The organism is [Muricauda] lutisoli (nom. illeg.) (assembly GCF_017313105.1).
Classification (GTDB): domain Bacteria; phylum Bacteroidota; class Bacteroidia; order Flavobacteriales; family Flavobacteriaceae; genus Flagellimonas; species Flagellimonas lutisoli.
Map to the genome: position 1 here is coordinate 749,278 of NZ_JAFLND010000002.1, position 46,642 is coordinate 795,919.

Below are 46,642 nucleotides of genomic sequence, written 5' to 3' on the forward strand. Positions count from 1 at the left end.
AGAGTAGGTCTTTTCTTTTTTCAACAATTGGGGCATAGGCATCCAAGAAACTATTCCCCACCTCGGTCACAAAATTGTACCAATCCTCCATACTGGTTTCTTCTGTTGCCTTGCAATAATCGAAGAACAGTCCACCTACGCCACGAGCTTCATTTCGGTGTGCATTCCAAAAATATTCGTCACATTTCTTTTTATAAGCAGTATAAAATGCCGGGTTGTGAGCATCACAGGCTTTTTTGCAAACAGCGTGAAAATGGATGGCATCTTCCTCGAATAAATAATAGGGGGTAAGGTCTTGTCCGCCACCAAACCATTGATCTACAATATTGCCATCCTTGTCGTACATTTCAAAATAGCGCCAATTGGCATGAACGGTTGGAACCATTGGACTTTTTGGATGAATGACCAAGCTTAGGCCACAGGCAAAGAAGTCGACATCTTCCACACCAAAATAGTTCTGCATACTTTTCGGCAATGGCCCATGCACTTTGGAAATGTTGACTCCACCTTTTTCAAACACGGAACCATTTTCAATGACCCTGGTCCTGCCTCCCCCGCCTTCTTCGCGTTCCCAAAAATCTTGTTGGAACTTGGCAGTCCCATCCAATTCTTCCAATTTGGAGGTAATGGTGTCCTGTAGTTGTTGAATGTATTGGTAGAATTTATCTTTCATAATCTAATTCATAAATTTCCATGTCCAGAGAATCTTCATTTGGAGGTTGATATGCTTTCGATACTGTTTGTGCCCAATGAAAACCGGTTTTTTCGGCAACTTTGATACTGGCTATATTACTTTTATGGGCAAAAATTTTTAACTTTTTAAGCTTTAGTTTTTCAAAGGCCAGTTCGGAAATATTTTTCACACTTTGAGAAACAATTCCCTTTCCTTGATGATGTTTGTCCAAACAATAGGCCAACTCTCCTGCTCCAGTGTCCCAGTGAATATCTTTGAGAATAACAAGCCCAATAACTCTATTGTCTTTATGCCTTATGGCATAGGTAAACTCTAACCTTCGTTCTATTTCCTTAGCTTTTTTGGCAATATATAAGCGAGAGCTTTCAACTGATTTATTCTGAGATAGGGTTTTCGTAAAAAAACGATTAAAAATGTCAGCGTTGGAAGTCATCATGCAGCAGAGATCTTCTGCGTCGGTTTCTTTAAGATAATTTATTTTGACTAATTCTGACATTTTCCGTTTAATTCAGAGAATATGTATCATTCGGTTTTTATATTCAGAAAGTCTTGTATTCTCATCAATTTTGATGGACTCCGAGGCCATTTCCTTTAATAAGACTATAATTTCTTGTTCTGATTTATCAGGATGCTTTTCAAAAATAAAACGACCAACCTCATTGTTGTGCAAATCCATGGCCTTTGGTAATTGTTTGTTTGGAAAAGAATCCTCGTGCCAATCGGTCACTTTTTTTGCCCAGACCAAAACAGCTTGCTCATTTCTCTGCCAATTAAAACATCGTTTTGCAATCAAATAATTCCAAAAAGCATGTCTAAAAGCATTTGCCGGACCATTTTTATGATGCAACCTGCCATAGTTTTTGGTCGAAACGGCTATGCAATCCTTGGTTGCCTTTATGGTGGGCAGTATAAAGTGTGGACAGCTCAAGCCAATAAATACACCTTTCAGTATATTTTTAAAATCGACCCGCTTTACTACCGCAAAAACGTTCACTCCTTGTATTCTTTTACCGCATCTATAAATGCTTTGGCATTTTCCACAGGAATATTGGGCAAAATTCCATGGCCCAGGTTCACGATATATTTGTCCTTGCCAAAATCACGAATCATTTGTGTGACCATTTCCTTGATTTTCTCTGGAGGAGAAAGCAAGCGAGCTGGATCAAAATTACCTTGAAGGGTAATATTGCCTCCCGTTAAATATCGTGCATTTTGAGCAGAACAGGTCCAATCCACACCTACGGCGGAAGCACCTGAATTGGCCATCTCTTTTAACGCGAACCAACACCCCTTTCCAAATACGATAACAGGTGCTTCGTCCTTTAAGGCATCCACGATCTGTTGTATGTATTTCCATGAAAACTCTTGGTAATCTTGTGGGGACAACATGCCTCCCCAAGAATCAAATACTTGGACGGCATTTACACCTGCCTTTACCTTAGCTTTAAGATACGCAATAGTGGTATCCGTTATCTTTTGAAGCAGTTCATGTGCCGCTTTGGGTTGGGTAAAACAGAAACCACGCGCTTTGTCGAAACTTTTACTTCCCTGCCCTTCCACACAATAACAAAGAAGTGTCCAAGGAGAGCCTGCAAACCCGATCAAGGGAACTTCGTCGTTCAATTTTTCCTTGGTCATGGTAATGGCATCCATCACATAACCCAAAGTTTCCTGAATATCCGGTACAATTACCTTGTCCAAATCGGCTTGTGACCGGATAGGGTTCGGCAAATAAGGCCCAAAATTGGGTTTCATTTGCACCTCAATATCCATGGCCTGTGGAATCACCAAAATATCGCTGAACAAAATAGCGGCATCCATTCCATAACGGCGGATGGGCTGAACGGTAATTTCCGATGCCAGTTCGGGTGTTTGGCAACGGGTGAAGAAATCGTATTTTTTACGGAGTTCCATAAACTCGGGCAAATAGCGCCCAGCCTGTCGCATCATCCATACAGGTGGACGTTCGACGGTTTCACCTTTTAATGCTTTTAGGAACAAGTCGTTTTTTATCATAAGTGTTTAAAATGATTTATTGCCTGAACCAACACATTTTCTACGGTTGGTTTGTTGGCTCGAATAATGTTTTTTGAATGTTTTTGAGCTTCGGATGCTGTTGTGTCCCCAATACAAAACAACGTGCTGTTCCCTAGGGTGTTTTTCAAAAGATAGCTTCGAATGCCACTAGGGCTAAAGAACATAATACCGTCAAAATCCTTTTGAAAAGCCTTTGCGCTTAAATGGGTTCGATAGACCTCCAATTCGTTATACCGAACGTTATATTTTTTCAAAGATGCTGGGAGTTCATCCCTTCTTTTGTTACCGCAAAGGAATAAAAAAGACTCTTTTCGATGCTTTTTTATCAGAATTTCTGCCAATTCTGATGCATTTTCGGCCATTTCAATAACTTTTACACCCTTTTCTTCCAAAAGGGATTTTGTCTTTTCTCCAACACAAAAAGCATTGTATTTGGACAAATCCAAAGCTTTTGCCTGATTTAAAAATGCTTTTACGGCATTTTTGCTGGTGAAAATATAGTTGTTGTAATCCAATGGGATTTCCACGTCCGAGAAATCAATTTTCAGGGCATCGTACTCCACCAATCCCAATCCAGAATTTAGAAAAAGCTCCTTTTGCGATAAACTCAACATTTTAGTGGACAGTACTGTTTTCATTTCTGATTTCTTGCATCAATTTGTCACCGCCTTTTTGCAACACTTCTTCCGCGCTGATTTTGCCAAGCCTTTGCACATTTGAGAGCTTTACTTCTTTCTTAATGCCGATTTTCTGCTTTCCATCCAGGGAGAAAACAACTCCTTCAAAATAAACGGTTTCATCTTTTATCTGAGCCAATGCCCCTATCGGCGCAGTACAACCACCCTCTAAGGTGCGTAAAAATTCACGTTCAATGGTTGTGGACATTTCGGTTTCGGGATGGTTCAGTTTGCCCAAAGCTTCTTTGGTAAAATCGTCCTCTTCTTTGGCAACAACCAACATAGCACCTTGAGCTGGAGCTGGTACCATCCAGTCCAATTGAATGGCATCCTTGGGCAACAGCTTGATGCGTTCCAATCCTGCTTGTGCGAAAATGGCACCTTGCCAATCATTTTCAATGAGTTTAAGGAGTCTGGTATTTACATTACCCCGAAGGTCGACCACTTTGTGATCGGGGTATTTGTTCAACCATTGGGCCTTTCGTCGCAGACTTCCTGTGGCAATAGTGGCAGGTCCGTCGTTTTCCAAAAACCCGGAACCTTTGTGCACTAAAATATCGTTGGTTATGGCTCGTTCCAAAACGGCTACTTGTACAATGCCCTTGGGGAGCTGCGTGGGCACATCTTTCATGGAATGTACTGCAATATCAATATCTCCTTTGAGCAGCGCAATGTCCAAGGTCTTGGTAAATATTCCTGTTACACCGAGTTCATAAAGTGGCTTGTCCAGCACTTGGTCCCCCATGGATTTTGTAGGCACTAAAATGGTGTCGTAACCGAGTGCTTCCAACTTTTGTTGCACGGTAGTTGCTTGCCACAGCGCCAATTCGCTGTCGCGGGTTCCAATGCGGATTATTTTGCTCATTTGGAGTGTAGTTCTAGCTGAAATACTTTCTGGATCAGTTCCAGACTATCATCGGTGTCGACCTCGTTGCTCTTAAGGTGATTGGCAAACTGTTTGGTGATTTTTTGAATGATCCTGTCGGAAATGATTTCGGCCTGGATTTGGTCGAAACCTTCGATTTTTTTGGTCTGAAAATCGATTTCCTCGGCCTTCATCGTGTTTAATTTGTCCTTAAGTGCATTGATTACTGGGGCAAATTTTCGGGTTTCCAACCATTTTAGGAAATCCTTTTTCACCTTTTCTATGATAACTTCCGCTTTGGGAACGTATTCTTTTCGTTTGGCCAAGGTTTCATCTGTAATTTGGGAAAGTTCATCCAAATGCACCAAGGTTACGTTGTCAAGCTCCTTTACATCGTCAGATACGTTTTTGGGAACGGACAAATCCAACACCAACAATGGTTTTTTGGGATATATCAATGCTTTGGAAACGGTTGGCAACTGTGCTCCGGTAGCTACTACAAGTATGTCGGTCTTTCGGATTTCTGTTTGTAGATCGCCATAGTCCTTTACGGTCAACTGAAACTTGCCAGCAATGTCCTCTGCCTTTTCCCGGGTTCTATTGATCAACGTAATGTGGGAGTTGTTTGAGTGCTTTACCAAGTTTTCACAGGTATTTCTTCCAATTTTACCCGTTCCGAACAATAAAATATTCTTGTTGGAAATATCGTCAACATTGTCCAGAATATATTTTACCGAAGCAAATGCTACCGATGTCGCACCCGATGACAGTTCCGTTTCGTTTTTGATGCGCTTGCTGGCCTGAATCACGGAATTGCACAAACGCTCCAAGAACGGATTGGCCATTTCTTGTTTTTTAGATCGGTAAAATCCTTGCTTTATTTGACTTATGATTTCAAAATCACCTAAAATCTGACTGTCAAGCCCTGTTCCTACTTTGAACATATGCGAAATGGCATCATGGTTTTTGTAAACGTAGGCCACCTCCTGGAACTCCTCAACGGTTCCATTGGTCTCGTCGCAAAGCAGTTTGATAAGCTGGTAGGGGTGTTGTGCAAAACCATAAAGCTCGGTCCTGTTACAAGTGGAAATGGCCAATAGACCATCAATTCCGATTTCCTTGGCCTTGCCCAAAATATGGTCAATGGCAGGAACATCCAAACTGAACTTTCCTCTAACCTCAGCATCCGCCTTCTTGTAACTCAACCCAACGGCATAGAAGGAATTATGTTTTGAAATATGGTAGTCCCTCATAAAGGATATTAATCGCAGCACAAAAATAACAGGGTTATAGGTCAAAAAATAACGCTAGCGGTACTATAAATGACCACGGATGTTATTTTATGGTTTATTTTTGATAAAAATGACCTAAGGCATTGTTATTATTGATAAATTTAGTGTTACAAAACTTAATTTAGAGCGATTCTAAATTAACCAAAAAGCAAATTTAGATTGAAAACCAACATGAAAAATATCGCTAGAGGTTCTTATGACGAAATTTTGGTGGAGGACGGGATTTACATCTTAAAAATTCAAAATGACACCCAAGAACCTAAACTCATAGAGCGGGATATTGACAGTTCCTACATTCAATTTCACTTTTGTTTGAAGGGCAAGTCAAAGTTCAATTTTAATGAGGGGAACTACTATTTGGAGGTAAACGAAGAGAACTCCCTGTTACTTTACAATACCCAGAAGGATTTACCGCTCGATCTAGTGGTTTCACCGGGGTCTTGGTTGCTTTCGGTGGTAATGACCATCAGAAAATTCCACTCTTTGTTTTCCGACGAAGCGGATTACATTCCGTTCTTGAGTGAAGGAAATAAGGAGAAGAAATACTACTCTCAAGAAATGGTATCGCCTGCCACGGCCGTTGTGCTGAGCCAGTTGATGAACTACAACTTGCATCCGTCCATCAAAAAACTGTATTTAAAAGGAAAGGTCTACGAACTGATTTCCCTCTATTTCAATAAAACCGAAGATGCCGATTTGGAGCAGTGCCCCTATTTAGCGGATGAGGATAATGTACGTCGAATCCGAATGGCAAAAGAGATCATGATTTCCCGCATGGCAGAGCCACCAACATTAGCGGAGTTATCCCAAGAAGTTGGGCTGAGCCTTAAAAAATTGAAGGAGGGCTTTAAACAAATCTACGGGGACTCCGTGTTCGGGTTCTTGTTCGATTATAAAATGGAATACGCCCGAAAAATGCTGGAAACGGGCAAGCACAATGTCAATGAAGTTGGGTTGAAAGTAGGCTACAGTACCGCGAGTCATTTTATAGCCTCATTTAAAAAGAAATTCGGCACCACACCTAAAAAATATTTAACTTCAAATGTCTAAACAAACATCTATGAAATCCTTAACACTTTCGTTGCTTGCTTTTTGTTTTATGTTTCAAATAGCGGCACAAGATGAACCTACAACAGAGGCCGAATCAAAAAAAATGCCCGAATTGGTAATGGTATTTACCAAAACAGAGGGTTGGAGGCACAAATCCATTGAAAAGGGAGTTCAGACCTTAAGGGAACTTGGAAGAAAAAATGGATTTATCCCACTACAAACAGAATCCGGAGAAGATTTTACCCCACAAAATTTAAATAATTACAAACTCGTTGTTTTTTTGAATACAACCTTGGATGTGCTGAACAATGCCCAGCAGAAAGCCTTTGAAGGCTATATACAGGGTGGCGGTAGCTTTCTTGGGATCCATTCTGCATGCGACACAGAATATGATTGGCCTTGGTACGGAAAATTGGTAGGCGGTTATTTTGATTCCCACCCCAGCGACCCTAACGTCCGAAAGGCCACAATCGATGTGGTAAGCAAAGCGCACCCGGCTACCGAACATCTGCAGGATTCGTGGATAAGAACCGATGAGTGGTACAACTATAAAAGCCTAAGTTCCGATACCACGGTTTTGCTCAAATTGGATGAAAACAGCTATGAAGGCGGTACAAACGGCTCCAACCACCCGATAGCTTGGTATCACGAATTTGATGGGGGAAGGGCCTTTTATACCGGGGGAGGCCATACAGAGGATTCCTATGATGAACCCATGTTTCGCCAACACCTTTTAGGTGCCATTGAATGGTGTTTAAAGCGAAAGTAAGGTCGGTCTAGCTACAATAATTCCAATATTGCTTTTGATGTTTTTGAGGTAATCTGCCAAAGGCAATTCAGAAATTTCCACTTCACCGTTTTTACTGGAAGCATGTAATAAATGCAATCTTCCATCCGGTTGGTGGATGGCAATTCCTGTATGTGTAACGTCCAATCCCTTTATAGAGGTGGCCAGGGCGATGATATCCCCTGACTTGATGAGCTGTTCTTTGCTTTCGATTTGTTCCTGTGGTAAATAGTGTAGCTTTTCCTTGGCAAGTTCTTTTTCCACGGCCAACATCGCTTCAAAGTTTTCATCGCTGGCCAAAAAAGGATATAGGTTACGGTGCGTGCCCATAAAATCAATGGATTTTTCTAGCTCCACTCCCCCCAGTTCGGCAGTAATGTCCTTTAACAATCCTTTTTTCTCGTTGTTGCGTATCCATTCGGTAAAGTAGTGCAAGCGGGAGGGATACCCGTTTAAATTGCCATTTCTATATCTAACGGTCTTCAGGTTGTTCGTAAAATTTTCAAAATCTTTTTGTTGTTTTTCCAGCATCAGGCTGAAAGCCATCACATTTTCAACAAAGGTGGTACAATCCAACCCGCTAAAGTTCACTACCAAGGTTTCTTTGTCCCCGACCTCGAGCGTTTTTTCCACGTATGGTGTTCCCAAAAAGGATTGACCTACCAAGGCTATGGTGTCGCCCAGACTAGGGGCTTTTATTTTCTCCAGACCCGAGATCTTAACCTCAAAAAGTGATTTGTCTTCGGGAGAACATGTAATCTGTTGGGCATTGGCATAAATGGCCAAAATCAAAAAAAGCACAAAAAATCTATTTCTCATCATGATTGTCTTTACGTTCAACCGTCAATCTCGTGGTTCTTGCAATACTTTCAGGATAGTTTTCCTGAAGATATACAATCAGTTTTTCGCGGACGTGTACCCTTAAATCCCAAGCAGTGGGGGAATCCTTTGCACTCACAAGCGTTCTTATCTCTACATAATTGGGCTTGGTATCCGTAACCTGTACCACATTTACCTTACCATCCCAGAGATCGGTATTTTTTAATATTCGTGTTTGTTCTTCCCGTATTTTATCAAAAGGAACATTATAATCCACGTATAAAAATACGGTTCCCATAAGTTCCGAGGAGGTTTTGGTCCAGTTTTGGAAAGGTTGGTTAATAAAATAGGGGGTCGGGACGATCAAGCGTCTTTTATCCCAAATGCTCACCACCACATAGGTTAGTGTAATTTCCTCAATTCGGCCCCATTCACCTTCAACGATCACCACATCATCCAGTTTTATGGGCTGAGCGATCGCTATTTGGATTCCCGCTAAAATGGTGCCGATAAATTGCTGGGCAGAAAACCCAATGATTATTCCCGCCACACCTGCAGAGGCAAAAATACTGATGCCCACTTCGCGGATTTCCTCAAAACTCATCAATGTAAACGCTATACCAAGTAGCACGATTATGAAAATAAAAATACGTTCCAGAATGGTAAACTGAGTATATACTTTTCGTGCCTTTAAATTGTCGATTTCTCCAATATCGTAATTGCTGACCACAACTTTTTTAATGATTTTGATCAAAGCGATCATTACCCAGGCCATGGCAAAAATAAAAAGGATCGTACTCGCTTTTCTGAACCAGAAACCTGCATCCTCAAGACTCAAAATTTCCCTTAGGGCCTTTAATCGGAGCAATACGGAGACAAAAATCAAAATCAAGGGAAATGCCAAGCGTTTAAAAGCACTTTTGGGCAAGAGGTATTTTGGATTTTTGCCCAAACGCTTTAATACTACCGAGGTACTCCAATAGAGAATAATGAGCACTAGCAGAGAAACACCCAAGTAGATGAGAGATTCTTTGGAAACAATGTTATAGAAGGACTCCATATTCCAAAAATAAGACAGAAATACCCAAGGAAGGAATATTGGTTAAACAAAATCGAGAAACATTATTTCATCATAAGAAAGTATTTTGATGAGGAAAAGGTGAAGTCCCCTTCGTGTTGTATTTTAGCGGCCTAAACTAAAAGCCGTGAAAAAAGGAGTTTTATTGGTCAATTTGGGTTCACCGGATAGCCCTACCGCAAAAGACGTAAAACCATATTTGGATGAATTTTTGATGGACGAACGCGTTATTGATGTGAATCCCATTTTGAGGAACATTATCGTTCGCGGAATCATTTTGAACACCCGTCCAAAAAAATCGGCCGAGGCCTATTCCAAAATTTGGTGGGAGGAAGGCTCGCCGTTGATTATCCTTTCCGAAAGATTTACGGAAAAAGTGCAAAAGCAAACGGACCTTCCCGTGGCTCTTGGGATGCGTTACGGTTCCATGTCCATTAAAGAAGGATTGCAAGAGTTAAAGGATAAAGGTGTTGATGAGGTCTTCTTGGTGCCCTTGTATCCACATTATGCCATGTCTTCTTATGAAACCGTTGTTGTGAAAGCATTGGAGGTACAACAACAGGATTTTCCGGAAATGCAGGTGACCACATTGCCCGCCTTTTACAGTAACCCGGATTACATCAAAGTGTTATCAAAAAGTATTTCCGAAGGGCTTAAGGGTTTTGATTACGACCATATCCTTTTCTCTTATCACGGCATTCCCGAAAGGCATATCAGAAAATCGGACCCGACCAAGTTCCATTGCCAGTTGAACGGGCAGTGCTGCAAGACCAATTCCGTGGCGCACCATACTTGTTACAGGCACCAATGCTACGATACCACCGAATTGGTAAAAAAAGAACTTGGATTGCCCGAGGATAAAGTGAGCACCTCTTTCCAATCCAGATTGGGTAGTGATCCATGGTTGCAACCTTTTACGGATAAAGAATTTGAACGATTGGGAAAAGAAGGTGTCAAAAAGTTGGCCGTGATCACCCCGGCATTTGTTAGCGATTGTTTGGAGACCTTGGAGGAAATTGCCATGGAAGGCAAGGAACAGTTTGAAGAAGCAGGAGGCGGCGATTACATCCACATTCCATGTTTGAACGATCGTGACGACTGGGCGGAACTTATGGCCAAATGGATCAAGGAATGGGAAGAAAAAGACACTTTGCCCGAAACCAACATCAGATAGATTGCAAAAAAAAAGAGAACAAAAATTTCCTATGAAAACTGAAAACTTGCAGCAGGAACTTGGATCCTTGCGTGAACAACTCAAGAACCATCCACTATATGCCCAATTGGAGTCGGTTAGTGATATTAAAACCTTTATGGAGAGCCATGTCTATGCCGTTTGGGATTTCATGTCGCTTCTAAAAGCCTTGCAGCAGCATCTTACATGCGTGGGCTTGCCATGGCATCCGGAAAAGGACACCTCGGTGGCACGTTTCATCAATGAGATCGTGTTGGAAGAAGAGAGCGATTTCAACGAGAAAGGAGAAGCAAAAAGCCATTTCGAAATGTACTTGGACGCGATGCAAGAGGTACATGCCGATACGGAAAAGGTTCGAGCGATCATTTCTTCTTTTACTGATTTGGAAACTGTTTCAACAAAAATTGAAGCGGCCGAACTCAATCAGGCCGAAAAGAATTTTCTGCAGTTCACCTTCGAGGTCATAAACAGTCAACAACCACACCTTATTGCAGCTGCTTTCACCTTTGGTCGCGAAGACTTGATCCCTGATATGTTCTTGGGCATTATCGAACAATCCGGGGAACATGGTGCTGGCAAATACAAAAAATTGGAATACTACCTCAAAAGACATATCGAATTGGATGGTGATGAACATGGGCCTTTGGCCTTGCGTATGATCAAGGCACTCTGTGGTTCCGATGACCAAAAATGGAACGATGTACTGGAATACAGCAAGCAGGCGCTGCACTATCGAATTGAACTTTGGGACAGTATCGCCGAAAAACTAAAAGAGAACAAGGGTAATTTGGTGAATGCGTTGTAGCTTTGGGTCAGATTTGCCGTTCACTCTAATATAAAACACAACGAATACCCGCTGGCATGGCCAAAATCACCTCTGATGAACTTGGGCAAGAACCCATTGGAAAAATACTGATCAAACAGGCCGTACCCGCTTCTATCGGTATTTTGGTAATGTCTCTGAACGTTCTGGTGGACTCAATTTTTGTGGGAAACTGGATAGGTTCCATTGCTATTGCCGCTATTAACGTGGTATTGCCCGTATCCTTTTTTATTGCAGCCTTGGGAATGGCCATTGGTATTGGTGGGTCCAGCATTATTTCACGTGCACTGGGTGCCAATAATCGGGAAAAGGCCCTCAAAACCTTTGGGAACCAGATTACATTGACCTTGTTGGTTACCGTTACCATGGTGGCCCTTGGGCTTTACTACGTGGATAACCTCATTCCGGCCTTTGGAGGCAAAGGTTCCATTTTTGAACCTGCAAAGATTTATTATACCATCATTTTGTACGGGGTTCCTTTCTTGGCACTTTGTATGATGGGCAATTCCGTGATACGTGCCGAAGGCAAACCACGATTTGCCATGATCGCGATGATCATTCCGTCCGTAGGTAACCTGCTTATGGACTATATTTTCATTTATGTGTTCGATTGGGGCATGCACGGAGCAGCATGGGCAACGACTGTTGGCTATTTGCTTTGCTTCTTTTATGTCTTTTATTTTTTCTTATCGGACAACTCCGAATTAAAGATCGATGTTTCCCACTTTGGATTGGATCGCCCCATTCTTCGAGAAATCGGTTCGTTGGGATTTGTGACCTTGGCCCGCCAAGCGGTGACCAGCATCACGTATTTATTGATGAACAATATATTGTTCAATTTGGGCGGAGAGGCCATGGTAGCAGTGTATGCCATTATCGGCAGAATGTTGATGTTCGCCCTGTTTCCGGTTTTTGGGGTCACACAAGGGTTTTTGCCCATTGCTGGGTACAATTATGGAGCGGTAAAGTACGATCGCGTAAAGGAATCCATTTATACGGCAATTAAATATGCGGCATTGGTCGCCACGGCGGTTTTTGTTTTGCTCATGGTATTTCCTGGGGAAATAGCCTCCTTGTTTTTGAGTGACCGACCTGGATTATCGCCTGAAGAAATGGAAGCAAATGCCTTTGTTCTGGAGCATATACCTTTAGCCATGCGCTTGGTGTTTGCCGCTACCCCAATCATTGCCATACAGTTGATAGGAGCAGCTTATTTCCAGGCCATTGGCAAAGCCATTCCTGCCTTATTGTTGACCTTAACACGTCAAGGTTTCTTTTTTATCCCGTTAATATTATTGCTTCCCAATTTTATGGGTGAAATTGGGGTATGGGTTTCATTTTGCATAGCCGATGTGCTTTCGACCATTGTAACGGGAATTTTTCTTCAAAAAGAAATCAAGACCGAACTATCCTAAATGCTTCCATTTTGATTTAGAATGTTTAATTTGGATGACCTAACTAAACAGCCATGAAAAAAATTGTCCTTGTGGGCTTAATTGCAGTTTTAGCATTGGCCTGCACCGAAAAACCTGAAGAAAAACCCATGTACACCCTGTTTGTTGGAACGTATACCGATGGCGATAGCGAGGGTATCTACACCTATACTTTCGATGCGAATACAGGTGAGCTTTCCAACCAAAAGCTGGCAGCAAAGCTGACCAACCCATCCTATTTGGCCATTTCGAAGGATAAAAGGAATTTATATGCCGTTCAGGAAACAGCTGATTTTGATAGTTTGGGTGGAGGAATTACTGCCTTTAGTTTGAACAAGGGGATTTTGGGGCTACAAAACAGTATGGGAACGCAAGGGGCCCATCCATGCCATGTTTCACTTTCTGGGGATGGTCAATTGGCCGTTGCCAACTATACAGGGGGGAATGTTTCCATATTTTCTTTAAATGATGACGGTTCACTTGCCGAAAACCCACAAATAATCGATCATAAACCACTGGATTCCGTAAAAACCTCACATGCGCACATGGCCCAGTTCAATGCCGATGGCCTCATGGTAACGGATTTGGGACTGGATGCTATTAAAAGATATAAGAAAAAAGAGGGAAAGTTTTCCCCAGCAGAGCAATATTCCTTACCGTTTGAAGATGGAGCGGGTCCACGACATTTCACCTTTGGTAAAAATGGTCGGCTGTTATATGTTATCAACGAGCTGAACAGTACCATTTCGGTTTTTGAAAAAGGGACCAATGGTAATTATGAAAAAGTTCAGGTGGTGACCACCTTAGCGGACGATTTTGATGGCGAGAGCTTTTGTGCCGACCTTCATTTATCGCCGGATGGCAAATTTTTATATGGTTCCAACCGTGGTGAAAATACCATTGTAATTTTTGCTGTCGATCCTACTTCGGGTCAATTGGAATTGGTGAGCAGGGAATCCGTTCATGGGGATTGGCCCAGAAATTTTTCCATGGATCCTACGGGAGAGTTCTTGTTGGTCGCGAATAAAAAGACAAACAATATTGTGATTTTCAAAAGAGACAAGGAAAATGGAACACTAACTTTTTTGAATGAAATCAATCACCCAAACCCCGTTTGCTTAGTGTTTTTGGACTAGGTTTATTTTTTGGATAGAAAAACAATCACACCTATAACCGCAATTACAGCAAGTACGGTAAAGAATATTTTCCAGAAACTATAGGGGCGTGTGCCCGAAATTCGTCCGTTTTCCCCATTGATGAAAAAGTTATACTCCTTACCATTGTAACGGTAGGCACTCACATAAACGGGCAATAGAATGTGTTTGAACGTTTCCTCGGTCAATTTCATGTCCATAGAAAGTACACGTTGGGTGTCGCCACCAATATCACGTCTGCACCAGGAATCTGCAATCCCCTTGGCTACTTCTTTGGAATGAAGGTGGCCATCTTTTAGGGGAATCGTATATTTTTCCGTAACAAATCCAGAGAGGAACCCACTGTTGAAAGGTTGGAGTTTACTTAAGTCCCAAGAAGCAATTTTGCTGGGAATTCGACCCGTTTTTTGGTGTGAGGCCTTGATCAATGTATCATCCACAAATCCCGAAACCTCTCCCGATGCCGGATACCATCTCGTTTTCCTGACCCTTTGGGTTACCATTTTGCCGTTAGAATTGCGAACCCTTCGCGTCTCGTAATAATATTCGCCCCGCTGGCCTGTGTAGGAAGCGTACAATTGTGCATCAAATGTCCAATAGGGTAAGTACAATCCTTTGGTAAATTGAGGATCAAGAGACGCTTTTTTTAAGTTGTTCGGAGCAAACCATAGTCGCTTTACCCAGTTCTTAAATATGATAAAGGATTGTTTTTTATCTATTTGAAAGGGCAAGACCGCACCTGGCAAAATCCAGTTTTCCTTATAAGCATCTTCGATTACCAAAGGTTGTCCACAATACACACAATGGAGCGATTTATAATTTTCCTCTACATGTTGGTCGGCACCACAATTTTTGCAGTGCAGCATGGAAATTTCCTCACTGTGCTTTTGTGCACCCATTTCGTTCAGGAAAGGGTACAGTTCCAATTCCTCGAAGCCCTTCCCATCCAATGATATGGTTTCTTCGTGGCCACAATACTCACAGCTGATACTAGTGGTACCAGGTTTATATTTAAGCTCCGCTCCACAATTGGCACAGGCTTTTTTGAGTTCGGACTTTTGGATTTTCTGTTCTTCCATATCTTCATTCCCGTAAAGGCGGAAATATTGATGTTTTATTGGATTCCTGTTTTCACAGGAATGACAGGATAAAAAATGATTACTCCGTTGGCAATGGCGGTGGTGTGTTGCCTCCTAAGAAGGACTTTAATTCTTCCACTTCTTTCAATGCTGTCCATGCAGACATCCCCTGTTTCCATACCAAACTGTCACGGTTGATGGTGCGAGAAGCGAACAAGGATTGCATTTGCTCAAAGCTCACCGGACCATGTTGTGTTCCGTTTGTGGCATAGTAATACATCGTTTGTGCAGGCATTGGTGGTGGAACAGTACCTCCAACAGGTTGAGCAACTTGTTGTGGAGCGGTTTGAGCGTTTCCGCCCATCATACCGCCCATTTGTTGGGCCAGGACAAATCCCATTCCCATACCCATTCCGGCGCCGGCAGTGCCGCCTTCGTTCTGGGCAGCCGCTTCAATGGCCTTGGCTGTTTTGAATTTTGTCAATTTGTCCAGGTCAAGCTTATCAATTCTGCTGTACTCGAAGATTTCTTTTTTAAGATCCTCGGGCATGGATACATTTTCGATATAGAATTTTTCCAAGGAAATACCTACACTTTTAAATTCGGGCGACATTACCTCACGGCACGTATCCGAAAGCTCGGTGGTATTGGCCGCATAAAGTTCAATGGGCAAATTGGCTTGCCCAACGGTATTTGTGAATCGGGTGGCAATCAAACTTTTTAAGTGTTCGTTGATCTCAAAATTGGTAAAGTTGCTGTCGGTTCCAACAATGTCTTTGATGAATTTTCCAGCATCGGAAATTTTAAAAGCATATGTTCCAAAGGCTCGTATCTCAACCAAACCAAAACGGTCATCACTTAGGGTAATTGGACTTTTGGTGCCCCATTTCTCGTCGGTAAACAGATGAGTGTTTACAAAGTAAACTTCTGCTTTAAAGGGAGAATTAAACCCATATTTCCAACCCTTTAAGGTAGCCAAAATGGGCAGGTTCTGTGTGGTAAGCTCATAGGTGCCGGGTTCGAACACATCGGCCAATTGACCTTCGTTGATGAAAACAGCGGTCTGTCCTTCGCGAACAATCAGTTTTGCTCCATTCTTTATTTCATTTTGATACCGTTCGAACCGATAGGCAATGGTATCATCTGTGTAGTCGAGCCACTCAACAATGTCAATAAACTCATTGCTGAGTTTTTCCTTTATTTTTCCAAAAATATCCATGGTAGTGTTTTTAGTTTATCCGATGTTTAATTTATAAAAAAAGAAGATTGCTTCACTTAGATTAGTGTAAAATGACAGAGGATTGTTACAGATGTTATATCATCGGTCTATTTTCCCCGCCTCTTTCAACATCTCCAATACTTTTTCCTTTGGAAGAGCTTCAATTTTATGTCCATCACGTCCAACGGTGGTTTCACCCGCAAAAAGTGAGTTCAGAATAGCCTCTTCGGTTGCTTCAATCGTAGCAAGGAACAACGGCGTCATGGCCTCATTGCGTAAGGTTGGTACATTTTGAATTGGGTTGTCCGATTCATAAGGAATTCGACATGCCTCCGCTGTAGAAACAGCAATCACGTAATCACCACTTCCATTGCTGGCAATCCCGCCTGTTCGGGATAGGCCCAACATGGCTCGTTTGGCCATGCGTTCCAAATTTCTGGCATCCAAGGGAGCGTCCGTCAAAACCACCATCATACAGGAACCATCGGGCGAATATGTAAAACTGTTGGAATAGCGCCCTAGTTTTTTACCGACTTCCACACCAGCCACTTGGAGGACCCCGCCAAAATTGGTCTGTACCAAAACACCCACGGTATAACCTCCCGACTTTTTGGGCAATACTCTGGAAGATGTTCCGATACCTCCTTTATAACCAAAGCAAATAGTACCGGTACCAGCGCCAACGTTACCTTCGGCAACAGGTCCTGATGTTGCTTTTTCAATGGCTTCGAGCACATGTTCTTCTGTGATATGTTGGCCTCGGATATCGTTAAGATAGCCATCGTTGGTTTCACCGACCACGGCATTGACCGACCGAACATTATCATTTTCCGGAAGATTGAGTGTGTATCCGATTACGGCATTCACTGCTGTTGGAACGCTCAAGGTATTGGTCAAGATAATAGGAGTTTCCAGATTGCCCAGCTCTTTTACTTGGGTATAACCGGCCAATTTTCCAAATCCATTGCCCACATAGATGGCCGCTGGCACTTTTTCCTGAAAAATGTTTCCGGAATGCGGTAAAATGGAAGTGACCCCCGTTCGTATATTATTTTCTTCATTTAATGTGAAGTGACCAACTTTGACCCCAGGAACATCTGTGATGGCATTGAAAGCCCCAGGGTGCAACACCCCTATCTCAACACCATGATCTCGAAGTCTGTTTTGTGCTAGCATCAATACTGGGAATATGAAAAATAAAAAATAAAAATGTTGCTTTGATCGACCCATGACTTACTTATTGATTTTTCAACACACTGACCGTTACCAATAATTGCCCCACATGCCGTTGGCTATGCTCCGCTGCATGAAACAGTAATCCGATCACTGTCGTGGGCAATTTTTTACGCCCCACAAACCGTTGTTCGGTGAGAATGGTTTCGGGGATGGTCTTAAAATAAGCCAAAGCTTCGCCCACTTTTTGTTCAAAATCTAAAATCAATTGCTGTGAAGAAGGAGCTTTCTCGGCGTTCCCCTCGTTTTTCAAGAACTGGAATTGGGCTTCTGTCAAACTTTCTTCTTTGGCGTAGGTGAGTAAGCGGTCCAAAACACCACTCAAATGCCTTAGATGAAACCCTACCGCAGCCCTGCCAAATGTTTTTTCCCAAAGTTTTTCTTCGGGAAAAACGGAAACATATTCCTTTACCTCCCGAACCGATTGCAACAAAGCATGGGCCGCAGGTTGCAAAAGTGCTGGTATTTCAGGGATGGGCCCGCTCAACCAGTACTCTTCGGGGGGTGACATGGGGTCTTGTTTTTTCATAAATTAAAAATCCCGATAATCCCCGGCCAAATATTTGTTGGCTTTTTCTTCCTTGAACTGAGCGGTTTCTGCATCCCAATGCAAGGTTTCACCAGGGAACCTTCCGGCAATCGTTCCCAACAAAATGGTTTCGGTCAATCTGGCCGCATAATCAAAAGGAGCGGTGGTAGTGTCCTTGCCCAAACAAGCGTCCACAAACTGGTGGTAGTGCTTTGGTCCTTCGGTCGCATAGTTTCGGATGGGTTCTCCCAAATTGTGTTCTTCGGAAACCTTGGCAATTTCTTTGGATATGTCCACATATTTCCCTCTTCGTATCTTCTTCGGTAATTGCATAAAATGGGGTAGGAGCAAACGTCCTTTGGTACCTACGAACATAGCGCCCTGTTCCGGTAATTCGTTTTCTGCGGCTACACCGGCATCCAAGGAAATGCTGTTTTCATCAGTTTTCTTATTTGTGTTTTTGTCCTTTTTCATTTCCATTCCCGGTAACATTAAGTCTTCGTGCATCTCGGGAGCGCCGGGGCCATCGTACCAAATCCATTTAAGTGATTTGTCGGTATATTTTGTTCCGGGGAACTCGTAAGTAACAGTATTCTTTTCGGGGAACCCAAATCCGTTTGTGGGTCGGCACTCCGTCATAATGGTTCTGGGCACATCCAGCTCCAAAGCATTGTAGGGTGTATCAAAAATATGGACTCCCATATCGCCCAAAGTGCCACAGCCGTAATCCATGAGTTTCCTCCAGTTTCCGGGATGGTACATATCTTTTTTATAAGGACGTTTTTTGGAGGTGCCCAGCCAAAGGTTCCAATCCAATTGGTCCGGAACGGAATCCTCACCTTCTGGCAATGGACCATCATACCCCCAGTTTTTGGGAGACCAGGCATGTACCGTGTGCACCTTTCCAATAATCCCGGATTGAATCAAAAGTGTGGCCAATTTGTAATCATAAAATGAGTGAACCTGTATCCCCATTTGAGTGACCAAGCCTTTTTCGGCAGCTATTTTTTTCATCTCCCTGGATTCGGAAACATAGTGGGTCAATGGTTTTTGACAGTACACAGGTTTGTCCATGTTCATTGCCATTAATGAAGCGGGTGCATGTGTATGGTCTGGTGTTGAGACAATTACCGCATCTATTTCATCGCCCATTTCTTCCAACATGGCACGATAATCAAAAAAGATACGTGCGCCTGGGTGCATTTTATGTGCTGCTGATAGATTGATGGCATCAACATCACAGAGTCCCACTACTTCCACTGCCCCGTGTGATGAAACTGCTTTTAAGTCCTCCATTCCCATATTACCGACTCCAATGTGGGCCGTTCTAAGTTTGTCTTTTGGGAATCCTGCCTTTAAAATGGAGGGTGCCAGCATAATGCCGAGCGCACCTACACTACTTTTTTTGATAAATTCTCTTTTGTTCATGGTCTGGAAGGTTATAGTTTTTTAATTTTTATGTTTCTGAACCAAATTGGGCTCGCATGATCTTGCAAGGCAATGTAGCCTGTTTTGTATTTTCCGTAATCGGGGGCATTGTCCCATTTTCCTGAATTTTTTTTGGCTTTCCAATCGTCGGACCATGGCACAAATTCCAATAATTTTTTGCCGTTTAGCCAGTGCTCTACCTTTTCGGGAGTGAACACAATTTTAGAGGAATTCCATTCACCAACGGGATTTAATTGTTTTTGCGAATCGTCCGCAACGTGCATGGCATAATCGGCACCTGTTTTCTGCCAATCTTGAAGCAATTCCGGGTGCTCGGCACCAAACTGTGAATTGTAGCCCACTAAATCGTGGATGTCCGCGTAGTTCTCATCATCGATGATTTGATATTCCGGAGCCACTTCAGGCGGACCGTCATAACCTTCTTTCACATGGTAAAAAATGCCACTATTGGCTCCTTCAGGTATTTTCCATTCCAGATAGAGCTCAAAATTATCGAACTCTTCGGCTCCATAAATAATGTCTTTCCCCCCGGTATAATTCTGTTCCAGTCCTAATTCTGTATCAAAAGTGAGGATACTGTCTTTTATGGTCCATCCAGGAGGGAGCGAATCCATATTGTACCCGCGCCATCCCTCCAAACTGGTTCCATCAAAAAGATAGGTCCATTCAGATGTTTTTTGTTCGGGCGGGGCCGTTGTTGCTTCTGTTTTTTTGTTTGATTGGTCTTTACAAGCGGCAATCATTAAAAGTAAGATTGCAAGCTTAAAAAATTTGAGCATGGTTTAGGTTTTGATTTTTATATGCTGGGTTAAAGTACAAAATATTGGGTAACTTTTTTTGCGCCTTTTTCACTACATTTAAGGCAGACTAACTCAACACTTTTAAAATGAAGACTTGCTTTTTCAAATTTGGTATGCTTTTGCTTACCGCAACCTTATTTATCACCCCAATGCATTCCCAGCGCAGGAACAAAAAACAAAGCGCACCTGAATATCCCGAAGAACTTTACTCGAGCTTGGAATACCGATTGATCGGCCCTTTTCGCGGAGGACGTTCCGGAACGGTTGCCGGAGTTTCTGGAGAACCGAACTTATTTTATTTCGGTGCCACAGGAGGAGGTGTTTGGAGAACTAAGGATGGAGGTCGTTCCTGGGAAAACATTTCGGACGGTTACTTTGGCGGCAGTATTGGTGCCGTTGAGGTAGCGCAAAGCGACCATAATGTGATTTATGTAGGTGGTGGTGAGCAGACCGTTCGTGGAAATGTCTCTTCAGGATATGGAGTTTGGAAGACCGAAGATGCCGGTAAAACCTGGACATCTTTGGGCTTGGATAAAAGCCGTCATATTTCCCGAATGAGAATCCATCCCAAGGACCATAATATAGTCTACGCCGCGGTAATGGGAAACCTGTACAAACCAACCACCGAGAGAGGTGTCTATAAAAGTACAGATGGTGGCAAAACATGGAAAAAAGTACTTTATGCCAACGATATGGCAGGGGCTGTTGATCTTACTTTTGACCCCAACAACCCTAGAATATTATATGCATCAACATGGAGAGTACAACGTACACCTTATAGCTTAAGCAGCGGTGGCGAAGGTTCCGCGCTATGGAAAAGTACCGATAGCGGGGAAACTTGGACGGAAATTTCCAACAACGAAGGTTTTCCGACCGATACAATAGGTATTATAGGTGTGACCGTTTCGCCTCAAAACAGTAATAGAGTTTGGGCGATGGTGGAGAACAAGGACAAAGGTGGTTTGTACCGCTCGGAAGATGCAGGTAAAACGTGGTCTTTGGTTAATAGTGATAGAAGTTTGAGACAACGTGCTTGGTATTACACAAGGGTTTATGCCGATACCAATGATGAAGACATCGTATATGTTTTGAATGTGCGTTACCATAAAAGTACCGATGGGGGAAAAACCTTTGAATCCAACAATGCTCCGCATGGTGATCACCATGACCTTTGGATTGCTCCAGAAGATTCCAACCGTATGATCATGGCCGATGATGGTGGAGCTCAGGTAAGTTACGATGGTGGAGAAACCTGGAGCACCTATCACAATCAGCCCACTGCACAGTTTTACAGGGTGACTACGGACAATGCATTCCCATATCGAATTTATGTGGCACAGCAGGATAACTCAACGGTAAGAATCAACTATAGAAGCGATGACGGTTCCATAGGAGAGGATGATTGGGAATCTACAGCAGGAGGTGAGTCTGCTCATATTGCCGTAGACCCGACCAACGACGATATTGTATATGGTGGTAGCTATGGTGGATTTCTTACTCGTATAAACCATGCTAAAAATACCAGAAGAGCCATAAATGTTTGGCCAGATAACCCTATGGGTTATGGTGCTGAGGGAATGAAGTATCGTTTTCAGTGGAACTACCCTATTATGTTCAGCAAGCACGATCCTAAAAAACTATACACCTTCTCCAACCATGTTCACATGACGACGAATGAAGGTCAAAGTTGGGAATTGTTGAGCGGTGACCTCACTAGGAACGACCCTTCAAAATTGGTATCCAGTGGAGGACCCATTACCCAAGATAATACCAGTGTGGAATATTACTGCACCATTTTTGCAGCCAACGAAAGCCCCTTAAAAGAAGGGTTGCTTTGGGTAGGCAGTGACGACGGACTTATCCACGTGACCAAAGATGGAGGCCAAACTTGGGAAAACGTGACTCCTCCGAACATGCCCGAGTGGAACATGATCAATAGTATTGAGCCCTCTGCTTTTGATGAAGGTACTTGCTACGTTGCCGCTACACGCTATAAACTGGGCGATTTTGCACCATATCTTTACAAAACCACTGATTATGGTAAAACTTGGACCAAAATCACCAACGGAATAGAAGATGAACACTTTACCCGTGTGGTCCGTGAAGACCCAAAAAGAAAAGGCTTATTGTATGCGGGAACCGAGACAGGCATGTACATCTCCTTTAACGATGGTGCCGATTGGGAAAAGTTTCAATTGAACTTGCCCATAGTACCTATTACTGATCTAGCCATTAAAGACGATAACTTAATCGTGGCAACCCAAGGTAGAAGTGTTTGGGTGATTGATGACCTTACCGTTCTACATCAATTGGATGAAGCAAAGAAATCCGCAGATGCCATTTTGTACAAGCCAAGAGATAGCTATAGAACCAAAGGTAGAGCTGCAAGCAGACCATCCAAAACAGAAGGTGAAAACCTGGCCAATGGAGTAATTACCCATTTTTACTTGAAAGATTTCTCCGAAAAAGATAGTGTCGCATTGACCTATACCAAAATGAACGGGGATACCTTGGCTACCTACAGTACTTATGCTGAGGAAAAAGACAAAAAGTTGGATGCAAAAAAAGGAGGCAACACCTATGTTTGGAATACACGAGGTAAAGGAGCTGAATTGTTGAAGGGTATGATTCTTTGGGGGGCCAACTTAAATGGGCCAAAAGCAGTACCGGGAACATACAAAGTTACATTGAACGTAAATGGTGAGACCCAAACGGAAAACTTTACCATTCTTCCCGATCCTAGAGCCGAGGTAACGGTGGCCGATATGCAAAAACAATACGATTTCATCACCGAAGTGAACGAAACCGTGGACAAGGCACATCAATCCATCAAAAAGATTAGAGTCATTAATGGCAAGTTGGATGAATTCATCAAAAAGTATAAAGATGATGAAGCAATAAAAGCTTTGGTGGATAAGGCCAAAAAGATGAAAGAAGAGTTTGGGGCAATCGAAAAGGAACTCTATCAAACCAAGAACAGAAGTCGTCAGGACCCATTGAACTTCCCCATCAAGTTGACCAATAAATTAGCGCATTTGAACAGTTTGGTCTCTTTTGATGATTTTCCTCCAACAGAGCAGGATATCGCTGTTAAAAATGAGATGTCAGGAAAAATAAACGCGCAATTGAATGCTTTTGATACCTTGGTCGATAAGGAGATTTCGGCTTTCAACGAAGAATTCAATCAGCTTAAACTGGATTATTTGAGTATTGAAGAATAGATAAAAAGGCCCTTATGTTTTTCATAGGGGCTTTTATTTTCAGATGATATGACTTCTTAAAAAACCAACCAAAACCATGAAAAAAGGACTTCTTTTTTTGGTAAGTGCAATTTTTGGAACACTCACTTTTGCACAGACCGCCAACGATTATTTTGAACCGATGAAATTTAGGAACATTGGCCCTTTTAGGGGTGGGCGTTCCGTAACCGCAAGTGGCGTAGTGGGGGACCCCTTGACCTATTATATGGGCACAACGGGAGGTGGTCTTTGGAAAACGACCAATGCTGGAGGCCTTTGGGAAAATATCTCTGATCGATTTTTTGAAATGGGTTCCGTGGGAGCGGTTGCCGTATCGCGATCCAATTCAAATATTGTGTATTGTGGAATGGGGGAACATGCACCAAGAGGTGTAATGACTTCCTATGGTGACGGTATGTACAAATCCAACGATGCAGGGAAGACATGGATCAAGTTGGGCCTAGAAAAAACGCAGCATATTTCGCGGATCATTGTCCACCCGACCGATCCAGATATTGTTTACGTGGCAGCTCAAGGAGCATTGTACGCTCCAAATAAGGAAAGAGGGGTTTACCGTACCATGGATGGAGGAAAAACATGGGAGAAGATTCTTTATGTGGACGAAGGCACTGGTGCAGCGGAGCTTTCCATGGATGCCAACAACCCTTTGGTATTGTATGCGGCCATGTGGGAGCATCAGCGTAAACCCAATAAAGTGATCAGCGGGGGACCTGGAAGCGGTTTGTACAAAAGTACCGACGGCGGGAACACCTGGAAAGAGATGACCGAAGGTCTTCCAACAGAAAAAGGGAAAATGGCCATATCTGTGAGCCCTGCCAATTCGGATAAGGTGTATGCTTTGATCGAAAGTGACTCCAACCAAGATAAAGGAGGTCTGTTCGTCTCGAACAATGCCGGGGAAAGCTGGCAGATGGTAAGTGGAGATAACCGGTTGGTACAACGCGCTTGGTACTATATCGAGGTTTTTACGGATCCAAACAACGAAAACACGGTGTATGTGTTGAGTGCACCCATGCTGCGTTCGGAAGATGGAGGCAAAACCTGGGAAACCATTTCCGTGCCCCATGGAGACACCCATGATCTTTGGTTTAATCCGGAGGATTCAAAAAACATGGTCATGGCCAATGATGGTGGAGCTACAATCACTTTTGATTACGGGAAAACCTGGACACCATTGGACAATATGCCTACGGCACAATTTTACCGTATTAATACGGACAACCTTTTTCCCTACAATATTTATGGAGGTCAGCAGGACAATACTTCGGTCAAAATCGCAAGTCTATCTGTGGGCCGATGGAGTATCGGAAGAGAAGACTGGCACTATTCCGCTGGGGGTGAAAGTGCCTTTTTGGGCTTTGACCCGGACAATCCCCGCTATGTAATGGGCGGAAGTTATTTGGGAACCATTGAACTATTGGACATGGAGTCTAAAATGTCCAGCAATGTGATGGCGGCACCTATCCAATATCTAGGACGTGATGCCCGTGATATGAAATACCTATACAACTGGAATGCACCCATAATTTGGTCCAAGCACGAGCCCGGAACTTTTTATCATGGAGCACAGTTGGTCCTCCGAACCAGGGATAACGGTGTAACTTGGGAAGAAATATCCGCAGACCTTACCCGAGACCAAGACGAATTACAAGGGAAAGGCGGCGGACCATACACCAACGAGGCAGTAGGAGCGGAGAACTATGGAACTTTGGCCTACATTATAGAATCACCACATGAAGCAGGTGTTTTGATCACAGGCAGTGATGACGGGTTGGTGCACATTACCAAAAACGGTGGTGAATCTTGGGAAGATATTACTCCAAAGGGGTTAAAGGAATGTTTGGTGAACGCCATTGAGGTATCCCCCCATGATCCAGGAACCATATACATTGCCACCACTCGATATAAGTTCAACGATTATACCCCCGCATTATATAAGAGTACGGACTATGGAAAAAGTTGGACAAACATTAGCGAAGGAATCCCTTATGGGGCCTTTACCCGTGTAGTCCGTGAAGATCAGGAACAAAAAGGCTTGTTGTACGCGGGCACCGAGAAAGGACTTTATGTGTCGTGGAACGAGGGTAAAAACTGGGAGCCGTTGCAATTGAATTTGCCCAAAACACCGATTACCGATTTAAAAGTGCACAAAGGAGACCTAATTGTGGCGACATCAGGAAGGAGTTTTTGGATCCTGGATAACATTACAACGCTGTCCCAGTACAAAGGGTCTGCAAATGAGCTAAAACTATATCAACCTGAAGATGCCATTCACGCCAATTGGGGTAGCCCAATGAGCCGTAATTCCAAAGATCTGGATGGCACTAATCCTTATGAGGGAGTGAATCCTGCCAACGGCATGGTAATCTATTATGATCTTCCAGAAAAAATGGATTCCAGTGAAGTGACCATGGAGATTTTGGACGGACAGGGCAAAGTAGTTCGCAGCTTTACTTCCAAAAAAGATGAAAGTTATATTCCGCACAATGGGGGAGGGGCGCCACCAAAACCTGTTTTGGGAACAGATAAAGGACTGAACCGTTTTGTTTGGGATTTAAAGACTCCGATTGTTCCAGGTGTACCGGGAGTCTATATCGAGGCCAATTTTACAGGACATAAAGTGCCACCAGGGAATTACACCATCAATTTGAAAGCCGGAGATAAAACAGTCTCAACCCAAGGAACTATTGTACCAGCACCAAACACCGATATTTCCCAAAAAAGGTTTGAAGACTACCACGCCATTATGACGGATTTCGAGACCAAGTTGACGGACATGCACAACAAAGTGAACAAATTGAAAAAAGTGCAAGACCAGTTGGAGCAGCTTTTGAAGGATCTGGACCAGGAGCAACTTAAAAAAGAAGGCCAGGCATTGCTCGATAAATTAAAGGATTGGGACGGAGAAATGGTTCAACGCAAATCACAAGCGTATGACGATGTGGAGAACTTCCCCAACAAGTTTACCGCAGAATATCTGTTTGTAATGAACCATAGCGACAGTGCATTGCCACAAATCAACCAACCATCAAAAGACAGAAAAGCGGAACTGGAAGCACAATGGGTCGGATTAAAGCAACGTGCGGAGATCTTAATGAATACAGAAATCCCTAATTTTAACACCAAACTTTGGGAGAATGGCATTGGTGCCATTCGTATGTAATATTTAAAAGCTGGACAATTGCTATATCCCTATATAAAATCGCTGCATCTCATATTTGTGGTAACCTGGTTTGCGGGTTTGTTCTACATCCCCAGACTCTTTATCTACCACATTGAAGCTTCGCAAAAACCATCGCCCGATAAGGAAATACTATCCGATCAACTAAAGTTGATGACCAAACGATTATGGTATATCATCACTTGGCCGTCGGCAGTTTTGTGCACGCTTACGGCGATTTGGTTGTTGATCTTAATGCCAGCATGGTTGCAACAACCTTGGATGCACGTAAAACTGGCTTTTGTGCTTTTACTTTTTGTGTACCATTTTAAATGCCATCAAATATTTAAGCAGTTACAGCGCGATGAGGTCAAATACACTTCAAAATTTATGCGGATGTGGAACGAGGTGGCCACTATTATCCTTTTTGCGGTCGTTTTTTTGGTGGTTCTAAAAAGTGCCTTCAATTGGATCTATGGCATAGTGGGCATGATTGTGCTTATGGTGCTACTGATGCTCGGCATTCGATGGTATAAAAAAGTACGGGACAGGAACCCCAATGCGTAGCAAGTCCGAATTACGGCCCAAGTTCAATAATCGGGAAAATGGTCGCATTTTTTTGGGTTTGAAGTCGACTCCTGTACGTGTACTTTATTTGGCTCGATAATTGCTAAATTTAACATTAAATCAAACGATCTTGCTAAGAAAACTCTCCTTACGGTCGCGCATATTCATTGCCATGATTACCTTGGTAGTGTTGGCTTCCGTATTGATTGCAGGGGTCACTGTTTATCAATATAAGGAGCAGGGGAACGATTATCACAAAGAAAGGTTGGAGCGAAAGGAGGAACAGTTGATGAAGAGCATTAATTACACGCTCAAAGAGACTACCTACCCAATTACGACCGAAAACCTCCATCTGATCTTCAGCGAAGAGATCTATGAGATAGCCAATATCCAGAATGTTAATTTCAATATTTACGACCTCGAGGGCAATTTGATCAAAAGTTCAAGGCCTACCTTTGAATCCAATACCATAGCGACTTGTCTTGATGCCGAAGTGCTGAATTTTCTAAGAGAAAGTGGCGAAACCAGGTTTATTGAGGAAAAAAGGGCGGCAGGAGACAACTATCAGGCTACCTATAGGTACATCTACGACCTCAAGTTTAAGCCCATCGGCATTATGAACCTTCCTTATTTTGAAGATAACACGTTCAACAATATGGAGTTGAAGGAGTTTCTTTTCAGATTGGGGATGGTGTACCTTTTAATGCTTATAGTTGCCATTATCTTAGCTTATTTCATTTCAAAATACATTACAAGATCGCTTCAGACCATATCCGACAAGATCAACCGGACCAACTTGACCCATCAAAATGAAAAAATATACCTGGAAAGTCCAGGTGAGGAAATTGCCAAATTGGTGGACTCTTACAACCGGATGATCGATGAATTGGAAGAAAGCGCTGTAAAACTGGCGCGAAGCGAACGGGAACAGGCATGGCGCGAAATGGCAAAACAGGTTGCCCACGAAATCAAAAACCCATTGACCCCATTGCGCCTTTCCGTACAAAGTTTTGAGCGCAAGTTCGACCCGAACGACCCCGACATACAGAAAAAGGTGAAAGAGTTCTCCAAAACCTTGATTCAGCAAATTGATACCATGAGCAACATTGCCACCGCCTTCTCCAGTTTTGCAGATATGCCAGCGCAACAGAACGAGACCTTGAACGTGGTAAAAGTGGTAAAGCTGGCACTGGAAATTTTTAATGAGGATTACATTCATTTTATAGCCGACGAGGAAGAAATCATAGCCAAACTAGATCGCACACAATTGATCCGCGTTATCACCAACTTGGTTAAGAACGCCATTCAGGCCGTTCCAGATGTGGAATCGCCCAGGATTCTGGTAACGGTTGCCACGGTGGGCGAGCATGTAAAAATCTCCATAGCGGATAACGGTCTTGGTATTGCCGATGAATATAAGCATCGTATTTTTGAGCCCAAGTTCACCACTAAATCCAGCGGAACGGGATTGGGCTTGGGCATGGTAAAGAACATTGTGGAAAACTATGGGGGAACCATTAACTTTACCTCAAAAGTGGGCAAGGGAACCGTGTTTACCATAGAGTTTCCCAAGGAACATAAATAATAATGGCGGACATGTTATAGACCGTCTCAAACATCAGTATATATGGATTTTGAAAACATTTACATTGAGGAAGAGAACAATTTGGCCACCATAACCATAAACAGACCCAAAAAGCTCAATGCCCTTAACAAAAGAACCATTGAAGAGCTCCATGTAGCTTTCAAGGAATTGGATGAGGACAATGAAACAAAAGTTATTATTATAACCGGAAGCGGTGAAAAGGCTTTTGTGGCAGGTGCTGATATTTCTGAATTTTCCGATTATTCCGTTAAAGAGGGGCGTCAATTGGCCGCTGCAGGGCAACGGAAACTTTTCGATTTTGTTGAAAACCTTTCCACACCTGTTATTGCCGCTATTAATGGTTTTGCTCTTGGTGGTGGATTGGAACTGGCCATGGCCAGCCATTTTAGGGTAGCCAGCAGCAATGCAAGAATGGGACTTCCCGAAGTGTCGTTGGGTGTTATCCCAGGTTATGGAGGTACCCAGCGGTTGCCCCAGTTGGTCGGAAAGGGCCGTGCCATGGAAATGATCATGACGGCGGGGATGGTTGATTCCGACAAAGCCTTCGGTTATGGATTGGTGAATCACGTTGTATCCAGTGAAGAATTGTTGCCATTTTGTAGAAAGATCGCAAGCAGGATATCGAATAATTCAGCCGTTGCCATAAAACACGCAATAAAAGCGGTAAATGCTGGTTTTAAGTATGACGCTGATGGCTATTCGGTGGAAATTGATGCTTTTGGCAGTTGTTTTGGTACCGATGATTTTAAGGAAGGTACCACCGCGTTTTTGGAAAAACGTAAAGCCGATTTCCCTGGATCATGACCATTGGCTTAACCAAGCCAGACCATGAAAAAAAACCTATTACTACTTTGCTTTGTACTTGCAGGAATGGCGGTATACGCCCAAAAAATGCCTGTATCCTACGATTTTGGTGAAAAGTATCGCGACAGATATCGCTATTCCAACCTTGTTGCCATAGATGAAGACGATTCGGGCGGATATATTTTAGTTCGTGCTTACTACCAAGGATTGATCCTTAAACCCAAAGGATACCTTATAGAAAAATACAACAGTGATTTGGAACTGGTATCCGAATACAACTATAAGCTAAAGGGACTGGATTTTCTGAACGCCTTTCTCAAAAATGGCCAGTTGAACTTAATGTTCCTCAATTATAATGAGTTAAGTGGACAATACGAATATTGGGTACATACCAGCCCTATTATCGATTTTAATTTTAAGGAGAAGAAGCTGCTTTCCATCGCTTCAGAACAAGTGAACGATCCCGTAGGGAAAAACTACTATAATAGGGACTTTTCGAGAGGATTTACCACCGCCGTTCTTTTTGATGAAGATAAAAGTGGGTTTGTAATCAGTACACATCACAAAAGAGGGAAGAGCAACAAGCATATGATCCATATGTTCGATACGGCACTTAACAAAAAGTTCGAATACGACTTTTCCGATGAGATAGAAGAAAAGAACTATGCCTTCGAAAATGTTGATTTTTCGCCGGACCTTTCAACCGCATATGTTGTCGGTAAGGCGTATTTTAAAAAGCGACGTTTTAGGGTGGATGAGAGAAAGTTTCAGTATGAGCTGATCAAGTTTTCACCATATGGCCACAAAACGCAGTCTTTCGTGGATCCAGGAAAATACCCGGAAGCACTGTATCCTGTTCTCATTCAGGATAAACTGGTGTGCGTGGGCTTTTATGCGGATAGAAAGGATAACCGGTACAACGGCATTGTCTATTTTGATACCAACCCCAACACCTTGGACATAAGGACACAAAAATATAATCCCTTCTCACAGCAGTTCATGGACGATAAATTTGGTCGTGAAGAGGATAAGGACATTAAAAATTTGGTTTTTAAAGGTGTGGAGGTAACCGATGAACAAGAGATTTTATTTAATGCGGAAGAGTATTTTGTAACTACCGGATTGGAAACAACAGGGGCTGGACAACGCGTGAAGATCGAGCGGTATCATTACAACGACATTGTCAGTGTTAAACTAGGCCGAAACGGTACTATGGAATGGGCACGCAACATTAATAAAACAGAGGTTACACAAGGTGATGGAGCCTATGCATCCTATAGTTCTTATTGTAAAGATGGCAGCACTTATTTCTTTATCTGTACTTCTGCGGAAAACCCACAACTCATCAATAAAGAACGTTTGATTTTTAAGCAAGGATTCAGTCGTAACCGAAATGTTTTCATGATTTCTTTGGATGAAAATGGTGTTATGGATTATGAAAAGATCATAGATCAGCAAGAAGCCAGATTACCGTTCATGGTTTCCAAACCACTTAAGGACCAGAGCCAGGATAAAATGCTTTTCTACGCTAAAAGAGGGAGCAGAAAACAATTGGTGAAAGTGGATTTCAAATAAATTGAATAGCCGTAATCAATCATAAAAACAATAAGTAGTCAGGTCGAGCGCAGTCGAGAAATCCCATAAACAAAGTAATTTTTCACCCTTGCTGGCAAAGAGGAGATTCTTCACTTTGTTCAGAATGACACCATCTTCTTTCTTTGTGGACATTTGTGTAATTCGTGTCAACCCTTATTTCTGAAGTGACAGCACACGACGATGGTTTTTAGACCATAAGAAAATAGATTGCCCAAAAGAGAAATTAAGGTCCCGGTTCGGGGCTTTTTTATTTCTCACATGCCAAAAAAAGAACGAAAACCCCCATAATAAAAATCGGTTATCAATTCGAATCCATCATTCATCAAACCAAAACCACCATTGGTTAGTTATGCCCCAAAACCACCTTGCATCTGCAATACTTTTGAAGCCATTAACCCTTTTAATAATTAATAAAAAGTTTATGAAAACATTAAAATTTTTAAGTATGGCCATCATGTGTATGGCAATGGTTTTGGTTTCTTGCACCGGTGATAAGGGAGAGACTGGACCTCAAGGAGAACAGGGAATCGCAGGAGTCGATGGTGCCAATGGTAGTGATGGCGTTGATGGTGCCGATGGTGCGAGCTGCTGGGACCTTAACGGCAATGGTGTAGGAGATGCCGATGAAGACATTAACGACGATGGCAACTTTGATGCATTGGATTGCCAAGGAACCGATGGTGTTGATGGCAATGCAAATGTTCAGATATTTGATATAGATGTTACTGACTCTTCAGGAAGTAGCCTATTATTTAATATACCAATAGATCCTGCTGCCCTACCAAATTATGCCATGCTTTTCTATCTAAAGAATCTGGGAGGTTTAGTTTATTCTGTACCGGGCCCAATGGACGGGAACAATTACTATTCAAGATTATATTATGATGAAAATGACAGCACAGGTACGATTAGGTTCTATAACAATAGTGACGACACAGCCTATAATGTAGCGGCAGGATATTTTACCAATTTAAGGATAATTGCCATAGAAACTACGACTGGTGCTAAAAATGGTCAACAGAGCATTATGGACGAACTTAAAGCTGCTGGAATAGATGCCGACGACTATGATGCTGTAGCTGAATATTTTGGTTTGGATAAATAAGTAAAGGATATTTTTTTGCCCTCTGATCGAGGCAACCTGACCATTAACTAAAAGCTGGGCAAATGCCCGGCTTTTTTATTTGGCAATGTAAGATTCCAAGATCAAAAATTTTTTTTTGAAAATTGGAGTAATTTGTGTCATCCTTTATTTCTGAAGTGTCATTTCGAACGGATTTGAGAAATCTTATAAACAAAGTAATTTTTCACCCTTGCTGCCAAGGTATAGATTCTTCACTTCGTTCAGAAAGACATCATCTTCTGTCTTTGTGGACATTTGTGTAATTCGTGTCAACCTTTACTAGGTTGATCATTTTGGTTGTTTGTTGTCCATTAATCCTTTACCCTTTGCCCTTTACCAAAAACACCGCTCCTCCATGTCCCAAATGCACTCCATAGGACAGAGCCTATAGTTAATCGATAATGATAAACGGAATAAATCCATATATTTGGAATAAATCCATAAAATGTTGTCCAAAGAATTTTTGAAAGGAAGGGGAGCACAAAAGAATACGAGCAACAGGTTTTTAGAACATGTGTTCGAAACACGTGATGACTTTTTGGAATTCTGCAGGCTGGAAGGTGAAGAAGCGGAAAGCAACAAAACCAAATACATTCCCATTTTCCCAAAGACCATTGTTAACAAAGTCGATAGTCCAGATGTTGGAATGATGTATTCCATGAACCCCTACCAAGGTTGTGAACATGGCTGTATTTACTGCTACGCGAGAAATACCCACGAGTATTGGGGCTATAGTGCCGGACTGGATTTTGAACGAAGCATATTGGTCAAGAAATCAGCACCAGAGCTTTTGGAGGCCAAAATCAAGCACAAAAAATGGAAGGCACAGACCATTGTGTTATCAGGGAACACCGATTGTTATCAGCCAGCGGAACAAAAGTTTGGAATTACGCGTAAATGCCTCGAAGTGTTTTTAAAGTACAAACATCCCGTGGGCATCATTACAAAAAATTCCTTGGTATTAAGGGACCTCGATATCTTAAAAGAATTAAATGAACACCAATTGGTGGGTGTGAATGTTTCGGTGACCACATTATCGGAAAAAACAAGAAGGATACTGGAACCAAGAACTGCATCGATAGGTAAGCGTTTACAGACCATAAAAACACTCTCCGAAAACAACATCCCGGTCAACGCCATGTTGGCCCCCATTATTCCAGGAATTAATTCCCACGAACTATTGCCACTGGCCAAAGCTGTCGCCGACGATGGTGCACTATCTTTTGGGCTTACGGTGGTTAGGCTCAACGGGGCCATCGGACAACTGTTTTCAGATTGGATAAAGAAGACCATGCCCGATAGGGCCGAAAAAGTACTCCATCAAATTCAGGATTGCCACGGAGGAACCGTAAATGATAGCCGTTTTGGTACAAGAACAAAAGGAGAAGGGAAAATCGCGGAGCAAATACACGAAATGGCTCAAATAGCCAAAAAACGCTACTTTAAGGGGAAAACCTTTCCACCTTTAAACAGCGAACTCCATGAACAATACAAAGATGGGCAGATGAAATTGTTTTAATACAATGGAGCAATGAGTAATGAGCAATGAAGATATGTCATTTCGAGCGAGTTTGCGACGAGAAATCCCATAAACAAATGAACCCTCACCTTTGATGCCAAGGTGGAGCTTCTTCACTTCGTTCAGAATGACATGACCTTCTGTCTTTGTGGGAATTTGTGTAATTCGTGTCAAGCCAAGCATTATAAAAACAAAAAATGGCCCTGTTTAGGGGCCATTTTCCAATACTGTTATTTATTGATCTATTAATTACAGTTCCCAACCTTCGCGGTAATCTCTGGTTACCCAGTCGTTTGCCTTTTCGTAGTTGGTAATCTTCATATTGTCACCGTCCCAGAACAATTTTCTTCTTCCTGGAAAAGCATAAGGTGCCCAATCACCGACTTTTTTACCTTCTTTCAGTTCTTTGTATTGATAAGCTTTTACGGCTAGGTTACCCATGAGCACGGTCTCTGTCAATCGACCGGCTTTTTCAAAATTGGAAGAGGTCGGTGTACCATTTTGGCAACCATCCACAAAATTGGCAAAGTGACCTCCAATACCTCCGGGAACCCTTGGGTATTTTGGTTCCGGGGCGTTATAGAGACCCATCATTTCTGAAGGCAATAATCTGGCATTTTGAGAATACGTATCACAGACCAAGATTCCTTTGTCTCCATAAATTACGGTGCCACCACCAGTGTCACCAATGGTTTCATCGTCTTTGAGTTCGTCCGGTAGGTTGGGTTTTAATCCCCCATCGTACCAATTCAAGGCAATATCACCGTGTTCTTCATGCTCGAATTTTAAGTGTATTTTGGAAGAAGGTGGACAAGAATGGCTGTAATCTGCCTCCACAAAATCATCTACCCAAACCGTTGTACAACTTGCCTCCGCCTCAGTTGGATATCCAAGATCCAATATACTAAATGGTGTTTCCATAATATGGCATCCCATATCACCTAGAGCTCCGGTACCAAAATCCCAGAATCCTCTCCATTTAAAAGGAAGATAAGCATCGTTATAATCTCTCATTTTTGCTGGGCCTAACCAAAGGTCCCATTCCAATTCTCTTGGAATACGGTCTCTTTTTGTTGGCATGGGCACTCCTTGTGGCCATACAGGACGGTTGGTCCAACAATCTATGGTATGTACGTTTCCAATTATGCCAGACTCTACCCATTCACGAGCTATTCGGCTACCATCGCTGGAGGCTCCCTGGTTCCCCATTTGGGTTACAATGCCATTTTCTTTAGCAGTTTTGGTCATTAACCGTGCCTCATAAATATTATGGGTAAGTGGCTTTTCCACGTAAGCATGTTTTTTTTCGCGCATAAATGGTAAAGCTATGGTAGCATGGGTATGGTCCGGCGTAGCCACGGCTATGGCATCAATGTCGTTCAGGTGTTTGTCAAAAACCTTTCGAAAGTCCTTATATCGTTTTACATCCGGAAACTGTTCGTAGGTTTCTTGGGCACGACGGTCATCCACGTCGCAGAACGATACGAATTTCACTCTTCCGGTGTCGTTCAAGCCATTGATTACATTATTTCCCCTTCCTCCAACACCAAAAGCACCTACATACAAGGTGTCGCTTGGGGGAATATGGGTTTTACCTAAAACATGACTGGGAACAATGGAAAAAGCAGCTGAAGCGGCTGCCGTATTCTTGATGAACTTTCTTCTTTGCATTTTGTTTAGTTTGATTTATGTGAATCCCTAAGATACAAAAAAGAGCAAGAGCACTGTTATGGACTATTCTTTGCCATGCCACTCTTTGTAAAACTGTTCCAGATACTTCAGCATGAACAGGTGCCGTTCCTCGGCCAGTTTTTTTCCTGTTTCGGTGTTCATTTTATCCTTCAGCAACAATAGCTTCTCATAAAAATGGTTGATGGTGGGAGCAGTGGATTTTTTGTACTCCTCTTTGGTCATGTTCGGTTGTGGTGGAACAGCTGGATTGTAGAGTTCCCTGTTTTTAAAACCTCCGTAGTTGAATGCCCTGGCAATCCCAATAGCTCCAATAGCATCCAAACGGTCGGCATCTTGTACTATGTGAAGCTCCTTAGAGCTAAACCTTGTTCCATCCCTTTCCAAACTATTTTTAAAGGACATGTGCTTGATGATGTTGACTACATGTTCGATGGTCTTCTCCGCAACGGATTCGGATTCCAGAAAGTTTCTGGCCATTTTTGGTCCTATATTTTCATCCCCATCATGGAATTTTGGGTCAGCAATATCATGAAGCAGTGCCGCCAGTTGAACAATCAAGGAATCTCCCTTTTCATGTTCCAACAATAATTTGGAGGTGTTATAAACACGTTCAATATGGAACCAATCGTGACCCCCTTCCGCGTTTTTCAGTTCGCCCTTAACAAAATCAATGGTATGGTTTATCAATTGGTCTTCCTTCATAATTCGGCATTGACCCCAGAAACAATCTGTTTTTCAATTCGGGCTATGAGTTCATCGGCGTTCCCGATGTTTTCAATGGGAGGATGTACATTGAAAGTTACATGTGACCCCAGCCCCATCGGAAATTTGCCATAACCGAGCAACTTCCATGAGTTGTTTATGCTTATGGGGACGATCAATGCAGAGGGGGCATTTTTCATCATCACTTTAAGTCCCGTGGTCCTAAAAGGTTTGGGAACTCCGTTTCTGCTGCGTGTGCCTTCAGGAAAAATAACCGCACTCCGGTTGTTCGCCTCAATATATCCTGCCAACTTTTGAAGTTCTGCTATGGATTGCTTCGGGTCTTTTCTGTCGATCAAAGCAGAACCACCATGCCTTAGGTTGTACGATACACTTGGAATTCCCTTTCCCAGTTCAATTTTGCTCACAAATTTGGGATGGTACTTTCGCATATACCAGATAATCGGTGGTATATCGTACATGCTCTGGTGATTGGTGACAATGATGAGCGGCCGATTGGTAGGGATATCTTGTTCGTTTTTAAAACTATATCGGGTTCCGAGCACATTGGTGCACCGCATAATGAACCAATTTAGTATGGAAACACTTTTTTTATGCGCATTGTACCCGTATACGTTAAGGCAAACCCATTGAATGGGATGGAAAATGACCAGGACCAAACCAAACAGCAAAAAGAAAATGATGGTGAGGGGGTACGATAACAGTTTTAGCACGGTTATATGTTTATTGATTGGCGTAAAAATAAAAAAACCACCCTTTAAGGGGTGGCCTTTCCATATCTTATTTACTTGAATTTAGCAAAATTCGTTGTAAGCTTCCATTAGGTTTTCCGCAATAAGTTCTGCAGGTCTTCCTTCAATATGGTGCCTTTCGATCATGTGAACCAATTCTCCGTCTTTGAACAAGGCCATGCTTGGGGAAGAAGGAGGAAATGGGACCATGTGGTTTCTGGCCGTTGTAACAGCTTCCATGTCCACACCGGCAAAAACTGTGACCAGGTTATCTGGTGTTTTACTGTTTTGCAGGCTCAATTTGGCTGCTGGTCTTGCGTTGGCCGCTGCACAACCACAAACCGAATTCACCACCACCAAGGTAGTTCCGTCCTTTTTTAAGGCATTTTCAACAGCTTCGCTTGTATGTAGTTCTTCAAACCCGGCTCCGGCCAAGTCTTCGCGCATAGGTTTTACCAATTCTTCTGGATACATAGACTTCTTTTTGATTTTGTTACAAAGATACAGTATTGTTGGGTTTTTTCATTACCCTTAACATTGCTTAAAGCTTTGTTTACCTATCAAACCCCTATCTTTGCGCTTTAATTTTTGAAGTATGATCAAGTGGATAGCCGCTTTTATCGGTTATTTTTTATTTCGATTTCCCGGTGCGGTTTTAGGATTTATCGTCGGGACTTTTTTGGATAATTTCGGAGGCTCTGGCAAAAAATCGGGATCTGTATTCCAAGATTTTACAAAACAGACTGTTTCTCCGGCAGATTTTGAGTTGAACCTACTCTCGTTATGTTCCGTTATCATAAAGGCAGATGGGCAAGTAAATCAACGAGAGCTCGATTATGTGCGCCAGTATTTTTTGAGTACATACGGAAAAGAAAGGGCAAATGCTATTTTTAGAACGTTCAACGACGTTATAAAAAAGCGGGAGATATCCACACAGCGCATATGCAATTTTATGGTGCAACGTACCAGATATGAGGTGAGGTTGCAAATGCTTCACTTTTTGTTCGGTATAGCACAGTCCGATGGCCAGGTAAGCAAAGCTGAAGTTCAAAAATTAAGGGAGATTGCCGGGTATTTTCGAATAAATCAACACGATTTTGAAAGTATCATGGCCATGTTCATCAAGTCGGTGGACAATTCTTACAAGATTTTGGAAATAGAAAGGACAGCTACGGATGAAGAGGTAAAGAAGGCCTACCGAAAAATGGCCAAAAAATACCATCCCGATCGTGTGGTCACGGAAAATGAAGCGATCAGAAATGGGGCCGAGGAAAAATTCAAAGAAGTGCAAAAGGCCTATGAAACCATACAAAAGGAAAGGGGATTATCTTAACCAACAGTTATGCAGGAGTTTTTATTTTATATCAAATTGGGCCTTGATCACGTTCTCGATTTTAGTGCTTATGACCATATTTTGTTCCTATCGGCCTTAACAGTTCCTTTTACATTTAGGAACTGGAAACGTGTATTGGTACTGGCCACTATTTTTACCGTAGCCCATTGCACCTCCTTGGCATTATCCGTTTACGAGGTAATTACCATGGATGTCGGTCTGATCGAGTTTTTGATCCCGGTCACCATTTTGCTCACTGCCCTTTTCAATTTCGCCTATGTGTACAAAGAGTCCTTGAACGTTGGTATTTTACTTCATATTTTGGCCACTGCTTTCTTTGGATTGATTCATGGTTTTGGTTTCTCCAACTATTTTAAGATGTTAATGGCCGAGGAAGAGGACAAAATTACCCCCTTACTTGGTTTTGCAACCGGCATAGAGTTATCTCAAGTTACCATCATATTGATTGTTTTGGCTATTTCATACGTGATTTTGGAACTGTTCAAGGCAAAGCGCTGGATTTTTATTGCGATCGCATCAATTTTGATCATTGCCATTACAATACCCTTGCTGATTGCTACGTTCCCCTTGTAGGAACTACGTTAAATTTTATCGAATAAGGTTGTAAGGGTCTTTCAAAGCAGGTATATTTAATTAATTATCAGCGTTTTTGGATAAATGAAGGCGAGCAAACAAGAAAAATACGACAAAGCTTACTTGCGAATGGCCCAAGAATGGGGCAAACTATCTTATTGTAAAAGAAAACAAGTTGGTGCCATTATTGTAAAAGATAGAATGATCATATCCGATGGGTATAACGGAACTCCCACGGGATTTGAGAATATTTGTGAGGATGATGAGGGATTTACCAAATGGTATGTGCTCCATGCCGAGGCGAATGCCATTCTTAAGGTTGCTTCGTCCACACAATCTTGTGAAGGGGCTACATTGTACATTACATTATCTCCATGTAGGGAATGTAGCAAGCTTGTGCACCAAGCTGGCATAAAACGTGTGGTATACCTGAATGCGTACAAAGATGACTCTGGATTAAAATTTCTGGAAAGGGCAGGAGTAGAGATCGTGCATTTGCCCATTTTGGAAGAAATGGTTTAACACCATAATTGCTATATGAAAAAGATCAAAGGATATATTTGGCCAACACTTCTTGCTTTAGCGGTGGCACTCGGTATTTTTATTGGAGGCAAGCTCCATTTTAACGACTCACCTGAAAAGCTTTTTTCCACCAATTCCAAAAAAGACAAACTCAATCGGCTTATAGACTATATCGACTACGAATACGTGGATGATGTGGATACCGATAGCATTGTTGATGTCACCGTAAACAATATTCTTGGCAAACTCGATCCGCACTCCGTTTATATTCCCAAAGATGAAATGAAGGATGTAGCCGAAAGTATGAAAGGTGACTTTGCAGGTATAGGGGTGAGCTTTTATATGTACAGGGACACCATTACGGTTATCAGAACCATCAAAAACGGGCCAAGTTATATTAGCGGGATAAAACCTGGTGACCGAATTTTAATGGCGGACAGGGACACCCTGTTCGGGAGAAGAATTTCCAACGATGATGTTGTCTCTACCCTTAAAGGTAAAATAGGTACCAAGGTAAATCTAAAGGTGTATAGAAAAACCGAGGATAAATTGATGGATATCCCCGTGGTTCGAGACCGGGTCCCGATCAGGAGCGTGGATGCTTATTATATGCTTACCAAGGATATAGGATACATCAAAATAAACAGATTTGCAGAGTCTACTTTTGATGAGTTCAAGGATGCCCTTAGAAAATTAAAGCTACGGGGCGCGAAAAAGCTAACACTTGATCTTAGGGATAACCCAGGCGGCTATTTGGGAATTGCTGAAAAATTGGCCGATGAATTTTTGGGCGAGGACAAGTTGATTCTTTTTACCAAGAACAAAAAAGGAAGGATAAAAAAAGCATACGCAACCAAAAAAGGCGATTTTGAGGATAAGCCGGTATATGTGTTGATCAACGAACGTTCTGCTTCGGCCAGTGAAATTATTGCCGGAGCCTTACAGGATAACGATATAGGGACCATTGTGGGCAGACGTTCCTTTGGAAAGGGATTGGTGCAACGGGAAATGGATTTGGGAGACGGTTCCGCCGTAAGGTTGACAGTGTCCAGATACTATACCCCTACTGGTCGATCTATTCAAAAATCGTATAAGGACGGCAACCATGATTATTACAAAAAATTCATGGAACGCTATTCCAGCGGCGAGCTTACATCTGCGGATAGTATAAAAGTGGCGGACTCCTTAAGGTTCGTAACGCCTAAAGGCAAAGTGGTATATGGCGGTGGCGGTATTATTCCCGATGTTTTTGTTCCAATTGGAAGCAACCAGGAAGAGGCCATAGAAAGTATGGAGGATACCTATCAGTTTTTTGCGAGATTTGTTTTTGAACACTTGGAAGAAGATAGAACCTTATACGACGATTACACACAAAACCAATTTTTGGATGAATTTAGTGTGGATGATATTCTCTTCGACAATTTCATTCAGTTTGTACTGGATAGAAAGATAAAATTGGATTTCTATGCCTACGAGGATAAAATAAAAGCATACTTAAAGGCCAATATCGCCGAGCAATTGTTTTCGCCCAATATTTCTGCACAAATCAAGGGAGATTTTGACTCCATGCTTAAAAAGGTGAAAGCATTGGACAAAGCGGATATAGATCAATCCCAAATAGGCGCTGTAGAAATTAAACCTTGATTTATTTCTTCAGTTTTTTGTCGATTTTTTTGGAAGTCATAAAAATCAATGTCAACACAATGGCACATAAGGAGGCCAAAATACCGATCAAGGCAATAGTGCTGTCACCTTGGATTGGATTTTCAAAATCTACCAATGTCACGTTGTAAGCAATAAGTGCCAACGCAAGAATAATTAAAACTATAGCAAAGGTCTTGTTCATATCTATGTGTTAAGCGGCGTGAGACAGTAGCTCATTTATATTGGTGGCAAATAGTTTTACGGCGATTGCCATAAGGATAACACCAAACACTTTTCGTATAATATTGAGTCCATTTTTTCCCAAAATCCGCTCAATTCGAGCACTGGATTTTAGTACGATGTACACAAAGATAACGTTTATAATTATGGCCACTATAATGTTCTCCACGTGATATTCTGCCCTAAGGGACAAAATAGAGGTCAAGGTACCTGCACCGGCAATCAGTGGAAATGCAATGGGAACGATAGAGGCGGTTTCCGGTTCATCATCCCTGTAAAGTGATATGCCCAAAATCATTTCAATGGCCAGAAAAAATATGATGAAAGCACCAGCAACAGCAAACGAATTTACATCGATCCCTATTAAAGAAAGAATGCTTTCCCCAACAAATAAAAAGGCAATCATAATCGCAGTGGCCACAATTGAGGCCTTTTCAGATTGCACATGACCAACCTTGTTGCGCAGCGATAGAATAATAGGGATACTTCCCAAAATATCTATTACGGCAAACAATATCATTCCAGCGGTCGCTATTTCTTTAAAGTTAAAATTCATACCCTTATTTTTTCGGACGGCAAATTTACGTGTAAAAAATACTTTTGGACCATATAGTATGTTTAGAAATCATCAATTTTTTGGTTTTGAATTACCTTTGCCAAAAAGTTGAGGTCTGTATGTTTCAAATAGGGAAAACCATTGTATCCGAAGAAATATTGGAAAACGATTTTGTATGCAATTTAAATGCTTGTAAGGGAGCTTGTTGTGTAGGAGGGGAGTACGGAGCACCATTGGAGGATTCGGAAACCGATAAGCTTGTCAACATCTATCAAGATGTGAAACCTTTTTTGCGCCCCGAAGGAATAGCAGCCATCGAGGAGCATGGAGTATTCGTTAAAGGAGAAGATGGTGAGTGGGAAACCCCTTTGGTGAACAACAATGAATGTGCTTATGTGATTTTTTCGGATGATGGGATAGCCAAGTGCGGACTGGAGGCGGCCTACGAGGCAGGTGCCACCAAATGGAAAAAGCCAATTTCTTGCTATTTGTATCCGGTTAGAACCAGGGAATACTCCGAATTTACAGCGGTAAACTATCATAAATGGGAGATTTGTGACCCGGCTTGTGCCTTGGGCGAGGAATTGAAGGTCCCTATTTACAAGTTTGTAAAAGAGGCCTTGATCAAAAAGTTTGGAAAGTCTTGGTACCAGGAACTGGAAGAAGTAGCAGCGGAGAATACTAAATCGTAGGGATATCTAAAACCACTTTGGTACCAATGGGATTGCCTTTGGTGTCAAAAAGATCCAAAATATCCACATCAAATTTATTTTGGTAATCCTTGGCAAAATTGGCCAGTCGCTCCTTGGTAATTCGAATGCCCAATGACTTTCTTTTGAGAACCCTGTTTTCTTTGTTGACCTCTGCCATGGTTCTCCCTACACCATTGTCCACAATTTCAATGCTCACGTGGCCCTTATCCTTGTTCCTTACATTGATCTGGATTTTCTTGTCACCTTCTTTTGGCGAGAGTCCGTGCCAAAGGGAGTTTTCCAAAAATGGCTGTAATGTTAGCGAAGGAATTTTGATATTGTCTATATTGATATCCTTGTCTACCTGTATTTTAAATTCTATTTCGTTGGAGAATCGTATGTTTTCGATATTCATATAGAGTTCCATGGTTCCCAGTTCCTCGGATAAGGGAATTTCTTTTTGCGAAGAGGCCTCCAGGATTTTTCGTACCAACTTGGAAAACTTGTTTAGATAATGCACTGCATTTTTTTGCTCATTATTTATAATGTACAGCTTTATGGAGTTTAACGAATTGAACAAAAAGTGCGGGTTCATTTGGCTTCGGAGCATCTTTTGTTCCAAGGTAAGGACCCTCTTTTCGTTTTTGTTCTGGTATTGACGATAAAGTATATAAAGTATGGAGGATATCAGCCCGACGATCAATGCACTCACCAATAGGGTTGTCTGTTGCTTCTTTAACCTCAAGCGAACAATCTCATTTTCTTTGGCGAGGACAGCAATTTGGTTGTTCTTCTTGTCGTTCTCGTACTTAATTATGATATCGTTCATGTACCGAAGGTTGGTAGCGCTGGAAATCTCCTTGTCGTATTCATCCGCCTTTTTGTAAAACTCATAGGCCTGCTTATAATCTCCCTTTATATTTTCAAGGTCCGACATTTTTTCATAGGCATACAAAATGTTACTTGGGATATTTCGCGTTTGGGCCATTTGCAATCCCTCTTGAATAAAGTTCTCTGCCTCTTTATAATTGCCCAATTTTGTATGTGCCCATCCTGTGTTGATATAAACAACAGAGGTTATGGAATAGTCACCGATTCTTTTGGATTCCTCAACAAGCGGTTCTAGCAGTACCAATGCCAGGTATGGCATATCTTGTTTTAGGTATATCTGGGCGAGGCTGTTCTTACAGATTACCCGACCGATGTTCGAATTTATTTCTTCGTTGTATGCCAGTGATTTCCGGTAGTTTTCAAGGGCACCTTCCAAGTCGCCCTTTTCTTCCAAACAATGTCCAATATTTTGATGGTTGATGGCCAGGCCAAGTTTGTTTCCAAGTTCCTCTTCAAGTTTTAATGCTCTTTCAAACTGTAAGATGGCCAAATCATATTGTTCCAAAGCTTGATACAGGTTCCCGATGCCGTTCAAAGCTACATTGATGCTTCTTTTGATATGGTTTGAAGGATTTTCGACTTGCTCGGCCAGTTCCAATGCTTTTTGATTGTAGTCCAAAGCTGTTTTGATCGCATCTGTGCGCCTGTACACAACGCCAAGCATATTTAGACTAAGAACCCTGAATTCGGTGTTATTGGCCTCCTGGGAAGCAGCGAGGGCCTGTTCGTGAAGTTCCACGGCTTTTTCATATTGGGAAATGTTCCTATAATTCATTCCCAAATGGTTCAGCGCATATGCCTCACCCTCCAAATAATTGCTCTCCCTACTTAAATTGGCAAAATACCTTAATAGCGTGGTGTCTCTTTTTTCGGGATAAAGTTCTTTATCCAGTGATTCGTAGGTTTTAGGTCGCAACTGAACAAGTGTTTCAACTTTTTCCTGAAATTCTCTAGGGATGTCTTGCGCCCTTAACGAACCAAAAAGGGAGAACAACAACAGAGCGAGCAGCGCAATTGTTCGCATTCGAGGTAGGCTTTCGATTTGTTGGAACTTTGTTATAGGCACTGGAACATTATGGATTTAAAGCATATCCAAAAAATCGGATTTTTTTTGCCGGGAAACAGGAATTTTATGATTGGATTCCAAAACCACATAACCGTCGGTTTTTAGGAATTCCTTTATTTTGTTGAGATTGATGATGTAAGAATTGTGTATTCTAAAGAAGCTGCTCTCGGGCAAAAGTGCATTTACCTCCTTTAGTTTTTTAGTAAGAAGTATTTTTTGACCATCGGAAAGGAAGATCGTACTGTAATTACCATCGGATTCCGCAAACAGGATATCGTCACTATTCAAGAAAACCAACTTTCCGTCTGTGTTGATGGTGATTTTTTTGCTTTGGGATTCTGCATTAAAATTCAAGAGAATCTTTTCCAATCGCCCTACGGTAAGGTTTTTGGCGTTGTACCTTTTTATTTTGGCAATTGTTTCTTCGAGGTCATCCGTATCAATTGGCTTTAAAAGGTAGTCGATCGCCTCATTTTTTAATGCTTGTAGTGCATACTGGTTATAGGCGGTGGTAATTACGACGGGGAAATCCTTGTTCTTAAGGTTTTTAATGAACTGGAACCCATCCATAGCTGGCATCTCTATATCCAAAAACAAACAATCTGGGGTGTTTTGCTCAAGATAGTTCAAGGCTTCGCCCGCATCGGTAAACGATGCAACGATATCCACTTCATCACTCAAATTGGTAAGTTCCCAACTTAAGCTTTGAAGTGCTTTTATTTCGTCGTCAACTATTACTGCTTCTAGCATAATATAGAATAGGTAATATCAAATTTAGGATTATTCTTTACATAGTAATAAAATTATGTGTTAATGGATATTTAGCACGTATAACTGGTACAAAAAATTAAACCAAGTGAAAAAGCCGTTCATTTTCAGAGTTTAAGCTTATTATTCTTGGAAAACACAAGCATTTTCTAAAAAACCAAACACCAACTATACACAAAAAGGAACAATTCATACATAGACTCCATAAGAGCGGTTTTTTGTTGTCTATATTCGAACGTCCATATTTAAAGGACGATTTGAAATAATCTGATTATGAAAAAATGTGCGGTGTTGTTTCTGATTTTAGTAGTGGCATTGATCTTTGCGGCTATTTCAGAAAAGAACGATGCGGAATTAGTTTCGGATTTGAACGAGGTTGCTGCCCGAAAATAATCTTGTAGCCAACCCAAACGTTGTATTTGCTCTTAGAAATTTTGTATTACCAAATAATGGTACGGCCACAGCAACCAATCTTTTGATTGTATTAACCGCTTGCACGATTAAATCTTCGGTTGGGTCAAATCCATTTGATTTTAGGTTTCGGGGGAACTACCTAAAGCAAAAAAGGATTTATCAAGGCCATAATTGAAGAGGCCGTACTCTTTGGTAATATTTGGCCAATGGCCAGTTCATCATAAAAGAAAGACCAAGTAAGTATATTGTGATACTTCTTGGTCTTTTTCATTTATCCCAAATATTTACATACTTGCCTTATAAATGTCTTCGATCCTAGATTTCAACATTTTATGTTAAAAACTTTACGCTGATTTCAGAGAATCAAACTTTAAAATTTGACTGCATTTTTAAATATTTGCCTAGCTAACGTTTGGATTGAGATTTTTAGGATTCTACCTGCCCGATCTGTAAAAAGCTGAAGCAATTTTTTCAAAAGAATAGAAAAGATAGCTGTACATCATTAAGTTGTTGCTTAGTGTGCGCAGTTCAATTTGTGCTGAAAATTCAGTACGTGTGATAGTGTTTATTGATTTAATACCTCGGAGAAGTTCACCCCACTTTGGAACATTCCGAGGTATTTTTATAAAGTTAAGGACATAAAAAAACCTCCAGAACTGGAGGTTTTTATTTTTAGTTGTGCAAAGACAATATTTATAACGACCAAGCTTTTCCGCCGGTCAATGTCTCTAGGTCGCCACAGGGAACGTACTCCCCGGGAATGGGCAAATAAGCCAATACTTCCTCACCGACATATTCTGAGTTTTTGTAGGCCCAAGTGGCCAGATCCCTCAAATCGTTGGCAAAGGAGAAACGGGCGATTTCATCGTCCAATACGGCCTCGCCACCTTGCATAATGGCCTGCATATAGCTCATGATTGCCTCGGAGTGT

44 protein-coding genes (1 of these 44 cut by a window edge) are annotated in these 46,642 nt (G+C 42.0%); 19 read left to right on the forward strand and 25 right to left on the reverse strand.

Translation table 11 applies throughout. The features are described 5' to 3' along the window. The 7 genes in view from hemF to hemA are tightly spaced (at most 12 nt apart) and all read right to left on the reverse strand, a layout consistent with a single transcriptional unit that may run on beyond the window. A protein-coding gene (gene hemF, locus J0X13_RS10700) for an oxygen-dependent coproporphyrinogen oxidase (protein WP_207071397.1) crosses the window boundary here: on the reverse strand, positions 1-673 show its 5' portion. 230 nt of this gene lie to the left of the window's left edge; the window shows 673 of its 903 coding nt (coding positions 1-673); its start codon is at positions 671-673; its stop codon lies beyond the left edge, outside the window. Further along, positions 663-1,190 (reverse strand): GNAT family N-acetyltransferase, encoded by a 528-nt coding sequence (locus J0X13_RS10705; protein ID WP_207071398.1) that lies wholly within the window; start codon positions 1,188-1,190, stop codon positions 663-665. Before J0X13_RS10705 ends, hemF begins: the two co-directional genes overlap by 11 nt. A 12-nt stretch (positions 1,191-1,202) precedes the next feature. Beyond that, positions 1,203-1,688 (reverse strand): DUF6973 domain-containing protein, encoded by a 486-nt coding sequence (locus tag J0X13_RS10710; protein ID WP_207071399.1) that lies wholly within the window; start codon positions 1,686-1,688, stop codon positions 1,203-1,205. Continuing rightward, positions 1,685-2,710 (reverse strand): uroporphyrinogen decarboxylase, encoded by a 1,026-nt coding sequence (gene hemE / locus J0X13_RS10715; RefSeq protein ID WP_207071400.1) that lies wholly within the window; start codon positions 2,708-2,710, stop codon positions 1,685-1,687. Before hemE ends, J0X13_RS10710 begins: the two co-directional genes overlap by 4 nt. Further along, positions 2,707-3,369, reverse strand: coding sequence for a uroporphyrinogen-III synthase (locus J0X13_RS10720; protein WP_207071401.1), 663 nt, complete (start codon positions 3,367-3,369; stop codon positions 2,707-2,709). Before J0X13_RS10720 ends, hemE begins: the two co-directional genes overlap by 4 nt. Then, positions 3,347-4,273 (reverse strand): hydroxymethylbilane synthase, encoded by a 927-nt coding sequence (hemC, locus tag J0X13_RS10725; protein WP_207071402.1) that lies wholly within the window; start codon positions 4,271-4,273, stop codon positions 3,347-3,349. Before hemC ends, J0X13_RS10720 begins: the two co-directional genes overlap by 23 nt. Continuing rightward, complete coding sequence (hemA, locus tag J0X13_RS10730; RefSeq protein WP_207071403.1) at positions 4,270-5,526, reverse strand: glutamyl-tRNA reductase; 1,257 nt, start codon at positions 5,524-5,526, stop codon at positions 4,270-4,272. The genes hemC and hemA overlap by 4 nt, the downstream gene beginning before the upstream one ends. Before the next feature lie 210 nt (positions 5,527-5,736). Here hemA and J0X13_RS10735 point away from each other — a divergent pair, with 210 nt between their 5' ends. Then, positions 5,737-6,615 (forward strand): helix-turn-helix domain-containing protein, encoded by an 879-nt coding sequence (locus J0X13_RS10735; RefSeq protein ID WP_207071404.1) that lies wholly within the window; start codon positions 5,737-5,739, stop codon positions 6,613-6,615. A gap of 10 nt (positions 6,616-6,625) precedes the next feature. Further along, a complete protein-coding gene (locus J0X13_RS10740) occupies positions 6,626-7,384 on the forward strand; it encodes a ThuA domain-containing protein (protein ID WP_207071405.1) in 759 nt (252 codons plus the stop codon). On the opposite strand, the gene J0X13_RS10745 is transcribed toward J0X13_RS10740, so the two are convergent. Both J0X13_RS10745 and J0X13_RS10750 read right to left on the reverse strand, forming a co-directional pair. Further along, positions 7,370-8,221 carry an N-acetylmuramoyl-L-alanine amidase-like domain-containing protein gene (locus J0X13_RS10745; protein WP_207071406.1) on the reverse strand — a complete coding sequence of 284 codons (852 nt, stop codon included), beginning with the start codon at positions 8,219-8,221 and terminating at the stop codon, positions 7,370-7,372. The two genes, J0X13_RS10740 and J0X13_RS10745, sit on opposite strands and share 15 nt — an antisense overlap. Beyond that, positions 8,211-9,281, reverse strand: a complete 1,071-nt coding sequence (locus J0X13_RS10750) for a mechanosensitive ion channel family protein (protein WP_207071407.1) — start codon at positions 9,279-9,281, stop codon at positions 8,211-8,213. The genes J0X13_RS10745 and J0X13_RS10750 overlap by 11 nt, the downstream gene beginning before the upstream one ends. Before the next feature lie 145 nt (positions 9,282-9,426). On the opposite strand from J0X13_RS10750, the gene hemH reads away from it, so the two are divergent. Genes hemH through J0X13_RS10770 form a run of 4 tightly spaced genes read left to right on the forward strand, consistent with a single transcriptional unit; the run spans position 9,427 to position 13,883 of the window. Next, positions 9,427-10,473 carry a ferrochelatase gene (hemH, locus tag J0X13_RS10755; RefSeq protein WP_207071408.1) on the forward strand — a complete coding sequence of 349 codons (1,047 nt, stop codon included), beginning with the start codon at positions 9,427-9,429 and terminating at the stop codon, positions 10,471-10,473. 31 nt (positions 10,474-10,504) lie between these two features. Next, a complete protein-coding gene (locus J0X13_RS10760) occupies positions 10,505-11,296 on the forward strand; it encodes a DUF3050 domain-containing protein (protein ID WP_207071409.1) in 792 nt (263 codons plus the stop codon). A 56-nt stretch (positions 11,297-11,352) separates the two neighbouring features. After that, complete coding sequence (locus tag J0X13_RS10765) at positions 11,353-12,729, forward strand: MATE family efflux transporter (RefSeq protein ID WP_207071410.1); 1,377 nt, start codon at positions 11,353-11,355, stop codon at positions 12,727-12,729. Between the two features lie 53 nt (positions 12,730-12,782). Then, a complete protein-coding gene (locus J0X13_RS10770; protein ID WP_207071411.1) occupies positions 12,783-13,883 on the forward strand; it encodes a lactonase family protein in 1,101 nt (366 codons plus the stop codon). Positions 13,884-13,885: 2 nt separating this feature from the next. On the opposite strand, the gene J0X13_RS10775 is transcribed toward J0X13_RS10770, so the two are convergent. The 6 genes from J0X13_RS10775 to J0X13_RS10800 all read right to left on the reverse strand — a co-directional run bounded on the left by J0X13_RS10775 (position 13,886) and on the right by J0X13_RS10800 (position 20,189). Then, positions 13,886-14,980 (reverse strand): TFIIB-type zinc ribbon-containing protein, encoded by a 1,095-nt coding sequence (locus J0X13_RS10775; protein WP_207071412.1) that lies wholly within the window; start codon positions 14,978-14,980, stop codon positions 13,886-13,888. Between the two features lie 79 nt (positions 14,981-15,059). Beyond that, positions 15,060-16,199, reverse strand: coding sequence for an SPFH domain-containing protein (locus tag J0X13_RS10780; protein ID WP_207071413.1), 1,140 nt, complete (start codon positions 16,197-16,199; stop codon positions 15,060-15,062). Positions 16,200-16,298: 99 nt separating this feature from the next. Next, the gene (locus J0X13_RS10785) at positions 16,299-17,375 is read right to left on the reverse strand and encodes a DmpA family aminopeptidase (RefSeq protein ID WP_242535705.1); all 1,077 of its coding nucleotides are present in this window, start codon (positions 17,373-17,375) and stop codon (positions 16,299-16,301) included. A 61-nt stretch (positions 17,376-17,436) separates the two neighbouring features. Continuing rightward, the gene (locus J0X13_RS10790) at positions 17,437-17,961 is read right to left on the reverse strand and encodes a DinB family protein (protein WP_242535706.1); all 525 of its coding nucleotides are present in this window, start codon (positions 17,959-17,961) and stop codon (positions 17,437-17,439) included. 3 nt (positions 17,962-17,964) lie between these two features. Next, complete coding sequence (locus J0X13_RS10795) at positions 17,965-19,389, reverse strand: Gfo/Idh/MocA family protein (protein WP_207071415.1); 1,425 nt, start codon at positions 19,387-19,389, stop codon at positions 17,965-17,967. A gap of 11 nt (positions 19,390-19,400) precedes the next feature. Beyond that, a complete protein-coding gene (locus J0X13_RS10800) occupies positions 19,401-20,189 on the reverse strand; it encodes a 3-keto-disaccharide hydrolase (protein WP_207071416.1) in 789 nt (262 codons plus the stop codon). A 107-nt stretch (positions 20,190-20,296) separates the two neighbouring features. Between J0X13_RS10800 and J0X13_RS10805 the strand changes: the two genes are divergently transcribed. The 8 genes from J0X13_RS10805 (at position 20,297) to J0X13_RS10840 (ending at position 33,845) form a co-directional block, all read left to right on the forward strand. Further along, the gene (locus J0X13_RS10805) at positions 20,297-23,431 is read left to right on the forward strand and encodes a WD40/YVTN/BNR-like repeat-containing protein (RefSeq protein ID WP_207071417.1); all 3,135 of its coding nucleotides are present in this window, start codon (positions 20,297-20,299) and stop codon (positions 23,429-23,431) included. Between the two features lie 76 nt (positions 23,432-23,507). After that, on the forward strand, positions 23,508-26,633 hold the full coding sequence (locus tag J0X13_RS10810) for a VPS10 domain-containing protein (RefSeq protein WP_207071418.1): 3,126 nt from the start codon (positions 23,508-23,510) through the stop codon (positions 26,631-26,633). Positions 26,634-26,651: 18 nt separating this feature from the next. Beyond that, positions 26,652-27,197 (forward strand): CopD family protein, encoded by a 546-nt coding sequence (locus J0X13_RS10815; RefSeq protein ID WP_207071419.1) that lies wholly within the window; start codon positions 26,652-26,654, stop codon positions 27,195-27,197. 172 nt (positions 27,198-27,369) lie between these two features. Further along, on the forward strand, positions 27,370-28,782 hold the full coding sequence (locus tag J0X13_RS10820) for a sensor histidine kinase (RefSeq protein WP_207071472.1): 1,413 nt from the start codon (positions 27,370-27,372) through the stop codon (positions 28,780-28,782). Between the two features lie 42 nt (positions 28,783-28,824). After that, the gene (locus tag J0X13_RS10825) at positions 28,825-29,607 is read left to right on the forward strand and encodes an enoyl-CoA hydratase/isomerase family protein (protein WP_207071420.1); all 783 of its coding nucleotides are present in this window, start codon (positions 28,825-28,827) and stop codon (positions 29,605-29,607) included. 24 nt (positions 29,608-29,631) lie between these two features. Beyond that, entirely contained in the window at positions 29,632-31,182 is a 1,551-nt protein-coding gene (locus J0X13_RS10830) for a hypothetical protein (protein ID WP_207071421.1), read from the forward strand. Positions 31,183-31,624: 442 nt separating this feature from the next. Next, a complete protein-coding gene (locus J0X13_RS10835) occupies positions 31,625-32,308 on the forward strand; it encodes a collagen-like protein (protein ID WP_207071422.1) in 684 nt (227 codons plus the stop codon). A gap of 463 nt (positions 32,309-32,771) precedes the next feature. Continuing rightward, positions 32,772-33,845 (forward strand): PA0069 family radical SAM protein, encoded by a 1,074-nt coding sequence (locus tag J0X13_RS10840; RefSeq protein ID WP_207071423.1) that lies wholly within the window; start codon positions 32,772-32,774, stop codon positions 33,843-33,845. Positions 33,846-34,094: 249 nt separating this feature from the next. Here the strand turns inward: J0X13_RS10840 and J0X13_RS10845 are convergent, their stop codons facing one another. From J0X13_RS10845 to J0X13_RS10860, 4 genes are all read right to left on the reverse strand, one after another. Further along, positions 34,095-35,516, reverse strand: a complete 1,422-nt coding sequence (locus J0X13_RS10845; protein ID WP_207071424.1) for a Gfo/Idh/MocA family protein — start codon at positions 35,514-35,516, stop codon at positions 34,095-34,097. 63 nt (positions 35,517-35,579) lie between these two features. Beyond that, positions 35,580-36,239 (reverse strand): HD domain-containing protein, encoded by a 660-nt coding sequence (locus J0X13_RS10850; RefSeq protein ID WP_207071425.1) that lies wholly within the window; start codon positions 36,237-36,239, stop codon positions 35,580-35,582. Further along, positions 36,236-36,973, reverse strand: a complete 738-nt coding sequence (locus J0X13_RS10855) for a lysophospholipid acyltransferase family protein (protein WP_207071426.1) — start codon at positions 36,971-36,973, stop codon at positions 36,236-36,238. Before J0X13_RS10855 ends, J0X13_RS10850 begins: the two co-directional genes overlap by 4 nt. 81 nt (positions 36,974-37,054) lie before the next feature. After that, on the reverse strand, positions 37,055-37,465 hold the full coding sequence (locus tag J0X13_RS10860; protein ID WP_207028991.1) for a BrxA/BrxB family bacilliredoxin: 411 nt from the start codon (positions 37,463-37,465) through the stop codon (positions 37,055-37,057). 121 nt (positions 37,466-37,586) lie between these two features. On the opposite strand from J0X13_RS10860, the gene J0X13_RS10865 reads away from it, so the two are divergent. The 4 genes from J0X13_RS10865 to J0X13_RS10880 all read left to right on the forward strand — a co-directional run bounded on the left by J0X13_RS10865 (position 37,587) and on the right by J0X13_RS10880 (position 41,084). Then, entirely contained in the window at positions 37,587-38,324 is a 738-nt protein-coding gene (locus J0X13_RS10865; RefSeq protein WP_207071427.1) for a TerB family tellurite resistance protein, read from the forward strand. A 9-nt stretch (positions 38,325-38,333) separates the two neighbouring features. After that, positions 38,334-38,918: a HupE/UreJ family protein gene (locus J0X13_RS10870; protein ID WP_207071428.1), complete on the forward strand. Its 585-nt coding sequence runs from the start codon at positions 38,334-38,336 to the stop codon at positions 38,916-38,918. Positions 38,919-39,002: 84 nt separating this feature from the next. Next, positions 39,003-39,440 carry a deoxycytidylate deaminase gene (locus J0X13_RS10875; RefSeq protein WP_207028997.1) on the forward strand — a complete coding sequence of 146 codons (438 nt, stop codon included), beginning with the start codon at positions 39,003-39,005 and terminating at the stop codon, positions 39,438-39,440. A 15-nt stretch (positions 39,441-39,455) separates the two neighbouring features. Next, the gene (locus J0X13_RS10880) at positions 39,456-41,084 is read left to right on the forward strand and encodes a S41 family peptidase (RefSeq protein WP_207071429.1); all 1,629 of its coding nucleotides are present in this window, start codon (positions 39,456-39,458) and stop codon (positions 41,082-41,084) included. Between the two features lies 1 nt (position 41,085). On the opposite strand, the gene J0X13_RS10885 is transcribed toward J0X13_RS10880, so the two are convergent. Together J0X13_RS10885 and J0X13_RS10890 are read right to left on the reverse strand one after the other, a co-directional pair. Continuing rightward, positions 41,086-41,286 (reverse strand): hypothetical protein, encoded by a 201-nt coding sequence (locus J0X13_RS10885; protein ID WP_207029001.1) that lies wholly within the window; start codon positions 41,284-41,286, stop codon positions 41,086-41,088. Positions 41,287-41,295: 9 nt separating this feature from the next. Further along, a complete protein-coding gene (locus J0X13_RS10890; protein ID WP_207029003.1) occupies positions 41,296-41,880 on the reverse strand; it encodes a MarC family protein in 585 nt (194 codons plus the stop codon). 119 nt (positions 41,881-41,999) lie between these two features. Between J0X13_RS10890 and J0X13_RS10895 the strand changes: the two genes are divergently transcribed. Then, positions 42,000-42,572: a DUF3109 family protein gene (locus tag J0X13_RS10895; RefSeq protein ID WP_207071430.1), complete on the forward strand. Its 573-nt coding sequence runs from the start codon at positions 42,000-42,002 to the stop codon at positions 42,570-42,572. Here J0X13_RS10895 and J0X13_RS10900 read toward each other — a convergent pair. The 4 genes from J0X13_RS10900 to J0X13_RS10910 form a co-directional block, all read right to left on the reverse strand. Further along, positions 42,562-44,487, reverse strand: coding sequence for a tetratricopeptide repeat-containing sensor histidine kinase (locus J0X13_RS10900; protein ID WP_242535707.1), 1,926 nt, complete (start codon positions 44,485-44,487; stop codon positions 42,562-42,564). The two genes, J0X13_RS10895 and J0X13_RS10900, sit on opposite strands and share 11 nt — an antisense overlap. Positions 44,488-44,544: 57 nt before the next feature. Further along, on the reverse strand, positions 44,545-45,279 hold the full coding sequence (locus J0X13_RS10905) for a LytR/AlgR family response regulator transcription factor (protein ID WP_207071432.1): 735 nt from the start codon (positions 45,277-45,279) through the stop codon (positions 44,545-44,547). A 571-nt stretch (positions 45,280-45,850) separates the two neighbouring features. Continuing rightward, complete coding sequence (locus J0X13_RS15660; protein ID WP_262896921.1) at positions 45,851-45,982, reverse strand: hypothetical protein; 132 nt, start codon at positions 45,980-45,982, stop codon at positions 45,851-45,853. Between the two features lie 422 nt (positions 45,983-46,404). Next, positions 46,405-46,642: gluconate 2-dehydrogenase subunit 3 family protein (locus tag J0X13_RS10910; RefSeq protein ID WP_242535708.1), on the reverse strand; the 238-nt coding region annotated here is incomplete at its 5' end.

Bases quoted from the DNA above. Each gene is read 5' to 3' on its own strand.
- J0X13_RS10705 (WP_207071398.1), bottom strand. From the start codon at position 1,190: ATGTCAGAATTAGTCAAAATAAATTATCTTAAAGAAACCGACGCAGAA.
- hemE (WP_207071400.1), bottom strand. From the start codon at position 2,710: ATGATAAAAAACGACTTGTTCCTAAAAGCATTAAAAGGTGAAACCGTC.
- J0X13_RS10720 (WP_207071401.1), bottom strand. From the start codon at position 3,369: ATGAAAACAGTACTGTCCACTAAAATGTTGAGTTTATCGCAAAAGGAG.
- hemC (WP_207071402.1), bottom strand. From the start codon at position 4,273: ATGAGCAAAATAATCCGCATTGGAACCCGCGACAGCGAATTGGCGCTG.
- hemA (WP_207071403.1), bottom strand. From the start codon at position 5,526: ATGAGGGACTACCATATTTCAAAACATAATTCCTTCTATGCCGTTGGG.
- J0X13_RS10735 (WP_207071404.1), top strand. From the start codon at position 5,737: ATGAAAAATATCGCTAGAGGTTCTTATGACGAAATTTTGGTGGAGGAC.
- J0X13_RS10740 (WP_207071405.1), top strand. From the start codon at position 6,626: ATGAAATCCTTAACACTTTCGTTGCTTGCTTTTTGTTTTATGTTTCAA.
- J0X13_RS10745 (WP_207071406.1), bottom strand. From the start codon at position 8,221: ATGAGAAATAGATTTTTTGTGCTTTTTTTGATTTTGGCCATTTATGCC.
- J0X13_RS10750 (WP_207071407.1), bottom strand. From the start codon at position 9,281: ATGGAGTCCTTCTATAACATTGTTTCCAAAGAATCTCTCATCTACTTG.
- J0X13_RS10760 (WP_207071409.1), top strand. From the start codon at position 10,505: ATGAAAACTGAAAACTTGCAGCAGGAACTTGGATCCTTGCGTGAACAA.
- J0X13_RS10765 (WP_207071410.1), top strand. From the start codon at position 11,353: ATGGCCAAAATCACCTCTGATGAACTTGGGCAAGAACCCATTGGAAAA.
- J0X13_RS10770 (WP_207071411.1), top strand. From the start codon at position 12,783: ATGAAAAAAATTGTCCTTGTGGGCTTAATTGCAGTTTTAGCATTGGCC.
- J0X13_RS10775 (WP_207071412.1), bottom strand. From the start codon at position 14,980: ATGGAAGAACAGAAAATCCAAAAGTCCGAACTCAAAAAAGCCTGTGCC.
- J0X13_RS10780 (WP_207071413.1), bottom strand. From the start codon at position 16,199: ATGGATATTTTTGGAAAAATAAAGGAAAAACTCAGCAATGAGTTTATT.
- J0X13_RS10785 (WP_242535705.1), bottom strand. From the start codon at position 17,375: ATGCTAGCACAAAACAGACTTCGAGATCATGGTGTTGAGATAGGGGTG.
- J0X13_RS10790 (WP_242535706.1), bottom strand. From the start codon at position 17,961: ATGAAAAAACAAGACCCCATGTCACCCCCCGAAGAGTACTGGTTGAGC.
- J0X13_RS10795 (WP_207071415.1), bottom strand. From the start codon at position 19,389: ATGAACAAAAGAGAATTTATCAAAAAAAGTAGTGTAGGTGCGCTCGGC.
- J0X13_RS10800 (WP_207071416.1), bottom strand. From the start codon at position 20,189: ATGCTCAAATTTTTTAAGCTTGCAATCTTACTTTTAATGATTGCCGCT.
- J0X13_RS10805 (WP_207071417.1), top strand. From the start codon at position 20,297: ATGAAGACTTGCTTTTTCAAATTTGGTATGCTTTTGCTTACCGCAACC.
- J0X13_RS10810 (WP_207071418.1), top strand. From the start codon at position 23,508: ATGAAAAAAGGACTTCTTTTTTTGGTAAGTGCAATTTTTGGAACACTC.
- J0X13_RS10820 (WP_207071472.1), top strand. From the start codon at position 27,370: ATGATTACCTTGGTAGTGTTGGCTTCCGTATTGATTGCAGGGGTCACT.
- J0X13_RS10825 (WP_207071420.1), top strand. From the start codon at position 28,825: ATGGATTTTGAAAACATTTACATTGAGGAAGAGAACAATTTGGCCACC.
- J0X13_RS10830 (WP_207071421.1), top strand. From the start codon at position 29,632: ATGAAAAAAAACCTATTACTACTTTGCTTTGTACTTGCAGGAATGGCG.
- J0X13_RS10835 (WP_207071422.1), top strand. From the start codon at position 31,625: ATGAAAACATTAAAATTTTTAAGTATGGCCATCATGTGTATGGCAATG.
- J0X13_RS10840 (WP_207071423.1), top strand. From the start codon at position 32,772: ATGTTGTCCAAAGAATTTTTGAAAGGAAGGGGAGCACAAAAGAATACG.
- J0X13_RS10845 (WP_207071424.1), bottom strand. From the start codon at position 35,516: ATGCAAAGAAGAAAGTTCATCAAGAATACGGCAGCCGCTTCAGCTGCT.
- J0X13_RS10850 (WP_207071425.1), bottom strand. From the start codon at position 36,239: ATGAAGGAAGACCAATTGATAAACCATACCATTGATTTTGTTAAGGGC.
- J0X13_RS10860 (WP_207028991.1), bottom strand. From the start codon at position 37,465: ATGTATCCAGAAGAATTGGTAAAACCTATGCGCGAAGACTTGGCCGGA.
- J0X13_RS10865 (WP_207071427.1), top strand. From the start codon at position 37,587: ATGATCAAGTGGATAGCCGCTTTTATCGGTTATTTTTTATTTCGATTT.
- J0X13_RS10870 (WP_207071428.1), top strand. From the start codon at position 38,334: ATGCAGGAGTTTTTATTTTATATCAAATTGGGCCTTGATCACGTTCTC.
- J0X13_RS10875 (WP_207028997.1), top strand. From the start codon at position 39,003: ATGAAGGCGAGCAAACAAGAAAAATACGACAAAGCTTACTTGCGAATG.
- J0X13_RS10880 (WP_207071429.1), top strand. From the start codon at position 39,456: ATGAAAAAGATCAAAGGATATATTTGGCCAACACTTCTTGCTTTAGCG.
- J0X13_RS10885 (WP_207029001.1), bottom strand. From the start codon at position 41,286: ATGAACAAGACCTTTGCTATAGTTTTAATTATTCTTGCGTTGGCACTT.
- J0X13_RS10890 (WP_207029003.1), bottom strand. From the start codon at position 41,880: ATGAATTTTAACTTTAAAGAAATAGCGACCGCTGGAATGATATTGTTT.
- J0X13_RS10895 (WP_207071430.1), top strand. From the start codon at position 42,000: ATGTTTCAAATAGGGAAAACCATTGTATCCGAAGAAATATTGGAAAAC.
- J0X13_RS10900 (WP_242535707.1), bottom strand. From the start codon at position 44,487: ATGCGAACAATTGCGCTGCTCGCTCTGTTGTTGTTCTCCCTTTTTGGT.
- J0X13_RS10905 (WP_207071432.1), bottom strand. From the start codon at position 45,279: ATGCTAGAAGCAGTAATAGTTGACGACGAAATAAAAGCACTTCAAAGC.
- J0X13_RS15660 (WP_262896921.1), bottom strand. From the start codon at position 45,982: ATGAAAAAGACCAAGAAGTATCACAATATACTTACTTGGTCTTTCTTT.